At 62.4% G+C, this 57,671-nt stretch carries 41 protein-coding genes and 1 pseudogene (1 of these 42 running past the window's edge); 20 read left to right on the plus strand and 22 right to left on the minus strand.

The features are described from left to right. The 11 genes from ABD919_RS12495 to ABD919_RS12545 form a co-directional block, all read right to left on the minus strand. Positions 1-1,529, minus strand: a 1,529-nt coding sequence (locus ABD919_RS12495; protein ID WP_345236354.1) for a tetratricopeptide repeat protein, incomplete at its 3' end; no start/stop codon positions are given. A gap of 181 nt (positions 1,530-1,710) precedes the next feature. Beyond that, positions 1,711-2,337, minus strand: a complete 627-nt coding sequence (locus ABD919_RS12500) for a response regulator (RefSeq protein ID WP_345236355.1) — start codon at positions 2,335-2,337, stop codon at positions 1,711-1,713. Between the two features lie 135 nt (positions 2,338-2,472). Further along, positions 2,473-2,802, minus strand: coding sequence for a thioredoxin (trxA, locus tag ABD919_RS12505; RefSeq protein WP_345236356.1), 330 nt, complete (start codon positions 2,800-2,802; stop codon positions 2,473-2,475). Between the two features lie 100 nt (positions 2,803-2,902). After that, positions 2,903-3,556, minus strand: coding sequence for a hypothetical protein (locus tag ABD919_RS12510; RefSeq protein WP_345236357.1), 654 nt, complete (start codon positions 3,554-3,556; stop codon positions 2,903-2,905). A gap of 173 nt (positions 3,557-3,729) precedes the next feature. After that, a complete protein-coding gene (dnaE, locus tag ABD919_RS12515; RefSeq protein ID WP_345236358.1) occupies positions 3,730-7,443 on the minus strand; it encodes a DNA polymerase III subunit alpha in 3,714 nt (1,237 codons plus the stop codon). A 345-nt stretch (positions 7,444-7,788) separates the two neighbouring features. Beyond that, on the minus strand, positions 7,789-8,112 hold the full coding sequence (locus ABD919_RS12520; protein WP_345236359.1) for a hypothetical protein: 324 nt from the start codon (positions 8,110-8,112) through the stop codon (positions 7,789-7,791). A gap of 160 nt (positions 8,113-8,272) precedes the next feature. Beyond that, on the minus strand, positions 8,273-10,468 hold the full coding sequence (locus tag ABD919_RS12525; RefSeq protein WP_345236360.1) for a LysM peptidoglycan-binding domain-containing protein: 2,196 nt from the start codon (positions 10,466-10,468) through the stop codon (positions 8,273-8,275). Positions 10,469-10,835: 367 nt separating this feature from the next. Then, positions 10,836-13,733: an outer membrane beta-barrel protein gene (locus tag ABD919_RS12530; RefSeq protein WP_345236361.1), complete on the minus strand. Its 2,898-nt coding sequence runs from the start codon at positions 13,731-13,733 to the stop codon at positions 10,836-10,838. Between the two features lie 244 nt (positions 13,734-13,977). Continuing rightward, the gene (locus ABD919_RS12535) at positions 13,978-14,628 is read right to left on the minus strand and encodes an O-methyltransferase (RefSeq protein WP_345236362.1); all 651 of its coding nucleotides are present in this window, start codon (positions 14,626-14,628) and stop codon (positions 13,978-13,980) included. Between the two features lie 97 nt (positions 14,629-14,725). Continuing rightward, entirely contained in the window at positions 14,726-15,670 is a 945-nt protein-coding gene (locus ABD919_RS12540; RefSeq protein ID WP_345236363.1) for a YDG/SRA domain-containing protein, read from the minus strand. Positions 15,671-15,674: 4 nt separating this feature from the next. Next, the gene (locus tag ABD919_RS12545; RefSeq protein WP_345236364.1) at positions 15,675-16,913 is read right to left on the minus strand and encodes a M16 family metallopeptidase; all 1,239 of its coding nucleotides are present in this window, start codon (positions 16,911-16,913) and stop codon (positions 15,675-15,677) included. 197 nt (positions 16,914-17,110) lie between these two features. Here ABD919_RS12545 and ABD919_RS12550 point away from each other — a divergent pair, with 197 nt between their 5' ends. Further along, a complete protein-coding gene (locus ABD919_RS12550) occupies positions 17,111-17,581 on the plus strand; it encodes a hypothetical protein (protein ID WP_345236365.1) in 471 nt (156 codons plus the stop codon). A 379-nt stretch (positions 17,582-17,960) separates the two neighbouring features. Next, complete coding sequence (locus tag ABD919_RS12555; protein WP_345236366.1) at positions 17,961-19,793, plus strand: tetratricopeptide repeat-containing sensor histidine kinase; 1,833 nt, start codon at positions 17,961-17,963, stop codon at positions 19,791-19,793. 168 nt (positions 19,794-19,961) lie between these two features. On the opposite strand, the gene ABD919_RS12560 is transcribed toward ABD919_RS12555, so the two are convergent. From ABD919_RS12560 to ABD919_RS12570, 3 genes are all read right to left on the minus strand, one after another. Further along, the gene (locus ABD919_RS12560) at positions 19,962-21,053 is read right to left on the minus strand and encodes a glycosyltransferase family 9 protein (protein ID WP_345236367.1); all 1,092 of its coding nucleotides are present in this window, start codon (positions 21,051-21,053) and stop codon (positions 19,962-19,964) included. A gap of 117 nt (positions 21,054-21,170) precedes the next feature. After that, complete coding sequence (locus ABD919_RS12565; protein WP_345236368.1) at positions 21,171-21,635, minus strand: AsnC family transcriptional regulator; 465 nt, start codon at positions 21,633-21,635, stop codon at positions 21,171-21,173. Positions 21,636-22,049: 414 nt separating this feature from the next. Beyond that, positions 22,050-24,242 (minus strand): protein-disulfide reductase DsbD family protein, encoded by a 2,193-nt coding sequence (locus ABD919_RS12570; protein ID WP_345236369.1) that lies wholly within the window; start codon positions 24,240-24,242, stop codon positions 22,050-22,052. A gap of 252 nt (positions 24,243-24,494) precedes the next feature. On the opposite strand from ABD919_RS12570, the gene ABD919_RS12575 reads away from it, so the two are divergent. Together ABD919_RS12575 and ABD919_RS12580 are read left to right on the plus strand one after the other, a co-directional pair. After that, positions 24,495-25,829, plus strand: coding sequence for a hemolysin family protein (locus tag ABD919_RS12575; protein WP_345236481.1), 1,335 nt, complete (start codon positions 24,495-24,497; stop codon positions 25,827-25,829). Positions 25,830-25,958: 129 nt separating this feature from the next. Beyond that, positions 25,959-26,831: an EamA family transporter gene (locus ABD919_RS12580; RefSeq protein WP_345236370.1), complete on the plus strand. Its 873-nt coding sequence runs from the start codon at positions 25,959-25,961 to the stop codon at positions 26,829-26,831. Between the two features lie 143 nt (positions 26,832-26,974). On the opposite strand, the gene ABD919_RS12585 is transcribed toward ABD919_RS12580, so the two are convergent. From ABD919_RS12585 to ABD919_RS12595, 3 genes are all read right to left on the minus strand, one after another. Next, positions 26,975-27,595: a hypothetical protein gene (locus ABD919_RS12585; RefSeq protein ID WP_345236371.1), complete on the minus strand. Its 621-nt coding sequence runs from the start codon at positions 27,593-27,595 to the stop codon at positions 26,975-26,977. Positions 27,596-27,987: 392 nt separating this feature from the next. After that, positions 27,988-28,443 (minus strand): hypothetical protein, encoded by a 456-nt coding sequence (locus ABD919_RS12590; RefSeq protein WP_345236372.1) that lies wholly within the window; start codon positions 28,441-28,443, stop codon positions 27,988-27,990. A gap of 339 nt (positions 28,444-28,782) precedes the next feature. After that, positions 28,783-29,229 carry a hypothetical protein gene (locus ABD919_RS12595; protein ID WP_345236373.1) on the minus strand — a complete coding sequence of 149 codons (447 nt, stop codon included), beginning with the start codon at positions 29,227-29,229 and terminating at the stop codon, positions 28,783-28,785. 44 nt (positions 29,230-29,273) lie between these two features. Between ABD919_RS12595 and ABD919_RS12600 the strand changes: the two genes are divergently transcribed. The 9 genes and pseudogenes from ABD919_RS12600 (at position 29,274) to ABD919_RS12640 (ending at position 39,745) form a co-directional block, all read left to right on the plus strand. Beyond that, positions 29,274-30,098, plus strand: a complete 825-nt coding sequence (locus ABD919_RS12600) for a hypothetical protein (RefSeq protein ID WP_345236374.1) — start codon at positions 29,274-29,276, stop codon at positions 30,096-30,098. A gap of 75 nt (positions 30,099-30,173) precedes the next feature. Then, complete coding sequence (locus ABD919_RS12605; protein ID WP_345236375.1) at positions 30,174-32,981, plus strand: type I restriction endonuclease subunit R; 2,808 nt, start codon at positions 30,174-30,176, stop codon at positions 32,979-32,981. Between the two features lie 177 nt (positions 32,982-33,158). After that, positions 33,159-33,608 (plus strand): annotated as a pseudogene (locus ABD919_RS23990) (restriction endonuclease subunit S); the annotation flags it as partial. A 33-nt stretch (positions 33,609-33,641) separates the two neighbouring features. After that, the gene (locus ABD919_RS12615) at positions 33,642-34,712 is read left to right on the plus strand and encodes a restriction endonuclease subunit S (RefSeq protein WP_345236377.1); all 1,071 of its coding nucleotides are present in this window, start codon (positions 33,642-33,644) and stop codon (positions 34,710-34,712) included. Positions 34,713-34,730: 18 nt separating this feature from the next. Continuing rightward, complete coding sequence (locus ABD919_RS12620) at positions 34,731-35,267, plus strand: hypothetical protein (RefSeq protein ID WP_345236378.1); 537 nt, start codon at positions 34,731-34,733, stop codon at positions 35,265-35,267. 42 nt (positions 35,268-35,309) lie between these two features. After that, positions 35,310-35,831, plus strand: a complete 522-nt coding sequence (locus tag ABD919_RS12625; protein WP_345236379.1) for a hypothetical protein — start codon at positions 35,310-35,312, stop codon at positions 35,829-35,831. Positions 35,832-35,840: 9 nt separating this feature from the next. After that, positions 35,841-36,404, plus strand: coding sequence for a hypothetical protein (locus tag ABD919_RS12630; RefSeq protein ID WP_345236380.1), 564 nt, complete (start codon positions 35,841-35,843; stop codon positions 36,402-36,404). Between the two features lie 74 nt (positions 36,405-36,478). Continuing rightward, positions 36,479-38,125 carry an ATP-binding protein gene (locus tag ABD919_RS12635; RefSeq protein WP_345236381.1) on the plus strand — a complete coding sequence of 549 codons (1,647 nt, stop codon included), beginning with the start codon at positions 36,479-36,481 and terminating at the stop codon, positions 38,123-38,125. Positions 38,126-38,266: 141 nt separating this feature from the next. Next, positions 38,267-39,745, plus strand: a complete 1,479-nt coding sequence (locus tag ABD919_RS12640; RefSeq protein WP_345236382.1) for a class I SAM-dependent DNA methyltransferase — start codon at positions 38,267-38,269, stop codon at positions 39,743-39,745. Positions 39,746-40,339: 594 nt separating this feature from the next. Here ABD919_RS12640 and ABD919_RS12645 read toward each other — a convergent pair. From ABD919_RS12645 to ABD919_RS12665, 5 genes are all read right to left on the minus strand, one after another. Beyond that, the gene (locus tag ABD919_RS12645; protein WP_345236383.1) at positions 40,340-41,722 is read right to left on the minus strand and encodes an ABC transporter permease; all 1,383 of its coding nucleotides are present in this window, start codon (positions 41,720-41,722) and stop codon (positions 40,340-40,342) included. A 6-nt stretch (positions 41,723-41,728) separates the two neighbouring features. Next, on the minus strand, positions 41,729-43,147 hold the full coding sequence (locus ABD919_RS12650; RefSeq protein WP_345236384.1) for an ABC transporter permease: 1,419 nt from the start codon (positions 43,145-43,147) through the stop codon (positions 41,729-41,731). 7 nt (positions 43,148-43,154) lie between these two features. After that, positions 43,155-43,865, minus strand: a complete 711-nt coding sequence (locus tag ABD919_RS12655; RefSeq protein WP_345236385.1) for an ABC transporter ATP-binding protein — start codon at positions 43,863-43,865, stop codon at positions 43,155-43,157. 18 nt (positions 43,866-43,883) lie between these two features. Further along, on the minus strand, positions 43,884-46,313 hold the full coding sequence (locus tag ABD919_RS12660; RefSeq protein ID WP_345236386.1) for a TonB-dependent siderophore receptor: 2,430 nt from the start codon (positions 46,311-46,313) through the stop codon (positions 43,884-43,886). A gap of 328 nt (positions 46,314-46,641) precedes the next feature. Continuing rightward, positions 46,642-47,010: a hypothetical protein gene (locus tag ABD919_RS12665; protein WP_345236387.1), complete on the minus strand. Its 369-nt coding sequence runs from the start codon at positions 47,008-47,010 to the stop codon at positions 46,642-46,644. A 492-nt stretch (positions 47,011-47,502) separates the two neighbouring features. Here ABD919_RS12665 and ABD919_RS12670 point away from each other — a divergent pair, with 492 nt between their 5' ends. From ABD919_RS12670 to ABD919_RS12700, 7 genes are all read left to right on the plus strand, one after another. Next, complete coding sequence (locus ABD919_RS12670) at positions 47,503-53,265, plus strand: T9SS type A sorting domain-containing protein (protein ID WP_345236388.1); 5,763 nt, start codon at positions 47,503-47,505, stop codon at positions 53,263-53,265. A 266-nt stretch (positions 53,266-53,531) separates the two neighbouring features. Further along, on the plus strand, positions 53,532-53,954 hold the full coding sequence (locus ABD919_RS12675) for a hypothetical protein (RefSeq protein WP_345236389.1): 423 nt from the start codon (positions 53,532-53,534) through the stop codon (positions 53,952-53,954). 119 nt (positions 53,955-54,073) lie between these two features. Next, the gene (locus ABD919_RS12680) at positions 54,074-54,457 is read left to right on the plus strand and encodes a hypothetical protein (RefSeq protein ID WP_345236390.1); all 384 of its coding nucleotides are present in this window, start codon (positions 54,074-54,076) and stop codon (positions 54,455-54,457) included. A gap of 131 nt (positions 54,458-54,588) precedes the next feature. Then, positions 54,589-54,990 carry a hypothetical protein gene (locus ABD919_RS12685; RefSeq protein WP_345236391.1) on the plus strand — a complete coding sequence of 134 codons (402 nt, stop codon included), beginning with the start codon at positions 54,589-54,591 and terminating at the stop codon, positions 54,988-54,990. A gap of 20 nt (positions 54,991-55,010) precedes the next feature. Continuing rightward, positions 55,011-55,976 (plus strand): hypothetical protein, encoded by a 966-nt coding sequence (locus ABD919_RS12690; protein WP_345236392.1) that lies wholly within the window; start codon positions 55,011-55,013, stop codon positions 55,974-55,976. Between the two features lie 20 nt (positions 55,977-55,996). Next, positions 55,997-56,671 (plus strand): response regulator transcription factor, encoded by a 675-nt coding sequence (locus ABD919_RS12695; RefSeq protein ID WP_345236393.1) that lies wholly within the window; start codon positions 55,997-55,999, stop codon positions 56,669-56,671. Positions 56,672-56,790: 119 nt separating this feature from the next. Next, positions 56,791-57,671 carry the beginning of a DUF5723 family protein gene (locus ABD919_RS12700; RefSeq protein ID WP_345236394.1) on the plus strand. Its footprint extends 1,639 nt past the window's final position, so 881 of the gene's 2,520 nt are visible here — the first part of the coding sequence; its start codon is at positions 56,791-56,793; the stop codon falls past the right edge of the window.

Here is a 57,671-nt window from a genome sequence, read left to right on the forward strand (position 1 = left end):
CCCTGGCTCAGCAGCTCGCTCTGCAGGCTGATTTGCGTCAAGAGCGAGCCCACGTCGTCGTGCAGGTCCGCCGCTATCTGACGGCGTAGCCGCTGCTCCCGCGCCCGCTGCCTCCGGCGGTACCCCCCGATACCGGCGCCCAGGCCGCCCAGCAAAAGCACCCCCAGGGCTCCGCCACCGGCCAGCTGCCGCTGCTCCCGCAGCCGGGCCAGCTCCTGCTGCTGCGCCTGCAGCCGGTTTTGCTGGGTGAGCAGGCGCACCTGCTGCTCCGCTTTTTCGGTTTCGTAAGCTACGCGCAGCTCATTGGTGTGCTGCTCGTTTTCGCGGGCCTTGCGGGCTTCTTCCACCTGCTGAATCTGCTGAGCCAGGCGCAGCGCTTCCTGGTAGTTGCCCTGGCGCTCGGCTACCCGCATCAGGATGGTGAGCGGGCGGCTGGTTTGGAGCAGCTGGCCGCCTTGCTTGGCCACCGAGGCCCGGGCCCAGCGCGCAGCCTCCGCCAGCTTGTTCTGTCTCAGAAATATCTGCGCCAGCGCCGCCATCTCAATACTGGTTTGGGAATCCTGCCCCAGCTGCTGGGTAAGCTGCACGGCGCGGAGCTGGTAGTAAATGGCCGAGTCGGCCCGGCCCAGGTCGCTGAGGGCCCCGGCCATGCTGCCGTAGCAGCTGGTGAGGTTGCCCTCCAGGTGCTGGCGCAGCAGCAGGCGGGCACAGGCCCGGTAGTACGGCAGCGCTTCGGCCGGGCGGTGCCGCGCCCAGGCAATGTTGCCAAGCGTCTGGTACACGGCGGGCTGGCTGGTTTCATCACCCAGGCGCTGCAGGGTGGCCAGCGCCTGCCGGGCGTAGCGGTCGGCTTCGGCCAGCTGCCCCTGCTGGTGCAGCACGGTGGCCAGGTTGCCCAGGGTGGTGGCCTCGGCATGGTCCAGGCCCAGGCGGTGCTGGATGCGGGCGGCCTGCAGCAGCACCACGGCCGCGGAGTCGGCCCGCCCATTGTACATGTGTACCACACACAAGGTATTGAGCACCTCGGCCTGCTGGGCGGCGTTGCGCAGCTGCCCGAAGCCGGCGTAGGCCCGGCGCAGGTAGCGCAGCGCTTTGGGCAGCTGGTTGGTATCGCCGTAAAGCCAGCCGAGGTGAAAGCTGTTTTCGGCCCGGGCGGCCAGGGGGCCCCCTCTCAGCAGGCTTTCGGCCCGCAGCAGCAGCGGGCGGGCGCGGTGCTGGTCGGCCTGCTGCAGGTAGAGAAACCCTTGGGCGTTGATGGCCTGGCCCAGCGCGATGGAGTCGCCCAGCTGCCGCGCCAGGCGTGCGGCGGCCTGCGCGTAGTGCATCACGCCGGCCGAGTCGAGCCCGACGTTGTAGGCGCTGGCAATGCGCAGCATCATCACCAGCTGCTGATGCTCGGTGCGGGCGGCCTGCAGCGGCTGGCGCAGGCTATCGGGGACGGGTACCGGGCGGGCTTGTGTTGGCCCGCTGCTTAGCCACAAGGCCAAAGCGGGAAACAGAAGCTGCCCAACCTTCGAAAGTGTATCCATGTGGCTTGTTGAAATTAAATGCGGCAACTAGCGGGTGCTGCAGCAGGCTGGGGAGTAGCCAAAGCACCGCCTCAACCGGCTGCAAGCCTAAGCGCCCCGTCAGACAGGCTGGCGGGGCGCTTACTTCGCAGAAAAGAGGTTAAGTTTGAAATGCCGTTTCTGCACAGATGCAAAAGCAGGTTTAGTTGGTACCAAAGCGGCGGGCCAGCAGCTCGCCTTTGCTGTTTACTTCGAGCTTGCGGTACACCGTGCGGATGTGGGAGCGCACGGTATCCATGGCAATGCCCAGGCGGTCGGCAATGAGCTTGTAGCTGAGGCCGTCCTCAATGCCCTGCACAATCTGCAGCTCGCGGGCCGAGAGTACTTCGGCCGGGGCCTGCACGGGGCGGAAGTGCTGCACCACGTGCCGGGCCACGCTCGGCGACATGGGCGAGCCGCCGGCAGATACCTGCAGCAGGTGCTCCTTGAGCAGGTTAAGAGGCGTGTTTTTTATGAGGTAGCCTACCGCCCCGGCACACAGGGCCTGAAACACCCGGGCGGCGTCGTTGTACACGCTGATGAGCAGCACCTCGGTATGCGGCAGGCGCTGCTTAATGAGCTTCACGCCTTCGATGCCGGACACCCCGCCGGGCAGGCCAATGTCGGAAAGCACAACTTCGGGCATTTCCGTCTTGTGCGACAGCTCCTCCAGGAATTCTTCTACCGAGGAAGCCACCAGCAACACCCGAAATTCGGGCTGAGCTGCCAGGTACGCCGAGTAGGCTTCCCGAATAGCGGGCTGGTCTTCAATTATCGCAAGGGTTAGCATAGAACAAAGATACCGGGCGGCCTGGCGCAGCGGCAATAGCACAATGATGTTATAGCTTCCGGGCTGGCAGCAACGCAAAAAGCCCCGCATCAGCAAGATGCGGGGCTTTTTGTAAAAGTGCTTTTTGGAAGCTGCTTAGGCGCTTACCTGCGCGTCCAGCTTCTGGGCCAGCACGTGCTTGGGCACGGCGCCTACCTGCTTGTCAACAATCTGTCCGTCTTTGAACACCAGCAGCGTGGGAATGCTGCGGATGCCGAACTTCATGGACGTCTGGGGGTTGGCGTCAACGTCGACCTTGCCAACTACCACTTTGCCTTCGTACTCGCCGGCCAGCTCTTCTACTACGGGGCCTACCATGCGGCAGGGGCCACACCATTCGGCCCAGAAATCCACCAGCACAGGCTTGCCGGAGTTGATGATTTCGTCGAAGTTGGCGTCGGTTATTTCAATTGCTTTGTGTCCCATGACAGTTTTGGGGTTGGTTTCTGGGGTTAAAAAGAGTACTACGTTGGCGGGGGCGCGAAGGTAGTAGTGACGGATGAAACAAGGCCAGCGCCGGAAAGTTTCAGGGCTTATCGGGCAGGCGGTAGCTGATGCCCAGCACGGCCAGGTTGTGAAAGCGCCGGTAGCGGGTTCCATCTACCTCATAGGCGGTTACGATGTGGCTCCAGCCACCTCGCAGGCTCAGGCGGTGAGGCAGGGCCAGGCTGGCATAGAACTCCGAGTTGAGCGAGCCGCGGTCGGCCGTGCCGCCCAGCAGCAGGTTGTTCCACACAGGCCGGGGCGGGCGCTGAAAAGGCATGTCGGGCAGGAGCATGCCCGAGCGGTCGGGGCCGAAGGTGGCGCCCAGCATGTCGAGGTTGAAGCCCAGGCTTACCGGCCCGGCCACGCGGGCCCGCACATGAAAGGCCACGTTGAACGCCAGCAGCCGGGGCTCCTCCACCGTGAGCAAAGCCGCTTTGCCGGGCCCGTTTTGGTTGTCGAACTCGTTGCGCCCACTCCAGAAGTATGATACGCGCCCGCCCAGCCCGGCCTGAAACCGGCCTTTCTTGTCGATGCCCCAGAGCTGCCAGCCCGCGGCGGAGGTATAGTTCAAGGTGGGCCCCACGGCGCCGCTGAGGTCGAACACAGTGGCGTGGCGGGGCATACTGTCGGGCTGGGCCTCAGCAGCCAGCGCAGGCAGCATGGCCAGTAGTAAAGGCAGTAAGTAAGGGCGCATAGGCAAGCAAGGCCGGTGGGGCGTCAAAGCTACCCGAATAGTCGGAAAGCGCTGCTCAGCCTTACGCTACCTGTTACGTCATGGATTGGGCACTGGCCGCAATAATTCATTGCCCCCACCCGGCCCAGGCCAGGCGGGGGCTTATTAATGCGACCAATAGCCAATGGCGGTGCCTATATCAGCGCACACACGTCCATCTCCATCTCCTTCATCTTCTCGATAAAGGCCTTGGGCTCGATGGTGAAGCGGCGCGAGAACATATCCACCGACAGATGCTCGTGGGGCTCGGCAAACTGGATTTCCAGGCGCTTGCGGCCGGGGGCGGCCTCAATGGCTTCTTCCAGGCGGTCGAGCATGGGGCTGGTTACGGTGCGCAGGTCCAGCTTCACGCGCACGCCTTTGCTGCGCTTCTCGGCCACGTCGGCCAGGGGCTCCATGGTGAGGATGCGCAGGTCCCACTGGTCCTGGGAGTGGCGGCGCAGCTCCTGCTTGAGCTTCACGAACATGGGCGGCACCTGCTCGTTGGGGTAGTTGCGCGGGTTGATGAGGGGCGCAAACTTGGTGTAGTCGTCGCGGAACAAAGCCGGGTTGATGCTGCTCTCGTAGTCTTCGAGCACGAAGGTGGCAAAGGGCTGCCCGGTCTTGGTAGTCTTGAACAGGACGTTGGTAATCAGGCCCGCCACCGACAATTCTTTGTTCTTGATTTCATCTACCTTGTCGAGGCCGCAGGTGCAGTAGGCGTCAATCTCCAGCTTGTAGGTGTCGAGGGGGTGGCCCGAGAGGTAGAAGCCCACTACTTCCTTTTCTCGGCGCAGCTGCTCGGTTTTGCTCCAGGGCTCCATCTCGTGCATCTTGGGCAGCGGCGCGGCCACGGCGCCAAAGGCCCCGGCCCCGAACAGACTGTGCTGGGCCGACTCCTTGGCCGCCTGGTGCTGCTGGCCCAGCTGCATGGCTTTCTCAATCAGGTTGCGGTCGCCCTGCGGGGCTTCCAGGTAGAGGCGGCGGTGCTTGCCGAAGCCATCGAAGGCCCCGGCCTGGGCCAGGCTTTCGAAGGTCTTCTTGTTGACAGTACGCAAACTCACGCGCTTGGCGAAGTCGAAGATGTCCTGGTAGGTGCCGTTTTTCTCGCGCTCCTCTACCATGCTTTCCACGGCCAATTCACCGGCGCCCTTCACCGCGCCCATGCCGAAGCGGATGGCGCCCTCCTGGTTTACGTTGAACTTGAGCAGGGACTCGTTTACGTCGGGCCCAAGCACGGGCACACCCTGCTTGCGGGCTTCCTCAATGAAGAAAGTCACCTTCTTGATGTCGCCCATATTGTTGGTGAGCACCGCGGCCATGTACTCGGCGGGGTAGTTGGCCTTCAGATAACCCGTCTGATACGCTACTACCGAGTAGGCGGCCGAGTGGGAGCGGTTGAAGCCGTATTCGGCAAACTTCTCCATCACGTCGAACACCTCGTTGGCCTTCTTCACTGGGATGTTGTGCAGCTCCAGGGCGCCCTTGGTGAACTTCTCCCGCTCCAGGGCCATCTTCTTCATGTCCTTTTTGCCCATGGCGCGGCGCAAAAGGTCGGCGCCGCCCAGGGAGTAGCCGGCCAGAATCTGGGCCGTCTGCATAATCTGCTCCTGGTACACCATGATGCCCTGGCTGTACTCCAGAATGGGCTTGAGCAGGTCGTGCGGGTACACCACTTCCTCGCGCCCGTGCTTGCGGTTGATGAAGTTCGGGATGAACTGCATGGGGCCCGGGCGGTAGAGGGCGTTCATGGCAATCAGGTCTTCAATATTCGTCGGCTTGAGGTCCTTCAAATACTGGCGCATGCCTTCCGACTCAAACTGGAAGGTGCCGATGGTGTCGCCGCGCTGGTAAAGAGCATACGTTTTCTCGTCGTCGAGCGGAATCTCGTCGATGTCGATTTTCACGCCGTGGTTGCGCTCAATCAGGCGCAGGGCATCCACGATGATGGTCAAGGTTTTGAGGCCCAGGAAGTCCATCTTCAGCATGCCGGCCGATTCAATCACCTTGCCGTCGAACTGCGTCACCAGCAAGTCCGAGTCCTTGGACGTGGATACCGGGATGTAGTTGGTGATGTCGTCGGGGGCGATGATGACGCCGGCGGCGTGAATGCCGGTGTTGCGCACCGAGCCTTCGAGGCGCTCGGCCAGGCGCAGGATGTAGCCTTTCAGGTTATCCGGCGCGTCGTCGCGCCGAATCATGTCCAGCTCCTGGTTTTCGGCGAAGGCGCCGGCCAGGGTGGTGCCGGGCTTGTCGGGCACCATCTTGGTGAGGTCGTTGGTCTGGGGCAGGGGCAGCTCCATGGCCCGGGCCACGTCCTTGATGGAGCTTTTGGCCGCCATGGTGCCGAAGGTGATAATCTGGGCCACCTGGGTTTTGCCGTACTTGTCCACCACGTAGTCGATGACGCGCTGCCGGTTCACGTCGTCGAAGTCAATGTCGATATCGGGCATGCTCACGCGCTCGGGGTTGAGGAAACGCTCGAACAGCAGCGAGTACTTTATCGGGTCGATGTTGGTGATGCCCACGCAGTAGGCCACAGCCGAGCCCGCGGCCGAGCCCCGGCCCGGGCCCACGGCCACGCCGATGTTGCGGCCGTGGTTGATGAAGTCCTGGGTGATGAGGAAGTAGCCCGCAAAGCCCATGGTCTGAATGATGCGCAGCTCGTAGTCGAGGCGCTCCTCAATCTCGGGGGTGCGCTCGGAGTAGCGCGGGGGCTTGCTCAGCTTCACGATGCCCTTGCCCGCGCTGGGGCCGAAGGCGCCCACGTAGGTCAGCTCGCGCAGGAACTCGTCGGCATTGGCAAACTCGGCCGGGATGGGGAAGTTCGGAAGCAGGATGTCGCGGGCCAGCTTGGGCGGCGTGATTTTGCCCACAATCTCATTGGTGTTGTCCACGCTCTCGGGCACGTCCTGGAACAGCTCGTTCATCTGCGCCTGGGTTTTGAAGAAGAACTGGTCGTTGGCGAAGCCGAAGCGGGTGTGGGGTTTGGGCTTCTGCAGCTCTTCGTCGATGCGGCGCAGCTGGCGCTGGGCGGCCTCGTCGCGGCCGTAGTCGCGGCGCAGGTTGTCGAGCAGGTCGTACTTCACCTCGCCCTTGCTCGTCATCAGGGTGTAGTAGTTGGTGCGGATGTCGCCGACGGGGATGCTGTGCTCCTCGCCGGTGTTCACGCACAAGAGCAGGTCGTGGGCCGCGTAGTCGTTCTGGTCCACGTAGTGCGAGTCGTTGGTGCAGATGACCTTGACGTTGTACTTGCGGGCAAAGCCCAGCAGCACCTGGTTCACGTCTTCCTGGCTTTTGCCGGTGCCGTCGAAGTTCATCAGCCCGTGGCGCTGGATTTCGATGTAGAAGTCCTCGCCGAACAAATCCAGCCACCACTTCAGCTTCTCCTCGGCCTTTTCCTCCGTCTCGAACAGAATGGCCTGGGGAATCTCGGCGCCGATGCAGCAGCTGGTAGCAATCAGGCCCTGGTGGTACTTCACCAGCAGCTCCTTGTCGATGCGCGGAAACTTGGAGTACACGCCCTCAATGAAGCTCAGCGAGCAGAGCTTGGCCAGGTTGTGGTAGCCGGCCTGGTCCTTGGCCAGCAGCAGCTGGTGGTAGCGGTTGTCCTTCTCCCCTTTCTCCCGGCTGAAGGTTTTCTTGTGGCGGTCGGCCACCAGGTAGAACTCGCAGCCCACAATAGGCTTGACGTTGTACTTATTCGCCTCGGCCACGAAGTTGAACGCCCCGAACATGTTGCCGTGGTCGGTGAGGGCCACGGCGGGCATCTCGTCTTTCTGGGCCTTTTTCATCAGGGCCGAGATGCTGGCCTGGCCGTCGAGCAGCGAGTACTGGGTGTGGCTGTGGAGGTGGGAGAAAACGGGCATGGCGGGGCAGTGAACAGTTAGCAGTGGGCAATGAACAATGACCTAGCAGAACAGAATTGCTCATTGCTCATTGCCAATTGCCCATTGTAAAGATACCCCCGGTGGGCGGGCTTCCCCAAACAGTAATTTGCCGGAGCCTGATTCCCTGACACCTTCTTTTTCCAAGGCTGGCTTCCTGCCTCCCGTCTGTTCGGGCAGGCAGCCGCCGGCAGCCCGCCCGGGGCGGCGGCGGGCCTATGCGCCAGCAGCCTTTGCAACGGCAGGCATCAATCCCGGACCAGGTCTGGAAATAAAAAAGGCCTTCTGCAGCGAAGCAGAGGGCCTTTTTCCTGGGAGTCACCCACATTATTTACGCTTTTTGGCAGAGGAATTTCTTTTATCCTCCGCACTGGCCGATACGCTGTCTGGGCCGTCTTCCGTGTCTACTTCGTTTTCGGCTTCAGGCGCGTCGATGATGATGCGACGCTTCTGGGCCAGGCTGCCTTTGTACACTTCCGGCCCGCTTTTGCGGCGCGCCTTCCGGGCCCGCTTGTCGGCCTCTTTGGCCGAGAGTGGTGCCGGCTCCGGCATTGTCACTTCTGTTTCTTCAGTAGTCGCCGGGGCAGCCGTTTGAGCCTGGATGCGGGGTGCAGCTAAGAGCAGACAAATGAGAATGGCGAGATGCTTCATGAGTAAAAAGTAGAGGTAAGAGGTTTATACTTATTGCCAGTCCTTCTGGCAAAGGTTCTACAATAATGCGCAGCATTCCGGCCATTTGCCAGAGTTTGCGGTCGCTGCCGGCGCTGGCCCCGCCAACGACCGGTTTTTCTCGGCTGCTGTGCCGGCCCGGCTACTGGGCTTTCACCAGCAGCACTTCGCCTACGCGCACGGCGGCGTCGGCTTTCTTGTTCCAGGCCTGCAGCTCTTCTACCCGCACCCCATAGCGGCGCGAGATGCTGAACAGGGTTTCGCCCGCCGCCACGGTATGACGCGCCGGCGCCGCATCCACGGCTGCAACCGCAGGAGCCGCGCTTTTGGAGACAGGCGGCACATACAGCGCGGGGTTCCCCCCTTCCTTCACTCCCAAAGCAGTAGGTGCAGCCGCTTCGGGGGCTGCCCGCAGCCGCAGCACTTGTCCTACCACGAGGCCCGCGTTGGCAGGCAGGTTGTTCCAGGCCAGCAGGTCGGCGGGGCGCACGCTGTAGCGGCGCGCCAGGGCGTACACCGTTTCGCCAGCCGCTACCCGGTGCTCGGTAAGCTGGCCATTTTCGTCGTTTGCGGGTTTTGCGTCGGTTTCCCGGGGCTGCGCCGGTGCTGCGGCAGCCGGTGCTGCGGCCACGGGCTTCGCAACCGGCCGGGCCAGCGGGGTGCTGTCGGGAGCTGCTACGGCGGGCGTTGCGGGAGCAGCCACTACCGGCACCACGGCTGCGGGAGCAGGCTTAGCAGTTGCGGCGCTTGCCTTGCCCGCTTCCGAGGCGGTACGTACCGGCTCTTCGGCCAGGGGCTCGGGGTCGGCAGGGAGCGGGGCGGGCGGGGGCAGGGCTGCGGCGGGGGGCGCCGTAGCCAGGGCCGGAAGGGGGCGGGCAGCGGGCAGCTGCTCGTTCAGCGCCTCGGTAGCGGCGTCTTTGTCGTCGTCAGGGTCCGGTTGGCTTGCAGCGGCCGGAGGGGCTTTGGGAGTGGCCGGCGCTTTGACCGGCGCGGCAGCTACTGCCACCACCTTGCGGGGCGGGCGGGGAGCACCTACGGGCAACTCCAGGGTGCCGCCTTCCAGGTCGGTGCGGTACTCCACGGCCACCTCGCGGGGGCGGAAGTGCTGCAGCCACAGCACGCGGCCAGCCCGCAGCTCCTCGTTGGGCGCCATGCGGTTTTTCACCAGAATAGCCTTGCGGCGGATGCCGTATTTCTGGGCAATGTCGACCAGGGTTTCGCTGGAATGCACCACGTGGTATTCCACGGCTGCTTCGTCGCGCTTGCTCTCCAGGAAATAAGGGCGGCCGGCCACCACGGCATCAAACGGCCGCAGCTCGTTGTGCCGCAGGAAGGTGCCCAGCTTGACGCCCCCCCGGCGGGCCAGGTCTTCGCGGGTTTCGTTGGGCAACGCAATCAGCGCCCGCAGGTTGTTGACGCGTACCTCCTTGGCGTTCTTGGCATCCACCACGGGCGCCGTAATCAGCTCCTTGCCCGTGTCGATGCGCTGGTTGGCAGCCAGGCCAGCCGCCTGGGCAGCGTCGCTCACGGGCACAATAAGGGTGTAGGACCGGTCGGCGGGCACTACCGGGGCCAGCAGCCAGCGGTTGTGCGTGGCCAGGGCCAGGGGGTCGGCATAAATGGTTTCGGCCTGCACGGCCAGGCTTTGGCCCGGCACGGCCGGAAACTCCTGCAGGCGCAGCGGCGGCCGGGGGTTGAGGCCACAGGCCGGCTCAAAGGCAATGCGGTGGGCCAGGAAAGTCAGCACATAGGTCGACGTTTGCTCGGTGATGGCCATTTCCGTGGCTCCGGCGTCGGTGGGCAGGGTGTAGGGCTTCACGCCGCCCAGGCCCAGGTTGTAGCTGAGCAGGGCGTTGAGCCAGTTGCGCAGGGCGTTGTTGTTGCGCACCAGGAAGCGGGCGGCGGCGCGGGTGCTGGCCACCAGGTGCTTGCGCTCGTCTACTTCGTCATTCACCACCAAGCCCATGTCGGTAGCCGTGCCTTTCTTCAGCTGCCAGTAGCCCACGGCATCGTGGATGCTGACGGCGTCGCCTTTCAGGGAGCTTTCCTGCAGCACGAGGTAGCGAAAGTCCAGGGGTACGCCTTCCTGCTGCAATATCTTATCGATGATGGGGAACGCTGCATCTGCCAAATCCACCCGGCCCTGAAACGAGGGCTGGTGGCGGCAGAGGGCATCGGCGCGCTGCTGCACCAGGCGGCGCGCCTCTTCGTTCAGCACCAGGTGCAGGCCGGCCACGTCCATGGCCGCGGGCACGTCGGGGTGCGGCAGCGGAGCCAGGGGCTGGGCCAGCAGCGGGCGGGCCAGCACCAGCAGCAACAGCAGAAAAGCAGACTTCATAGGCAACAAACAAGACTTGAAGAAGCGGCAAAGAGCCGGGCTTAAAGCCATGAAAGTTACAAAGTAGCTCAATTTTGGGGAGAAAACCAGCCCCACCCCCGGCCCCTCCCCTGCGGGGGGGGGGAGCCGGCTGCAAATAAGGTAAAAGTTAAAAGACAAGAATTAAGAGACTTTCTGCCTTTTAACTCTTGTCTTTTAAATGATTTTACAGCGGATTTCAGGTCCTTTCATAGGTCAACCCTGTGCTTCCCCCTCTCCTTTTCGGAAATGCGAATGAAGCATTTTTTGGGGGCCGGGGGGTGAGGCTACTACCAGAACGAGGCCCTACAGTAACCACAGAACCGCTCTAACTTTCTAACTCATAAATCTACTGCCCGCCGGGGCGGCCGCGCCAGCCTCCGTCGCGGGGTCCGTCCGGCCCATCGGCCGGGGCTTCGGCCGGCACGGCGTTGCCGCTGCGGATGTTGTAAGTGAACATGAGCATGAGGTAGCGCTGCAGGATATTGGTTTGTACGTCTTCGAAGTAGGCCTCGGTCACGTTGCGCTGAATGCTCTGGTTCTGGCCCAGGATATCGAAGGCGTAGAGCTTGATTTCGCCGCGCTGTCCGGGAAATAGCTTCTTGCCTATGCTGCCGTTCCAGAGCAGGAACTGCTGGTTGAAGCCAGCCGACAGGCCGGAATAAGCCTGGTGGGCGAGGTCGGTTTGAATGCTGATGCCCGGGCCCACAATCCAGTTCAGGCGGAAGCGCGTCACCTGGGCGAAGTAGTTGTTGTCGAGCTGCGCCTGCAGGGTGTTGCGCACCAGGTTCTGCGTCGAGGTGGAGGACAGCGTGAAGTCCAGCCGCTCGCTGATGTTGCTGCTCAGCACCAGGCCCGCGCCGAAGCTCGGCGTGCGGGCGTAGTTGAGGCTGTTGTTGACCAGGCCCGGCACCTGGCTGTAGTTGGCCGACAGGTTGAAGTTGAGGTTGGTTTTGATAGGCTTGATGGGCCGGCCGTAGGTGAGCAGGGAGCGCAGGGTGTACTGCTGGCTTAGGTTCACGGGCTGGGAAAGCTGGCCGCCGGCGGGCAGCTCCACTACTTCGCTGCTGCCGGCGGGCGTAACTGCCGCTCCCCGCGGGCCGGCCACAAAGGTGTTGTTGCTGATGGCATCCTGGGTGTAGGAGCCGCCGATGAAGGCAAAAAAGTTACTGGCTTTCTCGGGGTTGGAGCCGGTGTAGCGCACAATGAAGTTGTGGCGCAGCTCCTGCTGCAGCGTGGGGTTGCCAATGGTCAGCTGCAGGGGGTTGGCGTTGTTTACCACGGCCTGCAGCTGGCCGATGCTGGGCGGGTTGGTGCTGGTGCGGTAAAAGGCCCGCAGGTTGTGCTGCTTGCTGAAGCGGTAGTTGAGCATGGCCGTGGGCAGCACGTTCAGAAAAGTAAAGCGGGCCTGCCCCGGCATGGGAAACTCGGCGTCGGAGTGCAGCACCGAGTGCTGCACCGAAGCACCCACCATGGCCTGGTACTTGGGCGTGATGTGGCGGTAGCTCAGGCCCCCGGCCTGGGTGAGGTAGTAATTTTCGAACACGTTGCTCAGGGCCCGGTTCAGGTTTACGTAGTCGGCCGTGGCCTCGTCGTAGTCGAAGGTGCGCTTGTTGGAGTTGTTGGGGGCGTACGACGCGTTGTAGCTGGCCTGCAGCACGTCCTGCCGGGTCAGGGGCTCGGCGTAGGCCAGGCTGCCCGTGAGGCTGCCGCCTTCCTGGCGCAGCGTAGAACGCTGGTTGAGGTTGCTGGCGCCGGCGGCCGAGTTGAGCGTGCTGAGGTTGTTGGTGCCATCCTTCTGGCTGTAGCCGCCGCCGACGCCCAGCGAGATGGTGCGCCCGGGCTTGGCAAAGCGGTGGCGCAGCAGCAGGTCGTTGTCGGAGCTCAGGCCCCGGAAGCTGGAGCGGTACGCGCTGCTGATGTTGCTCTGCAGCTGCTCGGCCCGCAGGGTGAGGCCCGTCAGGTCGCTGGCGCCCTCGTTGAGCTGGTAGCTCAGGCGCGGCCGGAACAGGATGGAGTTCATCGAGTCCAGCTTGTGCTCCAGGCGCAGGTTGAAGCGGTGGTTGGTGTTGAGGCTGCCGGTGCTTCCCTCCTGGTTGTAAATGGTGCGGGCCTCGTCGGCGTACTGCCGGCGCGTGCTGCTGGCCACGGTATTGTCGGCCCGGTTGAAGAAGTAGCTGGCCGTGGCTTCGGTTTTCTTGTTCCAGGTGTTGGAGTAGTTGGCACCAATGGCGTTGGTTTTGGTGATGCCGCCGCTCTGGTTTACCAGGAAGTCGCTGGCGCCGCCTCCCCCACCACCGGGGCCGCCCTGCCCGCCGCCCCGCGGGCCGCCACCACCGCGCTGCCCGCCGCGGCCGCCCCCGCCCTGGTTGGAGCCGCCCACTACGCCCAGCAGGTCTTCGGTGCCGAAGTTCTGCTCGTTCACGTTGTTGGACTGGGCCAGCAGCGACATGCGGCGCTCGCCGTCGAAGGTGTTGATGTTGCCGCTGGCGCGGTAGCGCTCCGGGCCGGCGCCGGCCACCACCCGCCCGAAGGTGCCCTTGCGGTAAGCCGGCTTGGTCACGATGTTGATGGTCTTGGTGGTGTTGCCGTCGTCGAAGCCCGAGAAGCGGCTTTGCTCGCTGCGCTGGTCAAACACCTCAATCTTGTCAATCACCTCGGCCGGCAGGTTTTTCAGCACCGCGTCGGGGTCAGAGCCGAAAAAGGGCTTGCCGTCGACCAGCACCTGCTGCACATTTTCGCCCTGAGCCTGCACCTTGCCGTCGGCGCCCACTGTTACGCCCGGCATCTTGGTAATCAGGTCGCTGGCGTTGGCATCGGGGTTGGTTTTAAAAGCCCGGGCGTTGAACTGGGTGGTGTCGCCCTTCTGCACGCTCTGCGCGGCCTGGCCCAGCACCGTTACGCCCTTGAGCTGCACGCCGCCGGCCTGCATCGCCACCGTGCCCAGCTGCACCGGCGCGCCGCCCACGGCGAGGGGCTGCCGCTGGCTGCGGTAGCCAACGAAGGATATATCCAGCACGTAGCGCCCGGCCGCCACGTTGTCGAACCGGAAGCGGCCCTCGGCATCGGCCGCGGCGCCGGCTTTCACCGAGTCGGGCAAGTGAATCAGCAGCACGTTGGCTCCAATCAGCGGCGACTGGTCTTTGCCATCGGTCACGCGCCCGCTCACGCTGGTGGGCGCCTGCGCCCAGGCCGCCGGAATGGTTGACAGGAATAGAAGGGTAAACAGGAAGGTTGTCTGAACCACGGATTTATCGGATTTATCGGATTACACGGATTTTGTAGACGACTGCGAACGGGAAAGGTTAAATGCCACCGTGTACAAACGTCCCAGTTAGGCAGACAAGACCTTTATCTAAGCCTTCCGCCTCCTCATCCACTCGATTTTCAGGACTTTCGTGAATCGTCTACGAAATCCGTGTAATCCGAAAAATCCGTGGCAAACGAAGTTCAGCGAAGCTAATCCGTGGTTGGCTACGCCTTCCTGCGGGTCAGACAACCTTGCGCAGCAGCAGCAGGCCGTCGCGCAGGGGCAGGAACACGCTTTCCACGCGGGGGTCGGCGGCCATCTTGTCGTTGAAGGCCCGCACGGCCAGCGTGTCTTTGTCGCTGGGCTTCACGGGGTAGTCGGGCAGCACCTTGCCGCCCCACAGCACATTGTCAATAATGAGCAGCCCGCCTGGCCGCACCTGGTTTATTACCAACTCAAAGTACCGGTCGTTGTTAATCTTGTCAGCGTCAATAAAGACCAAGTCCCAGGTTTCCTCGACCAAGGTGCGTAAAACTTCGTGTGCCGCGCCGATGTGCAGCTGCACCCGCTCGCTGAGGCCGGCGGCGGCCACGTAGCGCCGGATGCGGCTTTCCCGCTCGGGGTTGATTTCGATAGTGTGCAGCACGCCATCGGGGGCCAGCCCTTCGGCCAGGCACAGGGCCGCGTAGCCCGTAAAGGTGCCGATTTCCAGAATGCGCCGCGGCCGCATCAGGTGGCTGAGCATGCTCAGCAGCCGGCCCTGGCTGTGGCCGGAGCTCATACGCGGCATCAGCAGCTGCACGTGGGTTTCGCGGGTGAGCTGGGCCAGCAGCGGCGGCTCGGGGCTGCTGTGCTGCTCGGCGTAGTACTGGGTGGGGTCGGCGTCGGTCAAAGGATTTTACTAGTTTGATAGCAGGTAGTTATAAGCTACTTTTCTGCCCTATTGCTCTTTCGGAGTTATTCTGAAAGAGCAATCGAGGGCCGGACACTTAGCGCGACTCCTCCACCCTCCCAGCGTTGGGCTCGTAAAAGTGCTGTCGATGGTATGCTAAAAATGCTGGGGCAATCCGATGCTTGCCATGCACGCTCAGCTTTTCGGGTAGGCCCAGCGCAGGGGGGCCCAGCAACAGGCCATCATCGGCAATGCCGAAGGCCCCCATATCGAACAGCACGTGGTGGTTGGGGCAAAGGCACAGTACGTTTTCCAGTAGGTCAGGGCCGTGGTGCGGGGCTCCCAGCGCCTGCACGTGAGCGGCTTCGGCATAAGGCGTTTCGGCCATTCCCAGGCGCACGCCGCACACCTGGCAGCGGTAGTCGTACAGCTTTTTTACAGCCCGCGTCACGGTCGTGTCCCGCACGATGCGCAGTGTGGTGGTTTCTCGGCGTGGCGCCGCCCCGTAGCCCACTTCCGGCTCCCAGGCTAGCTGGCCGAACAATTCGCGTTGACCGGCCGCCCGCGCCATTTCTTCTGTCAGCGGCTGGTCCGCTATTCTTTCCAGGCGAAAGCACCAGATGCGGTGGCCCGACTTACCCGTGGCCGCCCAGTGGCTGACAATGCGGTACAGCCCCGCGTAGCGGTAAAAGCTGCTGCCGCCGGCTGTCACTTTGCGCGTTACGCGCACCGGCAAGCCCTCGGTGATGTTGCGCACCAGCTCCCGGTTGGCGCCCGTCAGCTCCTGGTCGGCTACCTGCTGCCCGGTTTCGGCGCTGCGCCCACCCCTGCCGGTGTAGAGGATAACGTCGCCATAATCGGCATCGTCCTCGTAGCCACCGGATAGCACAATAGACTCGGCCCCTGCTCCTTGCCGTGCGCTGATGCCAGCCTGGGTCTGGCGGTGCACGCCTGCTCCCCACAGCTCCAGCCGGTTGGCAAACTCATGTCCTGGGGAAATACCCGGGATGGCGCCGAAAACAGGGGGCTGGGACTTCGACACGGCACTACTTTCCCTCCGGCACGTACTGCAGCACGCTCAGGTTGTCGTCGGTAAACACCTCGTTGGCCATGTCGCGCAGCTCGGCGGCCGATATGGCTTCGATGCGCCCGAAAATCTCAGTCAGCGGCTCCACGCGGTTTAGGTCGAGGGTGCTTTTGCCCAGCAGCTGCATCAGGCCGCCGTTGCTTTCTTCACTCATGGCCAGCTGGCCCATGAGTTGGTTTTTAGCAATGTGCAGCTGGTTGGTGGTAAGCGAAAACTCGCGCAGGCGCTTCAGCTCCTTCTGCACCAGGCCCAGGGTGCGCTTCACCTGCTTGCCCTCGGTGCCAAAGTAGATGCCGAACAGGCCAGTGTCGGTGTAGGGCGAGTAGGTACTGTCGATGGTGTACACCAGGCCGTACTTCTCACGCACGGCCAGGTTGAGGCGGGAGTTCATGCCCGGGCCGCCCAGGATGTTGTTGAGCATGAAGAAGGGAATGCGGCGGGCATCGGTGAGCGGGTAGGCCGGGCCGCCCAGCAGGCAGTGGGCCTGGTGAATGGGCCGGGTTTCGATGCGCGTCTTGCGCTCGTAGCCCGTCACGGCCAGGCGGGGGCGCTCGCCCAGGCGGGGACGCTGCGGGGCCAGGTACTTGTCGGCCAGGCGCTTCACCTCCTTAAACGGCAGGTTGCTCACCGAGCTGAACACCAGCCGGTCGGTGCGCACGTTTTCGTTGTAGAAAGCATGGAAGTCGGCGCTCTGAAAGCCGCTCACGCTCTCGCGGGTGCCCAGGATGTTGACGCCCAGCGGGTGCTCACCAAAAATCACCTCATCAAACGTGTCGATGATGGCATCTTCGGGGGCATCCTCGTACATGCTCATCTCCTCCAGAATCACGCCCCGCTCCTTTTCCACCTCGCGGCCGGGAAAGGTGGAGTTGAAGGTGAGGTCGGTGAGCAGCTCGAAGGCCCGCTCGAAGTGCGTGCTGAGCAGGGAGGCGTAGAAGCAGATTTTCTCCTTGGTGGTGTAGGCATTCAGCTCGCCGCCCACGTTTTCGAGGCGGTTGAGGATGTGGAAGCTCTTGCGCTTGCCGGTGCCCTTGAAAGCCATGTGCTCCCAGAAGTGGGCCAGGCCTTTCTGGTGGGGCTTCTCATCGCGCGAGCCAATGTCGAGCAGGAAGCCGCAGTGGGCAATTTTGGTATGCAGCACCTGCTTGTGCAGCAGCCGGATGCCGTTGGGGTATTCGTAAATTTCGTAATCGGACATAAGAGTGCAAAGGTACCGCCGGGGAAGGCTTACGAAAGCCCCCCGCCAGTGGTGATGCCGGGCCGCAGTATTTCCGTTGCTGGCCGGGCATGCTGAGGCCGCCAGCCAGAAAAATAACATTCTCAGCCAGTAGCTTCTTCGCTTCTTTCGCCGGGCCGGTACCTTTGCAGGGCATTATTGGCGCACGTATGAATTTTATGCTTCGAGTAGCCGGCGGCGCCTTGCTGCTTGCCCTGCCCCTGGCCACCCGGGCCCAGACCACCGGCGTGGGCATTGGCACCAGCACGCCCACCAGTACCCTGCAGGTAAACGGCTCCCTTGCCGTGAAAGTGAGCAACAACCTGGCCGGTAACGCCGGCGGGGGCGGCAGCGGCACACCTTTGGGCGATACCGGCTACGTGGGGCTGAGCCCTACGGGCGGTGCCGACTACTACCTGCTGCCCACCGCCAGCAGCTGCCCCGGCCGCATCTACTACCTGCGCAACAACAGCGGCAGCAATATTGCCTACCTCGGTACTGGCTCCGGCACCAACGGCGGAGCCATTTTTGAGGGCGGCACCAGTGCTGCGGCCGTCCTTCCATATTTCATGCAGCCCTCTGGCCTCACCAAGACCGTCACCGTTATATCCGATGGCGCGAACTGGACGCTGATTAAAGGCGGCCACTAAGGCTCAGTGCCGGCCAGCAGAAAGAAGCCCCTGCCCTACTGCCGGCCGGGGCTTCTTTCTGCTGGCGGCCAGGCCCCGCCGGCCTGGCTGAAGCGGTGGTGCCTGGCCGCCAGCAGAAGCCGGTTGCGAGCCTATCCCAAAGCTGTAGAGAGGCTTGCTTGGGTCTGCGGGGCCGCCCCCTGGGCTGTGGGTTTGCCAGGTTGTTCCAGGGGCGGTATGCGCCGGAATTTCCTTCCCAACCACTTCGCCAGTAGTTTATCTCCGAAAAGCCATCGGCGATGCATAGCTACTCTGCGGGCCTTCCGCAGCATGCCGGGGCTGGCGGGGGCTGTTAATGTATTTGGCTTATCGGGTCTTATATTTCGTGGATTTCGTTTACATGCACGACTTTATTTACTTCCGGCGCTACTTTTTCTGGGGAATAAGTGCCCTGCTGATGCTGGCCGGATTTCGCGGCAGCACGGCGGCCCCTATGCCCCCACCCGACTCGCTGGCCTTTTACCTGGCCCGCCCCGCCTTGCCCGACACCATGCGGGTAAAGTACCTGATACTGGCCAGCTTTTACCAGCAGTCCAACGACCTGGCCCAGGCCCGGCAGTACAGCGAGCAGGCCCTGGCCCTGGCTCGCCGCATTGGGTTTAAGCCGGGCACGGCCTCGGCCCTCGAAACCCTGGGCAACGCCCACTACTATGCCGGCAACTACCCCCAGGCCCAGCGCCTTTTCCTGGAAGCCCTGGCTCTGAACAAGCGCCTGCACCGGCAAAGGGGCGTTGGCAACTCCTACCTGGGGCTCGGCAACGTGGCCGTGATGCTCTACGACCGTCCCAAGGCCCTGCAGTTTTTTGCCAGGGCCCAGCAGGCGTTTGCCGCCATGAGCCCGCCATCGGCAAACTCCCAGATACTGACGCTGAACAACATAGCCGGAGTTTACCTGGAAGCCAAGAACCCCGCGAAGGCCACCCAGTTTTACCGGCGGGCCCTGGCCCTCACCTCACCCGACACGGAGCCCCGCCTTACCGTGGCCATCCGGCGCGGCCTGGCGGAGCAGCAGCTGGCCGCCGGCAACCCCGACTCGGCCCAAACCCACCTCAACCAAGGCCTGGCCCTGGCCCAGAAAATTGGCGAACAGTGGGAAGAAGCCGGCCTCCGGGCCCTTCAGTCCCGGTTAGCCCTCCGGCGCGGCCACCCCACCGGTGCCCTGGCGCAGGCCCGCCAAGCACTCCACCTGGCCCGGCAGGCCGGGCATGCGGCCGAAGAAGAAGACGCCCTGCGCGCCATGGCCGCGGCCCTGGCTGCGCTGGGCCGGTCCGAAGCCTACGACACCCTAAAAAGCTACCTGACCCTGCACGACACCCTGCTGGCCCGCGACCGGGCCGATGCCATCATTGCCGGCCAGGCCCGCTTCAACGATGCCGAACAGCAGGCCCGCATCCGCAGCCTGGAGCAGCAGGAGCGCCTGGCCCGGCAGGCCAAGGAGCTGGCACACCTTCGCTACAACCAGAAGCTGTGGGCCTTGTCGGCCCTGGCAGCCCTGGCGCTGGCCGCCGGTGGGAGCCTGCTCTGGCTGTACCGCCGGAGGCAGCGGGCGCGGGAGCAGTCGCTACGTCGTCAGATAGCGGCGGACCTGCACGACGACGTGGGCTCGCTCTTGACGCAAATCAGCCTGCAGAGCGAGCTGCTGAGCCAGGGCGTGTACGGCCCCGAGCAGCAGGAGCGCTACCTGGCCCACATGGCCGAGGCCAGCCGCATGGCCGTGCGCCAAATGAGCGACGTGGTCTGGGGCCTGAGCCAGCCCGGCCATTCGCCCACACTGGGCAACCTGCTGGAGCGCATGCGGGAGCATGCCTTCGAAGTACTGGAGCCCACGCACCTGGGCATCAACTTTCAGACGGCACCGGAGCTGAAAACGCTGGCGTTGCCGGCCAGCAACCAGCAAACGCTGTTTCTCATCTACAAAGAGGCCCTGCACAATGCCACCAAACACGCCAAAGGCGCTACCGAAGTGCTGGTGCGCCTGCAGCAGCTGGGGCAGAGCCTGCAGCTCGAAGTGCGCGACAATGGGCAACCCGGCGCCAGCGACGCCTCCCACCCGGGCACCGGTGGCAATGGCCTGGGCAACATGCAGGCGCGGGCAGCCAACCTGGGCGGCCGGGTAGCTTACGAAGCCGCCCCGGGTGGCTTCTGTGTAGTTGCCAACCTTCCGCTGGGCTAAGGCCTGTGGACAGTTGGCAAGCAGGACGGAAGTAGCCGCGAAAATCCGTTTCGCGACGAGCTGTAGGCGAGCAACCCGGTCCTGCGCAGGCCCAAATTGGCGCCTGGAGCGCCACGCGAAACGGTTTTTCGCGCTACTGCCCACACAGTCTAGGCAGCTGCCGGTTACTTAAGCTTTGGCAACGGCCGCCAGTGGGGCCAGCAGCTGCGCAACCTGAATGTTATGGGCGCAGCGGAAGTGCCCGAGTGGGCAGGCCGCGTGCCCGTGCAGGCCGCAGGGCCGGCAGGCCAGCGGCTCCGGCGTTTCCACCACCCACGATAACGGGCTCAGGGGCCCAAAGCCAAAGGCGGGCACGGTGCTGCAAAAAACCGCCGTCACTGGTGCTCCCACAGCCGAGCACAGGTGCAGCGGCGCCGAGTCGTTCACGTAGTTCATTACGGCTCCCCGCATCAGCGCAGCCGAGGCCAGCAGGCTTAGCTTACCCGCCAGGCTTGCTACTCCGGGCCGGCGAGTGGTGGCGGCCAGCCGCTCGCAGGCGGCTACGTCGGGCGGGCCACCCAGCAGAAACACCCGCAGCCCCGCGGGCAGGGCAGCCAGCAGCTCCAGCCATTTCTCTTCCGGGTACTGCTTGGTAAACCACACCGAGGTGGGTGCCAGGCAGATGTACGGGCCGCCAGCTGCATGGCCGGCCGCCACAGCTTCATCGGCCGCGCTTGGGTAGAGCCGGGGGGCTGACAGCGTTAAAAGCGGAGCGTTAACAGTTAACAAGTCATCCCGACTGTTGTCCGTCTGATGTGCTTCGCTGGTTTTACCTTTTAACTTTTCGCTTGTAGCCAACAAGCGCAGGTTGCGCTCTACTTCATGGGTGCCATCGCCGATGTGGTGGGGCACCCGGCGCGTGAAGAAGCGGCTGAAGGGGTTTTTAGCAAACCCAACCCGCTCGGGCGCCCCGGAAAACGCCGTTAGAAAGCCCGTGCTCGCAAAGCGCTGCAGGGTAACGACGCGGCCGTAGCGGGCGGCTCTAATCTGTCCCAGCAGCCGCCACAGGCCGGCGTACTTACCCTGCTTCTTGTCCCATACCAGCACCTGCCGTACGTAGGGGTGGCCGGCCAGCAGGCCTTCGTTGCCGCGGCGCACCAGCACATCCACCGGCGTGGCCGGCTCGGTCTGCTGCACGTACTCCAGCAGCGCCGTCAGCAAAATCACGTCGCCAATGAAAGCCGTTTGGATAAGAAGCAGGGGGCGGGGCAGTTGCGGCATGGACAAAACTGGCATCAGCAGTAAATCAGCTGCTGATAAGACGTTTAACAACGAAACGCGCACCCGAAAGCCAGTCTTCCAGGTGCGCGTGTTATCAAATTGTTAATTATGCAGAATCTACGTAAGCTGGGCCGGCCGGTTGATGATTTCCTCCAGGGAAATCAGGGTTTCGGTCCGTTCAATGCCCTCAATGAGCTGCACCCGGTCGTGCAGAACGTCGCGCAGGTGCTGGGTGTCGCGGCACATCAGGCGGGCAAACACGCCGTAGGCTCCGGTGGTGAAGTGAATGCTCACCACCTCCGGAATATCGCGCAATTGCTCCACCACGCTGGCATACACCGAGCTCTTAAGTAGATAGATTCCAAGAAACGCATTTACCCCATAACCAAGCTTTTGGAAGTCGATACGCAGGGTGGCGCCTACCACGATTCCCAGCTCTTCGAGCCGGGCCATGCGCACGTGAACCGTACCACCCGACACGTGCACTTTGCGCGCAATCTCGGTGTAAGGCATCTTGGCATCCTGAATTAGTAGATTCAAAATTTTCCGGTCGGTATCATCAAGTTCGTAATTCCGGGCCATATTTTGAGGGGGTTAATTGTTATTACCGTAAACCTACGGAGTGAAAAGTAAATTTATTGTAAATTTTTACGCGAATGGCGGAACTTATTTTAACCATTCAACTAAATGTTCTACATTTGTCGCAATCCCTAGCAAACGGCTTCGGACCTGTAAATGTAGCGTGGTGAAATTGGCAGACATACCCTCCTATCTCGAGGGTGAAGGTTAAGGAGAAATCGGCCTGCGCCGGCTAACTACTTCGTGAAGGTTCAAGTCCTTCCGCTACAGCTGGAGTTGGAATAGAGGAGAAGAGGGGAAAAACCGAGCGACGCATCTGGGTGGGTGCGTCCCTCACACAAGCAGGAGGCGGCATCTGGGTGGGTGCCGCCTCTTCGTGTATATACCGCGAAATAACCACCATCTACCCGATTGTTACTACCGGGCAGCAACAGCCTTCTTTTGCTGGAAACGCGCCACCCCACTTTTCAGGTATTGGCTGAACCGGGCCACGTCGGGCTCATAGGCTACGGGCTCCAGCAAGGGCTGCCCGCTGGGGTCGTTGGGGTCGAGCAGCACGTAGTAGGGCTGGGCATTGGCTTTAAACTGCCGAATCTGGTAGTCGAGGTTCTGCTCGCCCATGGTTGTTTTCAAGCGGCCATCGCGCGGCGAGGTGTACCAGTCGGCCTTGGGCAGCTCGGTTTTATCGTCGGCGTAGAGGGCTACTACCACGTAGTCGTCGCGCAGCTGGCGGAGCACCTGCTCGTGGGCCCACACATCGGCTTCCATGCGGCGGCAGTTGCCGCAGTTGTGACCGGTAAAGTCCACAAACACCGGCTTGCCCTTTTCGCGGGCGCACTGCAGGGCTTCCTTGAGGGTAAAGTAGCCGTGCAGGCCCAGTGGCAGCTCCAGCGTTTCGGCGTAGCTGGGCGGGCTGCAGATGCTGTTGCCGGCCGCCACCACCGGCGCGGCGGCGTTCAGGCTGAAGTCCTGGCGGGTGGGCGGGGGCACAATGGCTGAGAGCGTGGGCAGCGGCGCCCCAAACAGGCCTGGAATCAGGTACACGGCAAACATGAAAGCCGTCATGGCCAGCACCAGCCGCGGCACGCTCACGTGGGCCGTGTCGCTGTCGTGCGGCAGCCGGATTTTGCCCAGCAGGTAAAAGCCCAGAATGGCCGCCAGCACTATCCAGATGGTCAGGAACAAAGGCCGCGGCAGCAGCCCCCAGTGGTATGACAAATCGGCGGAGCTCAGGAATTTAAAAGCCAGGGCCAGCTCGAAAAAGCCCAGCACCACCTTCAGCACGTTCAGCCAGCCGCCGGAGCGGGGCAGCGACTTGAGCAGGGTGGGGAACAGGGCAAACAGAATGAAGGGCAGGGCAAAGGCCAGTGAAAACGCCAGCATGCCCAGCGTGGGGCGCAGCAGCTCGCCGTTGGCTGCTGCAATGGCCACCGTGCCCACGATGGGCACCGTACAGGAAAACGAAACCAGTACCAGCGTGGCCGCCATGAAAAACAGCCCCGTCCAGCCGCCTTTATCGGCTTGCGCATCGGCTTTGTTGACCAGGGCCGTTGGCGCATTGATTTCAAACAGCCCCAGAAACGACAAGCCAAACACCAGGAAAATCACGAAAGACAACACGTTGGGAAACCAGTGCGAGCTGATGGACGTGGCCGCGTCGGCCCCAAACAGCAAGCTGAGCAGCACGCCGGCTCCCGTATAAATGGCCATAATGGACAAGCCATAGCCGGACGCCATCAGCACGCTGCGGCGGCGCGTGCCGCCCATGCTGGTGAAGTACGACACCGTCATGGGCAGCATGGGGTACACGCAGGGCATTATGACGGCCAGCAGGCCCCCGCCAAAAGCCAGCAGCAGGTACTCCCACAGCCCCAGCGCCGGCTTCGGGGCCGCAGCGCCCTTGGGCCCGACAGCCTCGGCCGGCACGCTGGCCGCAGCCGACGCTGTAGCAGGCACCGCCGCAGTGGCGGGAGCAGCGGTAGCAGCAGCTGCGGCGCTGTCGCGGCCGGGCAGGCCGGCGCGGGTGGCCGTATCGGGCGCGGGCAGGGCTGCGGGGGCAGCCGCGCTGGCTTTGGCAGCGGGGTCGGCCGAGGGCGGCAGGGCTCCCGTGGCCTTGGCCGCACCAGCCGCGGCCACGGTAAAGGGGCCAAAAGTGACTACCTCGTTGCCAGGGATGCAGCGCCCGTCCACATCGGTACAGGTCTGGTAGTCGGCCTCGGCCTTGATGGTGAGGGCGCCGGGCTGCAGCAGCTTGATGCGCTGCCGTATCTGCCCGGCTTTTTCCCAGAAGGCTACTTCCCCTTTGAAGATTTCGTCCTGCTCGTGGTGCGAGTTTATGGACTTGGGCTTGCCTACCAGCGCATAAGCCGGGCTGGGCGTAAACTTGAGGGTAAAGACCACGGGCCCCACTTCTTCGCTGAAATCGGTGGCATAGAGGTGCCACTTGTCGTCGATGCGGGCGTTGATGATGAGGTCAAGCTCCTCCCCTACCTTGGCCGTGGGCTGGCTCAGGGCGGTGCTCAAGTGGGTGGGCGTGAGCACCTGTGCCGAAGCGGAGGCCGCCAGAAACAGCCAGCAGATGAGAGAGGTAAGCGTCCAAAGATTTTTCATAAGTAGGGCAGCAACCGGCGAATAGGTGGCCGGGCGCAAGCCGGCAGCATGCTGCCGGGCCAAAGTGGGTACATTCCCCAGGATAGTCGGAACAGTAGTGGCTTCCTTACCACTCCCTGCAAACCACAAAATAAACCAGCCTGTACCACAATTGAGCGGCCCAAAGGTTCAGCTCCGGAACCAGCCACGCTAAAGTCCGTACTTTTGAGCGATAATGGCCTCCAGACCGACCGTGTCGCGGAAGCCGCCAACATGGGTTTAAAAATACTTTTCACCGTTTTCCTGGTTTTGGCGAACGGCTTTTTCGTGGCTGCCGAGTTTGCCCTGGTAAAGGTGCGGATTTCGCAGATTGAGTTGCGTGCCCAGGAGGGCAACCGGCTGGCTCAGCTTACCCTGACCCTGATGCGCAACCTGGAGGCCTACCTGTCGGCCTGTCAGCTGGGCATCACCGTGGCTTCGCTGGCCCTGGGCTGGATTGGCGAGAGCGTAGTGGCTTCCATTATCCTGGGCCTGGTATCCAGCCTCAACCTCGACGTAAGCCCGGCCCTGGCCCATAGCATTGCCATTCCGGTGTCGTTTGCTACCATCACGGTGCTGCACATCGTCATTGGCGAGCAGGCGCCCAAGGTGCTGGCCATTCACCGGTCGGAAGCCCTGGCGTTGGGGGTATCGGTGCCGCTGCGCATTTTCTACGTTGTCACCTTCCCCTTCATCTGGGTACTGAACAAGCTCTCTACCCTGGTGCTGCGCCTGTTTGGCGTGCAGTCGGTTCACGGCCCGGAAGCCCACACGGCCGAGGAAATCATGATGCTGCTGGACCAGAGCAAGCAGAGCGGCGAGATTCAGGACTCCGAGCACGAGCTGATTGAAAACGTGTTTCAGTTCAACGACCGGATGGTGAAGCAGATTATGGTGCCCCGCACCAAGCTTTCGGCGCTGGATGTGAACGCCCCGGAGGAAACCATCCTCGAAACCGTGTTCAGCGAAGGCTACTCGCGCATGCCCGTTTACGAAGGCAACATCGACAACATCGTGGGCGTGCTCAACGTGAAGGACCTGCTGCCCATCATCCGGCGCGGCGAGCCCGTGGAGCTGGCCCGCATCATGCGTCCGCCCTTCTTCGTACCCGAAACCAAGAAAATCAACCGTCTGCTGCGGCAGTTTCAGCGTAAGCACATCGTCATGGCCATTGTCAGCGACGAATTCGGTGGGGTGTCGGGAATCGTCACCATCGAGGACATTATGGAGGAGCTGGTGGGCGAAATTCAGGACGAGTACGACAACGAGGTGCCCGTAGTGGAGAAAGTAGCCGAGGACGAGTACCGCGTCAACCCCGCCACGCCCATTTCCGATGCCAACGAGTACCTGCCCTTCCCCCTGCCCGAGGGCGACGACTACGAAACCGTAGGCGGCCTGCTCAACGTCATCTACGGCAGCATTCCCGAGGTGGGCGATGTAGCCGTGCTCGACCCCTACGAGTTTCGGGTGCTGCAGCGCTCGCGCCGGGCCGTGGAGCTGGTGCAGCTGCGCGTAACCGCGCCGGATGAGCGAGGTGAGCCCCGTGGCGACCTCGACGACGGGCTGTAGGCCTCATTATTGCTGGCCAAGGGCCAGCATCCCGGCCCCTCTGGCACCTTCAACCCAGGCATGCACTAGACGGGGCCCGCTGGGCTACCACCTATTACCGACTGCCGGGGTTACCCTAAGGCAATAACGATGAAAAAGCCACTCCGTTTTTCACTGCCGGCGATGCCGGCGGTGCTGCTGGCCATTGTGAGCATGGAGGGCGGGGCAGCTGTGGCCAAAGGCCTGTTCCCGGTGCTGGGGCCTGCCGGCACAGTCAGCCTCCGCATTGGCTTCTCGGCCCTGCTGATGCTGGCTCTTATTCGCCCGCCTTTGCGGCAGCTGCAGGGCGCCCAATGGCGGGCGGTAATACCGTTTGGCCTGGCCCTGGGCATGATGAACTTTATGTTCTACAGCGCCATGGCGCGCCTGCCGTTGGGACTGGCCGTGGCGGTGGGGTTTGTGGGGCCGCTGGGACTGGCGCTGGCCGGCTCGCGTCAGTGGCTTGATGTAGTGTGGGTGGCCCTGGCCGGCGTTGGCATTGCCCTGATTGTGCCCTGGAGCGGGCAGGGTCCCGACGTGCTGGGGCTGGTGTTTGCTTTAGCCGGCGGCGCCTGCTGGGCGCTGTACATTGTGCTGGGGCAGCGGTCGGCCACCGTATTACCCGGCCACCAGGCGGTGGCGGTTGGCCTGCTCATCGCCGCGCTGCTCATTCTTCCCTTTGGCCTGGCCAGCGGGCGCTTTCAGGCCCTTACCCCGCATCTGCTGTCGTTGGGCGTGCTTACGGCCCTCTTTTCAAGCATGCTCCCTTTTTCACTGGAGATGCGCGCGCTGCGCAGCATGCCTACGCGCACTTTTAGCATTCTAATGAGCCTCGAACCCGTGGTAGCGGCCCTGCTGGGCTGGCTGGTGCTGCACGAGCACCTCAGCCTCGGGCAATGGGTGGCCGTGGCGTGTATTGTCGTGGCCAGCGCCGGTGCTACTCTTACCGCGCGCCGCCCGGTTCCCATAGTCTCCGGCGACTAGCAGGCCGGTAGCCCTATGCCTTTGGTGGGCTCCTGACGACTCTTTTGATAAGCAAAAAGCCCAGTAACTAAGAAGTTACTGGGCTTTTCAGCGCTCCCTCCTGGGCTCGAATTTTATTCATTAAGTTATTTGTTATTAAACAGTTAATCTTTTGCTCGTACCGGTTTCCGTACCGGTTTTAGGCTCAAGGTCGCACCAGAGATGAGAATGGGTTCGGGTTGATAGGCCAAAGCTACTTCGTCTTCAGCCTTTCTTTCAGCGGGCGTGTAAAGATTGAAACGTTGCTCAAGGATCCTAGGAAATCCTGGTAAAATGTTCAGATCCAACCCCAACAAGGGGTGCCTTTGTTTCATCTGTTCCATTAAGCTTGCTGGGCTCAACTTACGCTCAAGATCTAAAGCAACTATTTCAGCCTTTAGGACTTGTAAGAAAAGGCGGGCTTTAGGGTTGAATTTAACTTCTACGCGTAAGTTTGGAGTATGACAACGGGTTGTTAAGAAGAATGGAATTATTTCATAACAATCCCAATCGAAACCGCCTGACTTGTAAGAGAAAAACCTAAACTTCGACAGCAAGGGCATTGCTTCAGCCCATCCCCGCCTATCAAGACAGGAGGCCCGGTCAAATATTTCTTTATCCTCCAAAACGCACCACCCGGCGTTAGGCTTGGATTTTACAATTAAGGCAACAGCGACGCACCAGGCAATTTCACTAGAGGCAAGGCGGATTGGTTCGAAAAGGCCCTCAGATATGCGTTTAGACATGCTCAAAAAGAAAAAAAGTGGTGCAAGCTTACTTTTCAAAGATAAGAGAGAAGCACGTTTAATGACTTATTCGTCATTGTGCCCTGCGCTGCAAATGCCGGACTTTGTCCCTGCATGGCGGCCAAGCATACCTCCCCTTTGTTGCACGAGCTGGCCCGTAGACTCAAAGCTGCGCGGGAGACAAGGAAGCTGACTTTGCAGGAGGTTTATGATGCCACGGGCATCCACGTGGGGCGCATTGAGTCAAGCAGAGTGAACATCACCGTCTTGACGCTGGCCACCCTCTGCCAACACTATCAAATAAGGCTGGCCGCTGTCGTTGAGGAGTTGGAGGCACTAGTTGAGGGCACCGACCAGATATAGAGCCAACCTCATCCCGGCCCCTAGCCAGCTCATAACAACTCCTTGATGAGTTGCTTTAAGCTCCGTTCGTCATAGTAGGGTGGGCTTGATGGCATTTGTGCCACAACGGAGGCTTCGTTTGACTTGGCTTGTAGGCTTTTCTTCTCTGTAACGCTCACAACGGGCACGCTCCTGCGCTTCTGCGTGATACCCACCTTTCGCTTTACCGGAGCTTTCTTTAAAGGGGCATCTAGAAATGCGAGGGCCTTCTCTTTTGCGGGAGCACTCCAAAAAACCTGTGCATTTACGTGGTAGATAACGGAACTACCGTTGCGCTCCGAGTCGATGAACCTCCTTTGCTTTAGGATGCTGATGGCTTGGCTGATAACGTTCCGCTGCCGATCAAGGGCCAGGCATAAGTCCTGTTGCAGGATTTGAATAGCATTTCTCCGATTCATGTGCTCGATGAAAAAGAGCAGAACGGTAAAAGCAAGGGGCTTCTCCAAGGACAATGCTCTGAGTTCTGGGCAAGCATTTCTGAACAAGAAAATAAAGTTGTCGTTGACCTCGCTTACCACACCGGTGCCAGGGTCTACCTTTTGCTTTGTATTACTCTTACTCACGAACTTACAACGGTTACCTGACTGCATTTTCAGCTTTTGGCATGTCTCATCCCAAGAGACATACATGTCTCCTTCGAGGAGACATACTCTACCGGTATGAAGCTGTTACATAGCCGATTGCATGTGGGGGCTCTTCTTATATCTAAATCGCCCGGGCCTGAGTCAGACTCAGGTCCGAGCGGTTAGCTTGAAACAGGCCCAGTTTTGAGCTTGAGCACGGTTTCAGGTGGGTTTGTGGGCGCGTCGGCGGGCTGGGCGGTTTGCGACGAGCCGCTCGGCGGGTTGCTTCAAGGCATCGCAGCCGTTTCGCTTCTGCCAGAGCATGACCTCGCTTAAAAGGAAGCGCTTGCCCTTGGCGCTGTCGTGGGTGACCACATAGGGCAGGCGGCGTGGGTGGCCGGTTTCTAGCCGGGTATAGTCGTGGACGGTCTGGACGTCGATGTTTAGGATTTTTGAAACCTGCTCGGCGGTGTACTGCTGGTCGGGCTTAGGTTGCTCCTGTAACCACATTTCTATGGTTTCCCGGACCACCGGTAGAAAATGCGGTATAAGTGCTTCAACGGGAAGTGAAATAGATGCACTGTTTGATTCCATCGAAAAGGAGAATATCGAGCGGGCATTTGTTGCAATCGCAACACAAAGTAAATACCTTTGTTGCATCTGAAACAAACATCAGCACAAAAAATCAAAACCTATTCTGAAATCTGTAGCATATGCTCAAACACAAGCTTACACCCGAACAAGTCCGAGCTTTCCAGAACGAGATTGAGGGTGCTTTTCGCAAATCGCTAGAACCTCAGACCATCCACGCTCGGATCGAGCAGATGGTTAAACTGTTTTCTAATGGAAACAAAAGTGCTTTTGGACGCCAGGCTGATTTGCAATCGGGTGTATTGGCAGGACTTATTGGGGGCCGTTTAAACAAGCCAAGCTTTGAGGTGATACAGCGCCTCACAAATGCCTACCCGCAGGTACGCGAAGAGTGGCTCATATCAGGGCGTGGGAGCATGCTAAAAGAAGCATGCAATCCGCAAGGCCTTAAAAGCTACTTGGAGTTAGTTAGAACCGATTTGTCTGCTCCACTTCCCACATCTGATTTTGAGAAAATCGAAGCTACTATACAGCAACTCGAAAGCTACGTTCACGCCCTATCATACTACGAGCCTGCATTTAAAGCTATTGAACAAGGCATTTACTCACACATCAATAAGGCAGAAGTACAAGACTACCCCCAACTTCTAGAGGCGGCTATAAAACAAAAAGGGGCTATAGAGAAAATCCGCGAGACCTATCTAAGCAAACTTGCGACTGGTGTCCCCTCTGAAAGTAGCCAAATCAAAGGCTTTATCGAAGTAGTAGAAACAAAAGGTCGCAGCGTGCTAATTTCGTTGAGCTCCATTTCTCACGTCTACCCCAACAGTCATAACGCTACCAACGCTGTAATCGAGCTCACCACGAGCAACAGCGAAGGCAATATCATCATCGATACCTCGACCTCCTTCGAGGACATAAAGGACCTTATTCAAGCTGCGGTGTAAGGGCAAGAGGAGCAGCAGACAGGGCGTACGCAGCCGCCGCACTACATTAGTGCTTTCTGCAGCCGCCCTTCCTTTATGCTCACGCCCGAACAGCAAGCCCGCCAGCTTATCGATGCTCAACTCAGCCTCGCCGGCTGGGTGGTGCAGGACTACAAACAGCTGAACCTGGGGGCCGGGGCGGGCGTGGCGGTGCGCGAGTATCCCACCGACTCGGGGCCTGCCGACTATGCCCTGCTCGTGGACCGCAAGCTGGTGGGCATCGTGGAGGCGAAGAAGGAAGGCACCTCGCTGACGGCCGTGGCCGACCAGACCGTGCGCTACCAGACCAGCGCCACCAAGCATGCCCCGCGGGTGGCCGAGCAGCTGCCCTTCGGCTACGAGGCCAACGGCCAGGAAATCCGGTTTGCCGATGCCCGCGACCCGGAGCCCCGCTCCCGGCCGGTGTTCGGCTTTCACCGGCCCGAGACCTTGCGGGAATGGACGCGGCAGTTGCACACGCTACGGGCCCGGCTGCGCACCTTGCCGGCCGTGAACGCCAACGGGCTGCGCGACTGCCAGCTCGAAGCCCTGCGCAACCTCGACGTGAGCCTGAAGGACGACCGGCCGCGGGCGCTGATTCAGATGGCCACGGGCTCGGGCAAGACGTTTACGGCGGTGTCGTTTATCTACCGCCTCATCAAGTTCGCGGGGGCCAAGCGCGTGCTGTTCCTCGTGGACCGGGGCAACCTGGGGCGGCAGACGCTGCAGGAGTTCCAGCAGTACACGGCCCCAGACGACGGGCGCAAGTTCACGGAGCTCTACAACGTGCAGCACCTGACTTCGAACCAGCTCGATACGGTGAGCAAGGTCACCATCACCACCATCCAGCGCCTGTACTCGATGCTGCGCGGCGAGGCCGAGTTCGACGCGGGCAACGAGGAACGCTCGGGCTTTGAGCTGAACGGCGAGGCGCCGCAGCGGCCCCGCGAGGTGGCCTACAACCCGGCCCTGCCGCCCGAGGCCTACGACTTCGTGGTGATTGACGAGTGCCACCGCTCCATCTACAACGTGTGGCAGCAGGTGCTGGAGTACTTCGATGCCCACCTCATCGGCCTCACCGCCACGCCGGCCAAGCAAACCTTCGGCTTCTTCAACCAGAACCTGGTGATGGAGTACAGCCACGAGCGCGCCGTGGTGGACGGCGTGAACGTGGGCTCCGACGTGTACCGCATCCAGACGGCCATTACCGAGCAGGGCAGCCGGGTGGAAAAGGGCAGCGCCATCAAGCGCATGGAGCGCCTCACGCGCAAGCGCCGCTGGGAAACCCTCGACGACGACCTGACCTACGCCGGTACCCAGCTCGACCGCTCGGTGACGGCGCCCGACCAGATTCGGACGGTGCTGGAAAAGTGGAAGGCCGTGCTCTTTACCGAGCTGTTTCCGGGGCGCGAAATCGTGCCCAAAACCCTCATATTCGCCAAGAGCGACAACCACGCCGACGACATCGTGGATTTGGTGCGGGAGGTGTTTGGCAAGAGCAACGAGTTCTGCAAGAAGATTACCTACGCCGCCGAGGAGAAGTCCGACGAGCTGATTAAGCGCTTCCGCAACGACTTCCACCCCCGCGTGGCCGTGACGGTGGACATGATTTCGACCGGCACCGACATCAAGCCCCTGGAGTGCTTGCTCTTCTTGCGCGACGTGCGCAGCCGCGTGTACTTCGACCAGATGAAGGGCCGCGGCACCCGCGTCATCGCCCCCTCCGACCTGGAGGCCGTGACCAGCGACGCCCCCGCCAAAACCCGCTTCGTCATCGTGGACGCCGTGGGCGTGACCGACTCGGAAAAGAAAGACACCGAGAGCGTGGAGCGCCAGCCCGGCACCCTGGGCTTCGAGAAGCTGCTGCACGCCGTGGCCCAGGGCAACCACGCGCCGGCCCAGCTCCGCAGCTTGGCCCAGCGCCTGGCCCGCCTCGACCGTCAGCTCACGCCCGATGACCGCGCCGCCGTGCAAACCCAGACCGGGGGCACCACGGTGCAGCAGCTCGCCGCCCGCCTCTACGACGCCGTGGACCCCGTGAAGCAGGAAGCCGAAGCCCTGCGCCTGGCCGCCGACGAGGCCCAGGCGGCCGGCCTCCCCGCCCCTGCCGAGGCCGATGAAGCCCACTGGCAGCAGGCCGAGCAGGCCCTCACCGAGCGGGCCGTGCACCTCTTCGACGACCCCGCCCTGCGCGAGCTGCTGGCCAAGGTGCACCGCCAGCACGACCTCATCATCGACCTGGTGAGCAAGGACCGGGTGCTGGCCGCCGGCTTCGAGAGCCGCACCTCGCCCGAGGCGGCGCAGGAAGCCCTGGCCCGGCAGCGCGTGGATAAGTTCCAGGCGTTTATCGAGGCTCACAAAGACGAAATAACGGCCCTGCAGCTGCTGCACAACCAGCCCTACGCCCGCCGCGCCCTCACCTTCGGGCAGGTGCGCGAGCTGGCCCAGGCCCTGCGCCTCGACCACCCCGAGCTGACGCCCGAAGGCATCTGGACAGCCTACGAGCAGCTGGAAAAAGCGCGGGTGCGCGGGGCCGGCCCCCGCACCCTGCTCACCAACCTCATCAGCCTCGTGCGCTTTGCCCTGCGCCAGACCGACACGCTCACGGCCTACCCCCTGAGCGTGGACGAGCGGTACCACGCTTGGCTAACCCGGCAGCAGCAGGCCGGCCGCGCCTTCAGCCCCGAGCAGCTGAGCTGGCTGGGCATGATGAAGGAAAAAGCCGCCACCTCCCTGAGCGTGGAAGCCGAAGACTTTACCTTGCCGCCCTTCGTGGACCAGGGCGGCTACGCCCGCGCCCGCCAGGTGTTCGGCCTGGATTTGCAGGCCCTGGTCGACGAGCTGAACGAGGCCCTGGCCGCGTAGGCCGCGCTGCCGCACCCTTCCGCTGGTAGGGTATTTTTAACTTTTCAATTTATATCCTACCTGTGAGGTAGGATATTCTTTCGCTTTTGAAAAATACCCTACCTCACAGGTAGCTTATTTTTCAGTTTTCAAAAAAAGCTGCCAACCACGCCGCGCCCACGCCGGCCGATATAACGAATGAACGAAGAACAGGAATTACCGCAGGGGTGGGTTTGGACACGACTTGGTGAAATTGCTTCTACGAGTAGCGGAGGTACCCCAAGCCGCAGCAATCCATCATACTTTACGGGCAATATTCCGTGGATTAAATCCGGCGAATTGGGCGATGGGTATGTCATAGAGCACAGTGAGTCCATAAGTGAAGCCGCTTTGGCAAGCTCAAGCGCCAAGCTGTTTCCAAAAGGCACTTTGTTGATTGCGCTTTATGGCGCCACGGTTGGCAAAGTGGGTATTTTGACAATGGATGCCGCCACTAATCAGGCCGTTTGCGGCATATTTCTGCCGCCTTGGGTTGAACTCAAATTTGCGTTCAACTACCTGTTTTCGCTTCGCCGAGAGTTCATCGAACAAGGCAAAGGCGGAGCGCAGCCAAACATCAGCCAAGACATTGTTCGAAGTACCCCCTTTCCCCTCCCCCCCCTCCCCGAGCAGCGGCGCATCGTGGCCAAGCTGGAAGAGCTGTTCAGCCGGCTCGATGCGGGGGTGGCGGCCGTGCGCCAAACCCAGGCCCTGCTGAAACGCTACCGGCAATCGGTGCTGCACGCGGCCGTGACCGGCGAGCTCACCCGCGCCTGGCGCGAAGCCCACCCCGCCCCCGCCGAAACCGGGGCCGCCCTGCTCGCCCGCATCCGCGCCGAGCGCCGGGCGCAGTGGGAAGCCGCCCAGCTCGCCAAGCGCGGCGGCCAGCTCCCGCTGAACGACTCTTGGAAAAAGAAATACGAGGAGCCTGCCGCCCCCGACACCAGCGAGCTTCCGGAGCTGCCGGCGGGGTGGGTGTGGGCGAGTATGCGCCAGCTAGGCGAAGTACGCTTGGGCCGCCAGCGGGCACCCCAGCACCATTCAGGCCCCTACATGCGGCCCTATCTGCGGGTAGCAAATGTTTACGAGGACCGGTTCGACCTGCGCGACGTGATGGAGATGAACTTCACGCCCGAGGAATATGAAGTGTATAGCCTTCGCGAGAATGATATTCTGCTAAACGAAGGACAAAGCCTAGAGCTTGTTGGTCGCCCGGCCTTGTATCGCAACGAGGTGCCGGGGGCCTGCTTTACAAACACGCTGGTTCGGTTTCGAACCTACCAAAATGTGCTGCCGAAATATGCCCTGTCGGTGTTCCGGTCATACATGCACAACGGCGTTTTCCAGAAAATCGCAAGTTGGACGACCAGCATAGCGCACCTCGGTGCTGACCGTTTTGCTGGCCTGCACTTCCCCCTCCCCCCCCTGGCCGAGCAAGCCGAAATCGTAGCCGAAGTAGAGCGCCGCCTCACCGTGCTCGATGCACTGGGCCAGACCCTGGTCGACGAGCTGAAGCGCGCCGAGCGGCTGCGCCAGAGCCTGCTGCACCGGGCCTTCACCGGCCGCCTCGTGCCCCAGGATGCCACCGACGAGCCAGCTGCCGCCCTGCTGGACCGGCTGCGTGAGGAAAGCGCAAAGGTACCGGCGAAGGGCAAGGCCGGGCGTGGGCGTAAGTCTAAAGCAGCAGAAGAACAACTGTCTATTGAGCTTTAACCAAACCCTTGTTCCACCATGCCCATTCTTATTAAGAACTGCTTACCCAACGCAACCAACTGGCCCGAACAGCTTGTTGTCGTCAACTGCGGCAAATTTTACCAGCGGCAGCGCGCGAATCAGGTGTACGCTTGTCCAGCTAAGAATGCGTCTTACTCCCACAGACGCTGCCTGTATTTAGGCATGTACTTGGACTTGGCGGTCAAATGCATCGCCCGGGTTAGCGGCGTGGTGGACATCGACCCTCTGGGCAATGCTGCTCCAAAAGTCCTCTGGAACAACGAGGACCCTTCGCAGTACAGCGATAATCAACTCATCGCCGACGCTTGCGAACGATTGACGGCTTGCTTCTCGCCCACCCACGCCAAATACTGCACTCCCCACCGGGTCTTCGTCCTCCGAGACTTCTCGGACACTCATTTTCGCACAGGAGACCGGTTTAAAATCAAGTATAGTAAACGATATTTCTGGGTGGGCGACGAGCAGGTGCGCGCCACGAATGCTGAAGAGCTGGCCCAAAATCTACGAGGCCTCAAGTGGACTTATTGGGAATAGTGCCTGCCTCTTATTTATCATCTCACATAATACTGCAAACCCATGAAAGCCAAAATCAACCGCACCAACTGGACTAACCAGCTCGACGTCGTCAACTGCGGCGAATTCCACACCCCACAGGTAAACAACGAGGTGTATGCCTGCCCGGCCAAGGGCGGCGCTTATTCCCACAAACGCAGCGAGTTTATGGGCATGTATTGGGGCAAAGCGGTAAAGCGCGTAGGCCGCATCCTGGGCGTAGTAGACGTGCACCCGGCCAACTCCGCTCTCGACTGCGTGCGCTGGAACAACGCCGACCCGGCTGTGCTGGACAACCCGGCTCTGATTAAAGAGGCGCAGAAGCGGCTGCAAGCCTGCTTTCCGAAAGAGGCCAAGGCATTTCACATGACGCCGCACCGCGTATTCGTGCTGGACGAGCTAACCGAAACCGACTTCCGCAAAACCAGCTCCGGCGGCATGTTCACGTCCAAAATGTACTTCAACGTGGACCGCTACCATCCCACGTCGACGGCCAACCTCGCCGAGACCCTCAGCACCAAGACCTGGGCCGAATACGGCCGCTAACGATACCCCATGCGCTGTTCAACCTTCCTCGCCCTGGCCTTGCTGCTGGCGCCCCTTCGCGGATTCTGCCAGAGCTACTCATCGTTGCGCTCGGACTTCGTAAGCGCCCTTTTCAGCGACAACGCGAACCGCTACAAAGGCGACATCGAGTCGTTCATTCGCAACCCCGAAAACGCCGCAGAAAAGGCAGAAGCAGAGGCCTTGCTTTCTACGTTCAAGCTGCTGAACGATGACACCAGCGAGCAGCCCTACGTGTGCCAATTCAACAGCGTCATGAGCCAGGTCGGTCTCTCCTACCGCGCCTCGGCTACCACCAACCCCTACCTGCAGCTTCTCAAGGTGCAGGTAAAAGGGCGCTACGTGGTGATTCTAAAAAACACCCATCGGCAGAGCGGGTACATGGCCTACTTCACCGGCGCTTCCCTCGACAAAACCAGCACCTCGCGCATCAGCCGGGGCATCGGCCCGTTCAGTTGCGCCCGAATGACCCGTACCGAGAAACCTTACTCCTACGCCTACGCAGGAGCCAAGAAGAACGAGTACAACTTTAACGAGCGTATCCCCTGCCCATAAAGCCCGGTCAAGACGCTTCCTAACATCCGCACCTTGTTCTGCCCCCTCTATAGCTCTGCTTGCTGCTTCCCCCGATGCACGAATCCCACGACTACGAAAAGAAAAGCTACCGCAAGGCCTTCGGCAAAACCGCCGACCACAGCGACCTGGCCAAAACGTGCGTGTGCCTAGCCAATGCCCGGGGTGGCACCTTGCTAATCGGAATCGAGGACGACCACGAGCTACCGCCCCCCGACCAGCGCATCGACCAGGAGGATGCTAACCGCCTGCTGCAAGCCCTAGCGGGCCGCTGCCTGAACGTGGGCCTAGCCGACCCGCAAATCATCACCAGCCCCAACGGCGGGGAGCACCTCCAGCTCCGCATCCATCCCTCCATAAGCACCATCGCTACCACGGCCGATGGCCGGGTGTACATGCGCCTGGGCGAGCAGTGCCGCCCCGTGGTGGGCGAAGACCTGCTGCGCCTCGCCAGCGAAAAAAGTGGCTTCCAATGGGAGCTGCAGGCCCCGCAGCGGGTCACGGTCGACCAATTGAACCCGGCCGAAATCAAGTTCTTTCTGCAAAAAGTGCGGGAAGCCCCTTCGGATAAGGTAAGCCCTTTTGAGAAAAGCAAGTCCGACAACGAGCTGCTGGCTCACTACAACCTCGTCCGAGAAGACGGCCAGGTTACCAACCTGGGCATCCTGTGGCTTGGCACGCCGGCACAGCGCGCCCGCCTGCGCTACGGCCTGATAGTGCAATACATGGTGTACGACGAGGCAGAGCGGCGCATCCGCAAGGAAATCTGGCTCGACCACCAGCTCAACCCCCTCCACCTACTCGAAGACATTCTAACCCGGGGCGTTGAGCTGCACTACTACCACGAAGTACCCAACGGCATCTACCGCCGGCAGGTGCGGCGCTACCCCGAGGCGGTACTGCGGGAGCTCCTGGCCAACGCCTTCGCGCATCGGCTATACACCACGGGCACCGACGTGGCCATCCGGGTTTACCCTGACCGGCTGGAGGTAGAGAGCCCGGGGCATCTGCCCTTGGGCGTGACGCCCACCACCATCCTGCACGAGCGGGTACGCCGCAATCAGGCCCTGATGGAGACGTTCCAGGCAACGGGCCTGATGGAAGGGGAAGGCTCTGGCTACGACCTGATTTACGAGAAGCTAAGCCGCGATGCGAAGCCCCTCCCCGAAATAGACGACACCTACAATAACCTCCGGGTCATTATCCAGGCCAAAGCGCCAAACCCTACCGCTGTCGCCCTGCTCGATACCCTGGCCCGGTATTATGAGTTTAGGCAAAAGGAAATTATCACGCTGGGCATTATTGCGCAGCGGGGCACCATTACCGCCCCAGTTCTCGCACAGGCTCTCCAGCTCAGGCAGGAAGAGCGGCTACGTACCTGGCTGGGGCGCCTGCTGGAATGGGACATCGTACTGGCCCGGGGCGTGAAGAAAGGCACCGAATACATGGTCAATCCAAAAGCCTATGCGGCAGCCAACCTCGATGTTAAGCCCAGCCTGAAAACCTTGGAACCACACCGCCTGCGAGCCCTCATAGCAGAAGACCTAAAGGCCTACCCAAACAGCCTCATGTCCGAAATACACCGCCGCCTCGAAGAGCTTTCCTTGGAGGACATCCGCAAAGAGGTGTACCGAATGGTGGCCGACGGGACGGTGGGTAGTACCGATGGCAAGACCTATCGGCGCTATTTCGTCCTGCCATAAAAAAAAAGGATTGAAAAAGAAACGAAAAAGAAACCGCGTTTACAGAGCGAAGAAGCAGTTTTTTCTTTTTTCAACCTGCTAAAAAAATTATCAAACGCAAAAAGGAATTACAGCTACTATGCTAATTCCCTCCCCCATCCCATGCGCCAACCCACCCTTAATGCTACCGCCCAATCCCTCGTCCAGCGCGTCTGGGGCTACGCCACCGTGCTCCGCGACGACGGCGTGGGCTACGGCGACTACGTCGAGCAAATCACCTACCTCCTCTTCCTCAAAATGGCCGACGAGCAGGCCGGGGCGCCCAACGCCCCTGCCGTGCCCGAAGGAAAGGACTGGGCCAGCCTGCGCAGCCTCGAAGGCGACGCGCTGGAAGTGCAGTACCGCCACATCCTTACCGACCTGGGCAAGGAGCCTGGCATGCTGGGCGTCATCTTCAAAAAGGCCCAGAACAAGATTCAAAACCCCGCCCGCCTCAAGCACCTGCTGGCCCTGATAGACCGCGAAAACTGGTCGGGCTTAGGCTTCGACGTGAAGGGCGAGATATACGAGGGCCTGCTGCAGAAAAACGCCGAGGACGTGAAAGGCGGCGCCGGGCAGTACTTCACTCCGCGCCCGCTCATCCAGGCCATCGTGGAGGCCGTGGCCCCGCGCCCGGGCCAGACCATCTGCGACCCGGCCTGCGGCACCGCTGGCTTCCTGCTGGTGGCCCGCGACTACCTCGTGGATACCTACGGCCAGGAGATGGACCGCGAGCAGCTCAGGTTCCTGCGCGACCACACCTTCCACGGCACCGACATCGTGGACTCGGTAGTACGCCTGGCCGCCATGAACCTGTACCTACACGGCGTGGGCTCGACGGAAAGCCCGGTACGCAACCAGGACTCCCTCCTCTCCGACCCCGGCGAGCGGTACGACTTCATCCTGGCCAACCCGCCCTTCGGCAAAAAGAGCAGCATCACGGTGATGAGCGAGGAAGGCCAGACCAGCAAGGACACGCTCAGCTACGAGCGCACCGACTTCGTGGCCACCACTAGCAACAAGCAGCTCAACTTCGTCCAGCACATCTACACCATCCTCAAGGTAGGCGGCACAGCGGCCGTGGTGCTGCCCGACAACGTGCTGTTTGAGGGCGGCGCCGGCGAAACCATCCGCCGCAAGCTGCTGCAGGACTGCGACGTGCACACCCTGCTGCGCCTGCCCACCGGCATCTTCTACGCCCAGGGCGTGAAGGCCAACGTCCTCTTCTTCGAGAAGCGCGCTGCCGCCGAGCAGGCCCAGACCAAAGAACTGTGGGTGTACGACCTGCACACCAACCAGCACTTCACCCCCAAGGGCAACCCGCTGCGGCTCGAACACCTGCAGGACTTCATCGCCTGCTACGGCAAGCCGGGCCAGCGCAGCAAGCGCCAGGAAACCGAGCAGTTCCACTGCTACGACCTGGCCCAGCTCCTGGCCCGCGACAAGGTAAACCTCGACATCTTCTGGCTCAAAGACGACGCGCTCGAAGACAGCGCCACCCTCCCCGCCCCCGACGTGCTGGCCCTCGAAATCACCGAGAACCTGCAGGCCGCCCTGGCGCAGTTCGCCAGCATCGCCGAAGAGCTGGAAGCAGCCGAATAAGCTTTATTATTTCCGTAACCCGTCTGAGCCGGCTTCATCTTTGGATGAAGCCGGCTCTTTGCGTCAGAGAGAGGCATACCTATCATATGCCCCGTAAGCACGCAGGTAAGCGACAAAAACGCTGTATCCTTGCTTAGCTACCCGCGTAGCCGGTATGAGTGCTGCGATGGCGCGAGGTCAGCATTAAGCAAAGCCCTCTGGCTACTTTAAAAAAATTGAAAATTTTTCGGGGACGTAGGCATCCCTTGTTATACCCCCGGGCTTGCCCGATGGGGAAACACCTAAATAACCCAAGAGCCTGGTCTTTTTTAGAATACCCCCAGGAAAGCCGCCACCCAAACCAGCAAGAACCTCTTTCAGGCTCCGCAGATGCGGCGGTCTTCTTGCGTTGTACTTACTCGTAGGCCAAACGACTTGCACAGCATCCGGCACAACGACCCGGCTTTGTAGAACCGAGAAGAAGTATTTGCTCACAATGCCACGCCGCCGGGGCCGGAAGCTGAACCCGGCTGTGGAGGGTCCGGTTCGGCTCCCAATTGCTTCATGAAGCAATTGGGGCAACTGATAACCAGCACCGAAGGCGCAGCCAGCTGCTTACCTTGGATTAATGGGGCGCAGGCGCAGCCCGGCGAACCCCAACGCGAATACCAGAGCCACGCTCAGCAGCAGCTTGCCAAGCCCCCGAAAAGCCGTGGGCAGCTCGGGCTGGCTGCTGAACCTGTGCATGGGCTCTTTGGCGTAGTCGGCGTGGTGGAAGGCGGCCTTGCGAAAGAGGTACGGATAGTAGAACGCCCGCAGCGTGTCATGGTAAGCCACGGCGCTGCGCTGGAACTTCAAGTGCGTGGGCAGGTCGGTAGCAGCCAGCGCGTTGAGGCTGCTTTGGACGCTAATGGCCGGAGAAAGCAGATTAAGCTGCTCAACCAGCTGATAGCGCTGCTGCAGGCCCTGGGCATAGGCCGCGGCTTGTGGGGCCACCGCTACGTCGCCAAGGTGCTGGAAAGCATAGTACCAGCGCCAGGCAAACCGCTCCCGGATGGTGCTCGTATCGCGCCATTCGGGGTGCAGGGCGAAAAAGCGCTGCATGGTCTGCTGCTTGGGCCGGTCCCAGCCGGCGTGGATTTCTTCCCGCTGCTTAATGGTCAGCTCAATGCCCTGCGGCACGGGGCGGGCAGCAGCCACCCAAAGGTTAAGCAGGCTGGGCACCAGCACCACCAGCAGCAGCCAGACTCCCAGCAGGGTCACGGCATTGAACGCCGAGGTTCGCTGTAGCGCCGTGACTACCAGGGCCACACCAAACCAGAACAGGCAGTACAGGGCCGTCAGCCCCAGCCACACGGTTACGCGGCCATCGGGCGGCACGCGTGCCCAGAGCATGCCCACCGCCGACAGCAGGGCAGCCAAGCCGAGCACCAGCCCCACGCGAAAGGCCAGCTTGGCACCCACCACCACACCGGCGCCGACGGGCTGGGCCAGCAGCAGCGTCAGGATGCCTTCCTCCCGCTCGGCGGAAAGCAGGTTAAAGCACAGGGCAATGATGAGCAGCGGAAACAGGTACACGAGCACGAAGGCCAGGTCGAAGTTGCCGCTGAGCACCTTCAGGGGGTTGGTGTTGTCGGTGGCATAGAGCTGATTGTGCAGGCCCAGCAGGCGCAGCTTCATATAGTATGGGTTTACGTCGCGCAGGCCCAGCGAAAGGGCTGCCCAGGGGTCGGGGGGATTGACGGCGTAGGTGCTGTGGTAGTAGCCGATGTCGCCGGCGTCGGTCGAATCGGGAAACTTCACCTGCAGCTCGGCCACGTTGCGGCGCGTAAGCTCGGGCAGGGCAGCCAGGTGCTGCCGCTGCCGCCCTACTTCCGTAGCACCGTAGTAGATGCCATAGAGGCCGGTGAGCAGCAGCAGGCTGCACAGCAGCACGAGGCCTTTGGCCGCGCGAAAATGCCTCCATTCGGCGGCCAACAAAATCCAGAATGTATTCATAAGGTTTTAAACCAATCGGGAGGTGGAAATCAGGCGCATCCCCAGCCAGGTAAGGGCCACGGCCCAGAGCAGCAAAGCGGCGGCCGGCAGCAGCAGGCGCGGCCCTGCCCAGCCGAGTGGAGGCGCCTGGTATGTAAAAACGGGCAGCTGCTTCCAGGTGCTGGCGTCGAGCTTACGCTCTTTGTCGCCGTAGCCCATCCCGGTTTGCAGGCCATTGAGGCGCTGCACGAGGTGGTAGCGGTACTTTTCGGCGGCCTGCTGAAAATGCACGTAGTGGGCAAAGTCGGAGCCGGCCAGCGTCATGGAGAGGGGACGGATGGCCTGGTAAGGATTTAGCAGCCCAAGCCAGTCGGACAAGCGGTTTTGCCGCTCATAGGTGGCGTTAAGCGCCGCGAAGTGCTGCTGGTACACTTTGGCCGAGTACTCCTCGGCGGCAGCCATCTGAATGCCGGCGAAGCTTACCGGCAAGTGCTGTACCGAGTCGACGCCGTATTTTCTGAGCGTAGCCGCTTTGAGAGCTTCTACGCGCTGGTCCTGCGGGTCGTGGCCATTGATGCCGTGCTGGGCCTCGTCATGCACGGCTGCGTCCATCTGGGCCTTGGTCACGGCCGGGTACAGCGTAGCGCCCAGGTTGGCGGTTGCTTTGGGCATGATGATGCAGCCCAGACTCCACAGGCCAAGCAGGGTAACCAACGCCGCGCGGGAACTGGCCTGCCGTGCCGACACCACCACCGTTCCCACAATGATGAGAAAGAAGTACACGGCATAGCCCAGCACAAACAAGCCCAGCCGCAGCAGCAAATCGGCGGTAGAGGCAAACGCCTCTCCGGTAAAGAGCAGGGTGGCCGCCAGCGCCAGGGCCGGCAGTACCACCAGCGCCACGGCCCGGCTGTAGCCCTGAATCTTGCCCCAGGCCAGCTGCCGCAGCGTGGCACCCTGGCTTAGCAGCAGCTTCAGGGTACCTGTTTCGCGCTCCTGCGTGAAAGCCCCGAAGCACAGAAATACGATAAGCAGCGGCACCAGCATTTGCAGTACAAAGGCCACGGTCAGCTCGCCAAAGCGAATAAGCGAGCCCGATTGCTGGGACTGGCTGAAGTTGACGCTGTTTTGCTGGTGCGCCTCGAGGTAGACGGTGGTGCCGGTGTAGGAGTCCACGCCCGCGTCAAGCAGGCTCAGCCCCGACTTCGGCCGGAACGCGAACGAGCCGTAGTGGGCCACCCGGTGCGGATGCCGGTTGGGCTGGTTGCGAAACTGGTCGTTTACCGTTTGCTGGGCCAGCTGCCGCTCCTGTTGCAGGGTGCGGTACGAGGCGCGCCCCACCAGCGTCGCAGCCAGCAGCAAGGCCAGCATCAGCATGCTCAGCACCAGAAAACGCTTGTCGCGCAGGGTGCTGACAAATTCTTTTTGCGCTATGCTTTGAATCATCGGCGGGCTAGTTGTGCATGTAGGTGAGGTAGAGCTGCTCCAGCTCCTGGGCGTTGAGCGCGGCGGTGGAGCGCACGTCTACCAGCTCGCCTTCGCGCATGATGCCCACCCGGGTGCCCACTTGCTTGGCCCGGAAGATGTCGTGGGTGGCCATGAGCACGGCCGTGCCCTGCCCGCTGAGGCGGGTCAGCAGCTGCGAAAACTCGTTGGATGCTTTCGGGTCGAGGCCGGAGGTGGGCTCGTCAAGCAGCAGCACCTTGGCGTGCTTGGCTACCGCAATGGCAATGCCCACTTTCTGGCGCATGCCCTTGGAGTAGGAGCCCACCCGCCGCCGCACCGCTTCAGCCGGCAGCCCGGCCTGGTCCAGGTAAGCCTGCAGCTCGCTTTCGGAGTATCTGAAGCCGGCCAGGCTGCTGAACAGCGCCAGATTCTCCAGGCCCGTCAGGTGCGGGTAGAGCATCACATTTTCGGGGATGTACGCCAGGTGCGCTTTAACCTTGAGCGGGTCGGCCGCCACCTCCAGGCCGTTGACATAGGCCGCGCCCGAAGTCGGGGCTATAAAGCCCAGGAACAGGTTGATGGTGGTAGACTTGCCAGCGCCGTTCTGGCCCAACAGGCAGAACACCTCGCCGGGTGCGATTTGCAGGTTCAACCTGCGCAGGGCGAGCTTGCCGGGGTATTCTTTGCGCAGTTCGCGCGCTTCCAGAATGTAAGTCATATGCAGGAGGCAGGGGAGCTAAAAAGTGTAGGCCAGCGTCGCCATATAATTGCGCGGCGCGCCGGGGCTGACGCGGAAAAAGTCATAGCCGCCAACGAAGTAGTGCCGGTCGAGCAGGTTATTGGCATTCAGGTGGAAGTTGAAGCGGTTGACGGAGTAGAACAGGGCCGCGTCGAACACGGTGTAGGCGGGCCAGTAGTCCCAGTAAAGCTCGTTTTGCCCGTTGCGCACCTGGTTTTCCATCCGGCGGCGGGCTACGTGGTTGCCGCCAATGGCCACCCCCAGGCCCCGCAGGGCCGGCGTGGTGAAGGTGTACTTGGTCCACAGTCCTGCGGAGTGCCGCGGAGCGTTGGCCAGGGGCTGCCCGTTCTCCGCGGCTACATCGGCCCGCAGCACTTCGGTGGCATTGAAGGCATAGCTGGCGTTCAGGCTGAGGTTGGGCAGCACGTTGCCGGCCAGCTCCAGCTCCGCTCCGCGCGAGCGGGCAATGCCGTTCTGGCGGTACTCCGGGCCACCATCGGGCATAAGAGCGCCGGTGCTTACCAGCTGGTTGCGCTTTTCAATCTGATACACGGCCACGGTGCCGAGCAGCGCCTTCTGGAAAAACTCCCCTTTCAGGCCCGTTTCCACCTGATAGCTGGTTTCGGGGCTGAATGCCGAGCTGCGCCCGTAGCGTTCGGGAAAGCGGATGTATTCGGGCTTAAGCGGGCGGAAGCCGGCGCTGTAGCTGGCGAAGTAGTTCAGGGCGTCGGTCAGGGCGTACGTGAGGCCGGCACGCGGCAGCAGCTTGCGTTGCGGAATGGTACGCGCCCCGTCGCCGTAGTCACGCTCGTCGTTGAACAGCTCGTAGCGCAGGCCCAGCAGCAAGCCCAGGCGCGGCGTAACGGTCAGCTGGTCCTGCACATACACGCCCGTGGTGTAGTATACCGCGTTGAGGTAGTCGGTGAAGAATTGCGGCAAGGGGCGGCGCACATACTTGGTCGGGTCCTGCAGCTCGTAAACCGGGCTGTTCAGGTTGAAGGTCAGCGCCGACGCTACCCCGTTCACCTGCTTCTGCCGGGCCTCCCACATGGTGCTCTGCTTGTCGGTCGTAAAGCGGATATAGTCCAGGCCCAGCACTACCTTGTGGTTGATAGACCCGGTGGCGCGGTTCAGGGCAAAGTAGGCGGCCAGGTTCTTGGTGTATTCCTCGGCCTGGCGGGCAAAGTATCGCATGTTCATCACCGTGTTGGCCGGCGCATCGGCATAGGTGTTGAGGGTGCGGTGCTCGCTCAGGTTTTCATTGTAGGTGAAGTCGAGGTAGGAGGCGTTGAACGACAGCCAGTCCGTGAAGCGGTGGTTGAGCGAGGCGTTGAGGTAGTAGGTACTAGTGCGGAAAAAGTCGCTCGGCTGGCTTAGCGTAAACGAGCGGGACAGGCCATACAGATCGCCGCCGCGCACTACCAGGCCACGGTCGAGGTAGCCATCGACGTGGGTGTATACCAGCTCGGCGTTGACGGTGGTCTTGTCCGAGGCCAGAAAAGTTACCGTTGGCGCCACCATCAACGAGCGGGTGTCGTTCACGTCGCGGAAGGTGTTCGACTTCTCGTAGCCGGCATTGAAGCGGTAGAGCACGTTCTTTCGCTCGTTGAGTGGGCCGGTCAGGTCGGTCGTAGCGCGCGTGGTGTTGAAGCTGCCCGCCGAGAAGCTCACCGCTTGCCGGGCCACGTCAAGCGGCTTTTTAGTCACCATGTTCACGGTGCCGCCGGGGTTGATGTCGCCGTAGAGCGCAGCACCGGGCCCTTTCAGAATTTCCACCCGTTCCAGGTTCACCGTAAGCGGGGCCACAAAAAACGAGTTGCCGTAGCTAAATCCCGAGCGCAGCCCGTTCAGGAGCCGAAAGCCGCTTTCGTAGCCGTTGCGGAAGCCGCGAATCGACAGGTCGTCGTAATGCGAGTACTGCGTTACCCCCGCCACATTGCGCACCACATCGGGCAGGCGGAAGGCCTGCCGGTCCTCCATCAGCTCCTTGGTCACGGTTGAAATCGACTGAGGCACGTCCTTAGGGTTGGAGGCCGTTTTGGTGCCTACGAAGCTGTAGTCGCTTTTGTAGCCGGTTTCCTTGCGGCCCAGCACTTCCACTTCCTGTAAGGCATTGGTGCTTGCACGCAGCACGAAATCGGCCGTGGCTTGCGGCACCTGGTTACTAAGCTCCACTACGCGACGTTCCTCCTGGTGCGCCAGGCTGCGCGTAATTAGGGTATACTCTGCCAAGGGCAGCTGGTCGAGCACAAAGCGGCCGTCGGCATCGGTGAGGGCTGCAAAGCGGCCGGTGTGCTCCAGCACCGATACACCTTCCAGGCTTTGGCCCGCGGGCCCGGTTATACGGCCGTGGATGCTGCCCAGCAGGCTTTGGCCCGCAGCCAGCAGGGGCCAGAGCAGAACGAACAGAAGAATGATTCTTCGCATGAAGATAAAGGGGATGGGCCGTTGCGCCAGATGGCCACGTCCGGATGATACATTAGGAGAATGGGGGCCGCCGTGTGCAAACACAGCTGACCGGGGCGGCAGAAAACCGCGCAGGCGTGAGTCAGCCCTTAGGCTGCTCCGCAAAACAGGCACGCATGAAAGTGCCCAGGCAGAGCACGTAGCCCGCTAGTACGTAGCCATTTGACCTTGAAAAAGGCGTACGCGTAAGCGCAGCACACAGCTACTGCGTGGGATGTGCCGGAAAGGGGGGTGCGGCCACGCTCAGGTATAGCCGTTAGGTTAACGGCATACCATCAGGCGAGCAGGCTTAGGCACAGCGACCCGGAGGGCCGCGTAGCGAGGCGCCGTCAAGCAGGTGTGAAAGCCGGCAAACGGGAGCCTGGACACGGTATTCCGCATAGGGCTGAAGCCGCAGCGGTACTTCCAGCTGAACCGGAAGCGCCGGCTGAAAAGGCGTGTCGTAGAACTGCTCGGTGTGGCAGTGCTGGTGTTTGGGCGAAACCAGCGCCTTGCCGTTGGCTTTACCAACTACCTCCCTGGTATGCTCGTGTTCGGTATGGCTGTGCAGGTGCAGGCGCAGTACGGCAGCCTCGGGCGCGAGTACGCGCACAAGCAGCGCCAGCAGCCACCAGGCTAGCACTTTACGCCGTAAGTTCACTACTTGTCTGCCACGCATGCTATACAAAGGTAGTAGCAGTTTGTGCAAAGCATAGAATACCGCTTTTGTTTGCCGCCGCTGGCAGCAGGTCTGTGCATCGGAGCCTTGGTTGAATTAAGGCACCCCTGACAGGAGCCTTGTCAAGTGCCGGCAGCTCAGCAAGGTGTTGGGGTCTCAGCACCCGCAAAGGGAGGATAGAGCAGAAGGGCTAATACGTACACAATCATCTACCAACCCAAGGAATACCACTTAACCTTGGTCAGAAGCCAGGTGCAACAGCTAGCACCTTGGCTTACCCCTCCCTAAAGCTACGCTGGGGCACACGGATGCCCATCTTTTCGGAATAGCGCACAAAAGTGCACCGGTCAACGCGCCAGCTTCTGCTGCTACCTACCGGGCATCATCATCTTCATTTCATAATGGGGCTCTAGTCTTGTACCGTTAACTGGGGCCTTTCCACCTGGCCGGGCATCCTGCATATCATCTTAACCAATTTTATTTCAGCTTTTTATGAACACACCCCTACACCTGTCTCCCGGCTCGCGGCCGGGGTGTCGGTGGCTGATTGGACCGTGCCTGCTGGCCCTGCTCCTTCTGCTTTGTACCGGCAGCCTCACCTGGGCCCAGACTACCGGCCCCGATGGTGGCACCTTAAGCCCGGCCAGCACCACCGTGTGCTCGGGCTTCAACTCGGGCACGCTCACGCTGAGCGGCTTTACCGGCACCATTGTCAAGTACCAGTTTGACAACGGCAACGGCTTTACCGACATCGCCGGCAGTGGGGGCAGTGCTACCTACACCTTTTCCAACCTGACCCTCACCACCCGCTACCGGGCCGTGGTGCAGAACGGCGCCAACCCGCAGGTGGCCTCCACCGTGGCCACGGTAACGGTAAACCAGCCGCCCACGGCGACCATCAACTCCCAGGGGCCCACGCGCTTCTGCCAGCAGGGCACTATTTTCCTGGTGGCCGGGCCCAGCGGCAACTACACGTACCAGTTCCTGCGCAACGGCGTACCCATTGCCGGTGCTACCAGCCAGACCTATACGGCCACCGTTACGACCAGCGCCGGCTACTCGGTGCGGGTGACCGATGCGGCAGGCTGCTCGGCCACCTCCTCAACCATTCAGATTGATGTACAGCCCCAGAACGTGGTAACGTTGGGCGCCAGCGGCTCCACTACGGTGTGCCAGGGCAGCTCGGTGCTGCTCACGGCCAGCACCAGCGGCATTGGTGCCAACAACTACACCTATCAGTTTGAGCGCGACGGCGTGCAGATTCCCGGCGCCACCAGCTCGACCTATGCGGCTACTATCAGCGGTAGCTACCGCGTGGTGGTGTTTAACCCGTCGACCTGTACCTCCACTTCCAACGCCGTCACCGTGACGGTGGTGCCGGTGCCCACCGTTACGCTGAGCTATTCCTCGCCCAGCTACTGCCAGAGCGGCTCGCCCAACCCGACCCCCACGTACTCGCCCACCGGTGGCAGCTTTTCAGCCACCCCGGCCGGCTTGAGCCTGAACCCCAGCACGGGCGCCATCACCCTGGCCAGCAGCAACCCCGGCACCTACACCGTGACCTACAACTCGGGCGGCACCTGCCCCGGCACGGCCAGCACCAGTGTTACCATCATTCGGGCGCCCCAGGCCACCTTCTCCTACCCGGCGGGCAACTACTGCGCCGGCACCACGGGCTCCATCAGCGCCGTGCTGGCTTCGGGCAGCACGGCCGGCACGTTTACCGCCACCCCGGCCGGCCTGAGCCTGAACGCCAGCACCGGCGCCGTTAACCTGAGTGGCAGCACGGCTGGCACCTACACCGTCACCAACACCATTGCCGCGGCCAACGGCTGCGCGGCCACCTCGGCCAGCACCCAGCTTACCCTGAACACCCAGCCCACGGCTACGCTCAGCGCCGGCGGCCCCACCACCTTCTGCCAGGGCAGCACCGTGGCGCTAACGGTATCCGGCGGCTCGGCAGCGGCCACGTACCAGTTTTTCAACAACGGCCAGCCCATCAACGGCGCTACTTCGGCCAGCTACACGGCCACGACCAGCGGCTCCTACACGGCCGTGGTTACCAACCCCGGCGGCTGCACGGCTACCTCGAACGCGGTGGCCGTAACGGTGAACCCGCAGACTACCGCTACCTTCTCGTATTCGGCCACACTCTATTGCCAGAACAGCGGCAGCACGCCCACGCCCACCATTACCGGCACCGCCGGCGGCACGTTTACGGCCACCCCGGCCGGCCTGAGCCTCAGCAGCAGCACCGGGGCCATCAACCTGGCTGCCAGCACCGCCGGCACCTACGCGGTTACGTACAGCGTGGGCGGGCCCTGCCCCAGCTCCAGCACCCGCAACGTAACGGTGGAAGCAGCTCCCCTGGCCGCCCTGACCGCCAACGGCCCGACTACCTTCTGCCAGGGTAGCTCGGTGGTGCTGACCGCCACGGGCGGCGCCGCCGGTGCCACGTACCAGTTCCTGAATGCCGGCCAGCCCATCAGCGGCGCTACCAGCAGCACCTACACGGCCTCAGCCAGTGGCTCTTACAGCGTCCGTATTACCAGCGCCGGCGGTTGCGTGGCTACTTCCACCGCCACCACCGTCACGGTAAACCCGCAGACTACGGCCACTTTCTCGTACGCAGCCGCCGTGTTCTGCCAGAACAGCGGCGCTACGCCGGTGCCCACCATCACGGGCACGATGGGCGGCAGCTTTACGGCTACACCAGCCGGCCTGAGCCTGAACGCCAGCACCGGGGCCATTACGCTGGCCAGCAGCACCGCTGGCACCTACGCGGTTACGTACAGCGTGGGTGGGCCCTGCCCCAGCTCGACTACCCGCAACGTAACGGTGGAAGCCGCACCGGCTGCTGCCCTGACGGCCAGCGGGCCGCTTACTTTCTGCCAGGGCGGCAGCGTCGTGCTCACGGCTACCGGGGGCGGCAGCGGTGCCACTTATCAGTTTCTGAACGGTGGCCAGCCGATTGGCGGGGCCACGAGCAGCAGCTACACGGCCACGGCCAGCGGCGCTTACTCGGTGCAGATTACCAGCGCAAACGGCTGCGTGGCCACGTCTACGGCTTCGACCGTGACGGTGAACCCGCAAACCACGGCTACATTCTCGTATTCGGCCCCGCGCTTCTGCCAGAACAGCGGCAGCACGCCCACGCCTACTATTGCGGGTACCATGGGCGGCACCTTCGCGGCCACGCCGGCCGGGCTTTTCATTAACCCCACCACCGGGGCCATCAACCTGGCCGCCAGCACCGCCGGCGCCTACACCGTGACGTACAGCGTGGGTGGCCCCTGCCCCAGCAGCACGTCGGTAAGCCTGACCATTGAAGCGGCTCCCGCCGCTGCTCTGACCACCAGCGGCCCAACTACCTTCTGCCAGGGCGGCAGCGTGGTACTAACCGCCACGGGCGGCGGTGCCGGCGCAACGTACCAGTTCCTGAACGCCGGCCAGCCCATCAGCGGCGCCACCAGCAGCACCTACACGGCTACTACCAGCGGCTCCTATTCGGTAGTTGTTACCAGCGCTGGCGGCTGCGTGGGCACCTCAACCGCCACGTCGGTAACGGTAAACCCGCAGACCACGGCTACCTTCTCGTACAGTGCTTCGGCATTCTGCCAGAACAGCGGCACCGCGCCCATGCCCACCATCACGGGCACAATGGGCGGCGCCTTCTCGTCGGCTCCCGCGGGCCTGAGCCTGAGCGCCAGCACCGGGGCTATTAACCTCGCCGCCAGCACAGCCGGAACTTACACCGTGACGTACAGCGTGAGCGGCCCCTGCCCCAGCTCCAGCTCCGTAACAGTTAGCGTGACGGCCCCGGCCGTGGCTACCTTCAGCTACGCGGCCCCCATCTACTGCCCCAGCGGTACCAACCCTGCGCCCGTGCTGGGCAGCGGCGCGACGGCCGGCACGTTTACGAGCAGCCCCATGGGTCTGAGCCTGAACGCCAGCACGGGCGTCATCACCCTCAGCCAGAGCCAGCCCGGTACTTATACCGTGACGAATAGCCTGGCAGCGGCCGGCGGCTGCCCCGCCGCTACGGCCAGCACGCAGCTGAGCATCAGCACTGTGCCAGTAGCTACGCTCGCCAGCAGCGGCCCCACCACCTTCTGTCAGGGCGGCTCGGTAGTGCTGACGGCCAACGGCGGCGGCACGAGCAGCACCTACCAGTTCCTGCTCAACGGCCAGCCCATCAGCGGCGCTACCTCGGCCAGCTACACAGCCTCGGCCAGCGGCGCTTATAGCGTGGTAATTACCAACCCCGGCAACTGCGCGGCTACCTCGCCGGCTACCACCGTCACGGTAAACCCCATTGCTACGCCCACGGTAAGCTACAGTGCGGCCAGCTTCTGCCAGAACGTGGCCACCAACCCCATGCCTATGGTATCGGTGGCTGGCGGCACCTTCAGCTCGACCACCGGCCTGAGCCTGAACAGCAGCACCGGCGCCATCGACCTGGCGGCCAGCGCGCCCGGCACCTACAACGTGACGTACACCGCCGGCAGCCCCTGCCCCGGCAGCGGCACGGCCACGGTGACCATCACGGCCGCCCCAAGTGCTGCCTTCGCCTATGCCGGCTCCACGTTCTGCCTCACGGGCAGCAACCCCACGCCCAGCATCAGCGGGGCTATGGGCGGCACGTTCTCGGCCCCCAGTGGCCTGAGCATTAGCGCCAGCACCGGCACCATCAACCTGGCTGCCAGCACCGCCGGCACCTACGCTGTAACCTACACCGTGGGCGGTCCCTGCCCGGCCAGCTCTACCCTCACCGTGACGCTGACCACGGCGCCGGTGGCCACGTTCGCCTACGCCAGCCCCAGCGGCTACTGCGCCGGGGCCACTACGTCGGTACTGCCCACCTTCAGCGGGGGCGGCAGCGCGGGTACCTTTAGCTCTACCGTAGGCCTGAGCCTGAACGCCAGCACCGGCGCCATCGACCTGGCTGCCAGCCAGCCCGGCACCTACACCGTAACCAACACCATTGCCGCCTCGGGGGCCTGCGCCGCCGTATCGGCCACGGCCACGGTGACCATCAACGCCGCGCCGGTGGCCAGCCTCACGGCCGGCGGCCCGACTACCTTCTGCCAGGGCAGCAGCGTGGCGCTCACGGCCCCGGCCGGCAGCGGCCTCAGCTACCAGTTCCTGCTCAACGGTCAGCCCATCAGCGGGGCTACTTCGGCCAGCTACACGGCCACTGCTGCCGGCAGCTACGCTGTCACGGTGACCAACGCCAGTGGCTGCGCCAGCACTTCGGCAGCTACCACCGTGATGGTGAACCCGGCCACCACGGCCACCTTCACTTACCCGGCCGCCAGCTTCTGCACCAGCAGCACCCTGAGCACCACGCCCACCATCACGGGCACAGCCGGTGGCAGCTTCTCGGCTCCGGCGGGCCTGACCCTTGATGCAGCCACGGGGGCTATCACGCCCGGCACCAGCATGCCGGGCACCTACACCGTGACGTACAGCGTGGGCGGCCCCTGCCCCAGCACGGGCACGGCGATGGTGACCATCACGGCCCCGGCCCAGGCCGGCTTTGCCTATGCCGCGACCAGCGCCTGCGCCACCGGCACCACCAGCATCCTGCTGGCCCCCGGCAGCAGCGCCGGCACCTTTACGGCCAGCCCCGCGGGCCTGAGCCTGGATGCCGCTACCGGCACGGTTGACCTCAGTGCCAGCCTGCCCGGCACCTACACCATCACCAACACGGTGGCGGCGGCTGGTGGCTGCGCGGCAACGTCTGCTACAGCTACCCTTACGGTGGAAGCCGTACCGGCCCAGCCCGGCCTGAGCTACCAGAACGGCACGCTCACGGCCACCGGCCCGGCTGGTGCCACGTTCCAGTTCTTCCTCAACGGCACCGCTATTGGCGGCGCCACGGGCACTACCTACGCGCCCACCCAGGACGGCAGCTACACCGTGGTGGCTACCTCGGCGGCCGGCTGTTCCTCAGCTCCCTCAGCAGCGGTAATGGTGGTACTCACCAGCTCGGCTTCGGCGCAGGCCGCCTTTACCCTGAGCGTGTACCCCAACCCGACCACCGACGGCCGCCTGACCGTGACCCTGGGCAGCCACCGCCTCCCGGCGCAGTTGCGCGTGTTCAACGCCCTGGGCCAGGAAGTGCTGAAAGCTACCGTGCCGGCCAGCGCCAGCAGCCAGCCGCTGGACCTGCGCCACCTGGCCACGGGGGTGTACATCCTGCGGGCCACCACCGAAGCCGGTACCGTCTCGCGGCGCCTCATTCGGGAGTAAGGCCGGTGCTTCGCTACTATGCGGCCACCAGCCGCCTATTTAGGTTGATTTATTTGTTGTAGAGGTTGTTAGGCTATGTTTTGGAAGGAGGGCCCGCTGGTAGCAGCGGGCCCTCTTTTTGATTTAAAAGCCGGAGTATGAGAGCCACCCCGCATGGCTCTGCCACCAACGCAGGTTTGCACCCGGAAAGGCTTATTTATCATGCTGGCATCATGTAGCCGGGCGAGCTTTACCATTATTCCGTTGGCTTACTCCCGTTTACGACCATGAATCGCCTCCTGCTTATCGTCGCTACCCTTATGTTGGCCGTGCAACAGCCCGGCACCGCCCAATCCAGTCCTTCCCGCAGCCGCGGCTATGCCGAAGAGCGTGCCCAGCCCCGGGTTGACCCGGTTTACCAGCAGGCCGAATCCCTCACCGGCTACCTCGCCGACCTGCTCCGCCTGCCGGCCCGGCAGCAGCCCGCCGTGCGCCAGTGTCTGTGGCAGTACCTGGCCCAGGTCGACGCGCTGGAAGCCCAGGGCCCCGAGGCGCTTACCGAAGAAGCCCTGCAGGAACTGGTGCGCCGCTACCATGCCGCCCTGCAGCGGGCGCTGACGCCGGGCCAGTACCTGAGCTTTCTGGAGCTACAGCTGGGCCCGCCTGCCGCTGCTCCCTTCGGGGGCTGGCTGGCGGCCAGCGGCGAATAGCCTGGTTTCTCCTTCCCCGATGGCCGTTCGCTTATCATCTTGGCCTCATGTTGCTCACCTAGCTTTGTTTCATTCCTTACCTCATCCCTCAAACGGTTATTTTTAAACAACTCATTCTCATGAAAAAGACACTTATTTCCGCCGCTGTACTGCTTTGCTCTTTTGCTGCCTTGGCTCAGGCTCCCACGGCCGCCCAGGCTACCAACCCCTCGGCCCAGCGCAAGCAGGAAGCCCAGGACCGCCGCAACGGCCAGGGCACCGGCTCGGCCGCGGCTGACAACCACGGCCAGACCGTGCAAGCCTTTGCCACCAGCACGCCGCTGACCGGGGCTGCCAAAGGTGCGGCCATCAGCGAGGTAGCCCGGAGCCGCCGTTCGACTGCCCAGGGGCAGCGCCCTGCCCACAGCGCCCGCAGTGCCCGGGGCGGCCGCAGCATGGGCCATGCCCACGCCGCCAGCCCCGGCCACCAGGGCGGGCGCCCGGCGGGAGTTGGTCGCCGCTAGCACTGCTTTCCGCCCCAGTCGGCCGGGTAGCTGAACTTTTGGCAGCCCGGCCGGCCTTAGCGGGCTGAAATCGGTTCAACTGCCGTCAACGGCCGTAGCTTTATTCCTGAACTGTTATTTCTTTTTGCACCATGAAACTCCTTGGTCTTCTTGGTTTTTTCTTTTTCCTCGGGCTGGGTAGTCAGCAAGCCCAGGGCCAGGCCTTGAGCCACGAGCCGGAAGCGGGCATCATGTTGGCCCAGAACACTCCCACCACCTCGTCTGCTCAGGCGCAGGAGCCGGCCGCCGCAACGCCGGCCGTGAAAGCCGTGCCCCAGGCCGGCCGCCAGAACAAGCCCCAAAGGGTAGATGAGGCCACCGCCGACGAGAGCATGGAAGACCACACGGCCCGCAGCGCCCGCCCCGAGCGCAGCGCACGCAGTGCCCGTAGCAGCCGGGCCGCCGAAGCCGGTGCCCGGGGTGCCCGCAGCGCCGCTGGTGCTGGCGCCGGGGCTGGGCGCGTAGGCGGCGCAGGCCGGGGCCGCGGGCAGTAACCACTACATCATCTGGCGCAATGCGTTTCACAAAGGCTTTCTGGCAGTGGGCGGGCGCGCTGCTCCTGCAGGCGGTAGTTGGCCAGCTGGCGCTGGGGCAAGACCTGGGCAGCAGCCCGCCGACCAGCCCCCCCACCGGGCCAGCCGACAGCACGGCCCGGCGGGGGGGCTTTACTGCCCTGCTTAGCTACGGCAGCAACTCCACCTTTTTCGGGCGTACCCAAACCACCCGCTACCCCTATGCGGCGGGCGAACTGACGTACAAAAGCCGCTTTGGCGTGTGGGGCTCGGTAGTGAGCTACAGCCTGTTTGCTACCAGCAGCTTTGTGGACGAAACCGACTTCTCGGTAGGCTGGGACGGCGACCTGAGCAAAAAGGTAGATGCCTCGGCCAGCTACTCGCGCTTCGTATTTGCCGACAACAGCCCCTTGGTGAAGTCCAGCGTCAACAACTCCCTCGATGCGTACCTGGGCTTGGACTGGGGCCACGTGTACTCGCGGCTGAACGCGGCTTACCTGTTTGGGCAAAGCAGCGACTTTTTCGTGGTGCTCGACAACTCCCGCTATTTTGAAATCGACAAGGTACTCACCCCCAAGGCTTACCTGGCCATAGAGCCCCGCGTGAGCGTAACAGCCGGCACCCAGTACTTTGCTGAAACCAGCATTGAACAGCAGCAGGCCCGTGGCAATATTCCCCGCCCGGTGGTGCCCGGCCGGGGAAGTGGCAGCGGACCCGGACAGGGTACTGGCGGCGTGGGCGGGCCACCGACCACAACACCAACGCCTGCGCCGACCACCACCACGACCACCACCACGACCACCCGCTTCCAACTGCTGAGCTATGAGCTGCGGGTGCCGGTAACGTACACCCTGGGGAAATGGTCGGCGCAGGTGGCCTGGCGCTACGTGGTGCCCCTGAACCTGCTGCCCGACGACGTTTCCACGGCCCGCTCCTTTTTCACCACCAGCCTGTCGCTCAACCTGTAGCCTCCTTTTTTGCCCCGTCCATGACCGTTCTTATCGTGGAGGATGAGCGTACCCTGGCCCGCGAGCTGGGCATTTTCCTCTATCAGCACAACTTCACCTGCACCACGGCCCGCACGGCCCGGGAGGCCCGGCAGCAGCTGGCCGACAACGTGTTCGACTTCGTGCTGCTGGACCTGGGCCTGCCCGATGGCGACGGCCTGCAGGTGCTGGCCGAAGCCAAGGAAAACGAGCTGTCGGCGGCCGTTATCGTGCTCACCGCCCGCGGCGCCGTGGAAGACCGCATCAGCGGGCTGGAGCTGGGCGCCGACGACTACTTGGCCAAACCTTTTTCCCTGCCCGAGCTGCTGGCGCGCATGCACGCCATCACCCGGCGCCGCTTCGGGCTGAACAAGCCGCTGGTGGCGGTGGCTGCCTTTCAGCTCGACCTGCAAACCCGCCGCGTCCTGCACGCCGGCCAGGAAGTAGCCCTGTCCGTGAAGGAATTTGACGTGCTAAGCTACCTGGTACTGAACCGCAATCGGGTGCTCACCCGCCTGCAGCTAAGTGAGCACATCTGGGGCAACCTACCTGAGTCGGGCTTCGACTCTAACTTCATCGACGCGCACATCAAGAACCTGCGCAAAAAGCTCGGGCAGCACGCCGACACCGAGTGGCTCGAAACCGTGCGCGGCGTGGGCTACCGGGCCCGGTTGTAGGCAGCCCGCCCGGGCATGCGCTGCCAGGCCCCGGCCCGCAGCAGCTGTTCCCTGCTCCCTTTTTAACGCTTTTTTTTCTGCCCGGCTTCGTCGGCCTGGCTTCCTATGCTCTTTTCTGTATGGCAAAGCCTCTACGCTTTCTTGTCCTCGCCCTGGTACCGTTACTGACGGCACCTCTGCGCCCGGCCGCCGCCCAAGGGTGGACCGGCCTGGCCCACAGCAACTATGCCGGCACCCACAACCTGTACATCAACCCGGCCAGCATCGCCGACTCGCGCCAGAAGTTCTACGTCAGCTTCGCGGCCGCTGACCTCAACGTGTACAACACCTACCTGCAGCTGGACATGCCCTACACCCCCTGGCAGGTGTGGCGCGACAACGTAGGCAACCAGTACCGCGATGGCAACGGCAAGGTGGTGTTCAAAGTCGACTACCTGCGCGAGCAGCTCGGCTACGGCCCCAAGTTTGGCAGCGTGAGCGCCGAGCTGCGGCTGCCCTCGGTCATGCTCTCGCTGAGCCCCCGGCACAGCATCGCCTTCTCCAACCGGGTGCGCAGCTTTGTGCAGGTAAGCAACGTGAGCGAAAACCTGGCCCGCCTCAGCCGCCACGGGCTCCCGGAAGCCGAGCGCCTGGGCTTGGCCAACCAGCTCCTGGCCGACAACAGCTTCAACATCGGGGTCAACAACTACCACGAGTTTGCCTTGAGCTATGCGCGCACCTTCTCGCCCAATACCACGCACTTCTTTAAGGGGGGCCTCACACTCAAATACCTCGTGGGCCTGGGGGGTGGCTATGTCCTGAACGAAGGAATTAACTACCAGGTGTATAAGGGCGACAGCATTCAGCTGCAAAACCGCAACGTGAGCTATGGCTACACCGACTACAACTACTATACCCGGCCGGACTTCCGCGTTGGCGACTTCTACGGCCGGCAGCGCCTGGGCCAGGGGCTGGGGGCCGACCTGGGCCTGACCTACGAGTGGCGGCCGGAAGCCGCCCG

Source organism: Hymenobacter saemangeumensis (assembly GCF_039541835.1).
Lineage (GTDB): Bacteria > Bacteroidota > Bacteroidia > Cytophagales > Hymenobacteraceae > Hymenobacter > Hymenobacter saemangeumensis.

Bases quoted from the DNA above. Each gene is read 5' to 3' on its own strand.
- ABD919_RS12500 (WP_345236355.1), bottom strand. From the start codon at position 2,337: ATGCTAACCCTTGCGATAATTGAAGACCAGCCCGCTATTCGGGAAGCC.
- ABD919_RS12545 (WP_345236364.1), bottom strand. From the start codon at position 16,913: ATGTCCGATTACGAAATTTACGAATACCCCAACGGCATCCGGCTGCTG.
- ABD919_RS12570 (WP_345236369.1), bottom strand. From the start codon at position 24,242: ATGAAAAATCTTTGGACGCTTACCTCTCTCATCTGCTGGCTGTTTCTG.
- ABD919_RS12645 (WP_345236383.1), bottom strand. From the start codon at position 41,722: ATGAATACATTCTGGATTTTGTTGGCCGCCGAATGGAGGCATTTTCGC.
- ABD919_RS12510 (WP_345236357.1), bottom strand. From the start codon at position 3,556: ATGCGCCCTTACTTACTGCCTTTACTACTGGCCATGCTGCCTGCGCTG.
- ABD919_RS12670 (WP_345236388.1), top strand. From the start codon at position 47,503: ATGAACACACCCCTACACCTGTCTCCCGGCTCGCGGCCGGGGTGTCGG.
- ABD919_RS12550 (WP_345236365.1), top strand. From the start codon at position 17,111: ATGCTTCGAGTAGCCGGCGGCGCCTTGCTGCTTGCCCTGCCCCTGGCC.
- ABD919_RS12555 (WP_345236366.1), top strand. From the start codon at position 17,961: ATGCACGACTTTATTTACTTCCGGCGCTACTTTTTCTGGGGAATAAGT.
- ABD919_RS12620 (WP_345236378.1), top strand. From the start codon at position 34,731: ATGCCCATTCTTATTAAGAACTGCTTACCCAACGCAACCAACTGGCCC.
- ABD919_RS12560 (WP_345236367.1), bottom strand. From the start codon at position 21,053: ATGCCGCAACTGCCCCGCCCCCTGCTTCTTATCCAAACGGCTTTCATT.
- ABD919_RS12525 (WP_345236360.1), bottom strand. From the start codon at position 10,468: ATGAAGTCTGCTTTTCTGCTGTTGCTGCTGGTGCTGGCCCGCCCGCTG.
- ABD919_RS12625 (WP_345236379.1), top strand. From the start codon at position 35,310: ATGAAAGCCAAAATCAACCGCACCAACTGGACTAACCAGCTCGACGTC.
- ABD919_RS12675 (WP_345236389.1), top strand. From the start codon at position 53,532: ATGAATCGCCTCCTGCTTATCGTCGCTACCCTTATGTTGGCCGTGCAA.
- ABD919_RS12565 (WP_345236368.1), bottom strand. From the start codon at position 21,635: ATGGCCCGGAATTACGAACTTGATGATACCGACCGGAAAATTTTGAAT.
- ABD919_RS12690 (WP_345236392.1), top strand. From the start codon at position 55,011: ATGCGTTTCACAAAGGCTTTCTGGCAGTGGGCGGGCGCGCTGCTCCTG.
- trxA (WP_345236356.1), bottom strand. From the start codon at position 2,802: ATGGGACACAAAGCAATTGAAATAACCGACGCCAACTTCGACGAAATC.
- ABD919_RS12660 (WP_345236386.1), bottom strand. From the start codon at position 46,313: ATGCGAAGAATCATTCTTCTGTTCGTTCTGCTCTGGCCCCTGCTGGCT.
- ABD919_RS12585 (WP_345236371.1), bottom strand. From the start codon at position 27,595: ATGTCTAAACGCATATCTGAGGGCCTTTTCGAACCAATCCGCCTTGCC.
- ABD919_RS12665 (WP_345236387.1), bottom strand. From the start codon at position 47,010: ATGCGTGGCAGACAAGTAGTGAACTTACGGCGTAAAGTGCTAGCCTGG.
- ABD919_RS12630 (WP_345236380.1), top strand. From the start codon at position 35,841: ATGCGCTGTTCAACCTTCCTCGCCCTGGCCTTGCTGCTGGCGCCCCTT.
- ABD919_RS12685 (WP_345236391.1), top strand. From the start codon at position 54,589: ATGAAACTCCTTGGTCTTCTTGGTTTTTTCTTTTTCCTCGGGCTGGGT.
- ABD919_RS12600 (WP_345236374.1), top strand. From the start codon at position 29,274: ATGCTCAAACACAAGCTTACACCCGAACAAGTCCGAGCTTTCCAGAAC.
- ABD919_RS12695 (WP_345236393.1), top strand. From the start codon at position 55,997: ATGACCGTTCTTATCGTGGAGGATGAGCGTACCCTGGCCCGCGAGCTG.
- ABD919_RS12635 (WP_345236381.1), top strand. From the start codon at position 36,479: ATGCACGAATCCCACGACTACGAAAAGAAAAGCTACCGCAAGGCCTTC.
- ABD919_RS12680 (WP_345236390.1), top strand. From the start codon at position 54,074: ATGAAAAAGACACTTATTTCCGCCGCTGTACTGCTTTGCTCTTTTGCT.
- ABD919_RS12580 (WP_345236370.1), top strand. From the start codon at position 25,959: ATGAAAAAGCCACTCCGTTTTTCACTGCCGGCGATGCCGGCGGTGCTG.
- ABD919_RS12520 (WP_345236359.1), bottom strand. From the start codon at position 8,112: ATGAAGCATCTCGCCATTCTCATTTGTCTGCTCTTAGCTGCACCCCGC.
- ABD919_RS12640 (WP_345236382.1), top strand. From the start codon at position 38,267: ATGCGCCAACCCACCCTTAATGCTACCGCCCAATCCCTCGTCCAGCGC.
- ABD919_RS12650 (WP_345236384.1), bottom strand. From the start codon at position 43,147: ATGATTCAAAGCATAGCGCAAAAAGAATTTGTCAGCACCCTGCGCGAC.
- ABD919_RS12575 (WP_345236481.1), top strand. From the start codon at position 24,495: ATGGGTTTAAAAATACTTTTCACCGTTTTCCTGGTTTTGGCGAACGGC.
- dnaE (WP_345236358.1), bottom strand. From the start codon at position 7,443: ATGCCCGTTTTCTCCCACCTCCACAGCCACACCCAGTACTCGCTGCTC.
- ABD919_RS12655 (WP_345236385.1), bottom strand. From the start codon at position 43,865: ATGACTTACATTCTGGAAGCGCGCGAACTGCGCAAAGAATACCCCGGC.
- ABD919_RS12605 (WP_345236375.1), top strand. From the start codon at position 30,174: ATGCTCACGCCCGAACAGCAAGCCCGCCAGCTTATCGATGCTCAACTC.